Origin of the sequence: Leisingera sp. ANG-DT, from assembly GCF_000813785.1 — a bacterium.
In the GTDB taxonomy this organism is placed as follows: domain Bacteria; phylum Pseudomonadota; class Alphaproteobacteria; order Rhodobacterales; family Rhodobacteraceae; genus Leisingera.
On the sequence record NZ_JWLE01000023.1, the window covers coordinates 1 to 55,815 of the forward strand.

General features: G+C 63.8%; 57 protein-coding genes and 1 tRNA gene (1 of these 58 only partly in view). 39 read left to right on the forward strand and 19 right to left on the reverse strand.

Features of this window, described 5'->3' with window-relative positions; genetic code table 11:
* Positions 1-383: 383 nt before the first annotated feature.
* A complete protein-coding gene (locus RA21_RS22395) occupies positions 384-902 on the reverse strand; it encodes an SMI1/KNR4 family protein (protein ID WP_206540071.1) in 519 nt (172 codons plus the stop codon).
* A gap of 186 nt (positions 903-1,088) precedes the next feature.
* Between RA21_RS22395 and rplO the strand changes: the two genes are divergently transcribed.
* The 12 genes from rplO (at position 1,089) to RA21_RS16825 (ending at position 13,732) form a co-directional block, all read left to right on the forward strand.
* Entirely contained in the window at positions 1,089-1,559 is a 471-nt protein-coding gene (gene rplO / locus RA21_RS16770) for a 50S ribosomal protein L15 (RefSeq protein WP_019298008.1), read from the forward strand.
* A gap of 111 nt (positions 1,560-1,670) precedes the next feature.
* Positions 1,671-3,035, forward strand: a complete 1,365-nt coding sequence (gene secY, locus RA21_RS16775; RefSeq protein ID WP_019298009.1) for a preprotein translocase subunit SecY — start codon at positions 1,671-1,673, stop codon at positions 3,033-3,035.
* Entirely contained in the window at positions 3,032-3,679 is a 648-nt protein-coding gene (locus RA21_RS16780) for an adenylate kinase (protein WP_039151040.1), read from the forward strand. Before secY ends, RA21_RS16780 begins: the two co-directional genes overlap by 4 nt.
* A gap of 71 nt (positions 3,680-3,750) precedes the next feature.
* Complete coding sequence (locus RA21_RS16785; protein WP_039151043.1) at positions 3,751-4,146, forward strand: hypothetical protein; 396 nt, start codon at positions 3,751-3,753, stop codon at positions 4,144-4,146.
* 225 nt (positions 4,147-4,371) lie between these two features.
* Positions 4,372-4,740: a 30S ribosomal protein S13 gene (gene rpsM / locus RA21_RS16790; RefSeq protein ID WP_019298012.1), complete on the forward strand. Its 369-nt coding sequence runs from the start codon at positions 4,372-4,374 to the stop codon at positions 4,738-4,740.
* Positions 4,741-4,754: 14 nt separating this feature from the next.
* Entirely contained in the window at positions 4,755-5,144 is a 390-nt protein-coding gene (gene rpsK, locus RA21_RS16795) for a 30S ribosomal protein S11 (protein ID WP_019298013.1), read from the forward strand.
* 113 nt (positions 5,145-5,257) lie between these two features.
* A complete protein-coding gene (locus tag RA21_RS16800) occupies positions 5,258-6,274 on the forward strand; it encodes a DNA-directed RNA polymerase subunit alpha (RefSeq protein ID WP_019298014.1) in 1,017 nt (338 codons plus the stop codon).
* A 136-nt stretch (positions 6,275-6,410) separates the two neighbouring features.
* Positions 6,411-6,839 (forward strand): 50S ribosomal protein L17, encoded by a 429-nt coding sequence (gene rplQ, locus RA21_RS16805; RefSeq protein WP_019298015.1) that lies wholly within the window; start codon positions 6,411-6,413, stop codon positions 6,837-6,839.
* Between the two features lie 171 nt (positions 6,840-7,010).
* Entirely contained in the window at positions 7,011-9,431 is a 2,421-nt protein-coding gene (locus RA21_RS16810) for a CHASE3 domain-containing protein (RefSeq protein WP_039151045.1), read from the forward strand.
* Positions 9,432-9,728: 297 nt separating this feature from the next.
* Entirely contained in the window at positions 9,729-10,805 is a 1,077-nt protein-coding gene (locus RA21_RS16815; RefSeq protein ID WP_039151048.1) for a 3-deoxy-7-phosphoheptulonate synthase, read from the forward strand.
* Between the two features lie 198 nt (positions 10,806-11,003).
* Complete coding sequence (locus RA21_RS16820; protein ID WP_039151051.1) at positions 11,004-12,410, forward strand: trypsin-like peptidase domain-containing protein; 1,407 nt, start codon at positions 11,004-11,006, stop codon at positions 12,408-12,410.
* On the forward strand, positions 12,410-13,732 hold the full coding sequence (locus RA21_RS16825) for a replication-associated recombination protein A (RefSeq protein ID WP_039151054.1): 1,323 nt from the start codon (positions 12,410-12,412) through the stop codon (positions 13,730-13,732). The genes RA21_RS16820 and RA21_RS16825 overlap by 1 nt, the downstream gene beginning before the upstream one ends.
* Before the next feature lie 121 nt (positions 13,733-13,853).
* Here the strand turns inward: RA21_RS16825 and RA21_RS16830 are convergent, their stop codons facing one another.
* A complete protein-coding gene (locus RA21_RS16830) occupies positions 13,854-14,243 on the reverse strand; it encodes a hypothetical protein (protein ID WP_039151055.1) in 390 nt (129 codons plus the stop codon).
* A gap of 123 nt (positions 14,244-14,366) precedes the next feature.
* On the opposite strand from RA21_RS16830, the gene crcB reads away from it, so the two are divergent.
* The 8 genes from crcB (at position 14,367) to RA21_RS16870 (ending at position 21,876) form a co-directional block, all read left to right on the forward strand.
* Entirely contained in the window at positions 14,367-14,747 is a 381-nt protein-coding gene (crcB, locus tag RA21_RS16835; protein ID WP_019298020.1) for a fluoride efflux transporter CrcB, read from the forward strand.
* Positions 14,744-15,790: an RluA family pseudouridine synthase gene (locus tag RA21_RS16840; RefSeq protein WP_039151057.1), complete on the forward strand. Its 1,047-nt coding sequence runs from the start codon at positions 14,744-14,746 to the stop codon at positions 15,788-15,790. Before crcB ends, RA21_RS16840 begins: the two co-directional genes overlap by 4 nt.
* Complete coding sequence (locus RA21_RS16845; RefSeq protein WP_039151061.1) at positions 15,787-16,455, forward strand: HAD family hydrolase; 669 nt, start codon at positions 15,787-15,789, stop codon at positions 16,453-16,455. Before RA21_RS16840 ends, RA21_RS16845 begins: the two co-directional genes overlap by 4 nt.
* Before the next feature lie 3 nt (positions 16,456-16,458).
* Positions 16,459-17,163, forward strand: coding sequence for an ATP12 family chaperone protein (locus RA21_RS16850; protein WP_039151064.1), 705 nt, complete (start codon positions 16,459-16,461; stop codon positions 17,161-17,163).
* Between the two features lie 231 nt (positions 17,164-17,394).
* Complete coding sequence (locus RA21_RS16855) at positions 17,395-18,411, forward strand: amino acid ABC transporter substrate-binding protein (RefSeq protein ID WP_029205012.1); 1,017 nt, start codon at positions 17,395-17,397, stop codon at positions 18,409-18,411.
* Between the two features lie 126 nt (positions 18,412-18,537).
* Positions 18,538-19,770 (forward strand): amino acid ABC transporter permease, encoded by a 1,233-nt coding sequence (locus RA21_RS16860; RefSeq protein ID WP_019298025.1) that lies wholly within the window; start codon positions 18,538-18,540, stop codon positions 19,768-19,770.
* 3 nt (positions 19,771-19,773) lie between these two features.
* Positions 19,774-21,072, forward strand: a complete 1,299-nt coding sequence (locus tag RA21_RS16865; protein WP_039151067.1) for an amino acid ABC transporter permease — start codon at positions 19,774-19,776, stop codon at positions 21,070-21,072.
* A gap of 12 nt (positions 21,073-21,084) precedes the next feature.
* Positions 21,085-21,876, forward strand: a complete 792-nt coding sequence (locus RA21_RS16870) for an amino acid ABC transporter ATP-binding protein (protein WP_029205013.1) — start codon at positions 21,085-21,087, stop codon at positions 21,874-21,876.
* Positions 21,877-21,959: 83 nt separating this feature from the next.
* Here the strand turns inward: RA21_RS16870 and RA21_RS16875 are convergent, their stop codons facing one another.
* The 3 genes from RA21_RS16875 to RA21_RS16885 all read right to left on the reverse strand — a co-directional run bounded on the left by RA21_RS16875 (position 21,960) and on the right by RA21_RS16885 (position 23,709).
* Positions 21,960-22,412: a DUF411 domain-containing protein gene (locus tag RA21_RS16875; RefSeq protein ID WP_039151071.1), complete on the reverse strand. Its 453-nt coding sequence runs from the start codon at positions 22,410-22,412 to the stop codon at positions 21,960-21,962.
* Positions 22,413-22,513: 101 nt separating this feature from the next.
* Positions 22,514-23,011: a SixA phosphatase family protein gene (locus RA21_RS16880; protein ID WP_039151073.1), complete on the reverse strand. Its 498-nt coding sequence runs from the start codon at positions 23,009-23,011 to the stop codon at positions 22,514-22,516.
* On the reverse strand, positions 23,008-23,709 hold the full coding sequence (locus RA21_RS16885; protein WP_039151078.1) for a hypothetical protein: 702 nt from the start codon (positions 23,707-23,709) through the stop codon (positions 23,008-23,010). Before RA21_RS16885 ends, RA21_RS16880 begins: the two co-directional genes overlap by 4 nt.
* 238 nt (positions 23,710-23,947) lie before the next feature.
* Between RA21_RS16885 and RA21_RS16890 the strand changes: the two genes are divergently transcribed.
* Positions 23,948-24,280, forward strand: a complete 333-nt coding sequence (locus RA21_RS16890; protein ID WP_029205014.1) for a GYD domain-containing protein — start codon at positions 23,948-23,950, stop codon at positions 24,278-24,280.
* 101 nt (positions 24,281-24,381) lie between these two features.
* On the opposite strand, the gene argB is transcribed toward RA21_RS16890, so the two are convergent.
* The gene (argB, locus tag RA21_RS16895; protein WP_019298032.1) at positions 24,382-25,242 is read right to left on the reverse strand and encodes an acetylglutamate kinase; all 861 of its coding nucleotides are present in this window, start codon (positions 25,240-25,242) and stop codon (positions 24,382-24,384) included.
* 134 nt (positions 25,243-25,376) lie between these two features.
* Between argB and RA21_RS16900 the strand changes: the two genes are divergently transcribed.
* A complete protein-coding gene (locus tag RA21_RS16900; protein ID WP_019298033.1) occupies positions 25,377-26,105 on the forward strand; it encodes an SDR family NAD(P)-dependent oxidoreductase in 729 nt (242 codons plus the stop codon).
* A gap of 138 nt (positions 26,106-26,243) precedes the next feature.
* Here RA21_RS16900 and RA21_RS16905 read toward each other — a convergent pair whose 3' ends face one another.
* The 10 genes from RA21_RS16905 to rpmH form a co-directional block, all read right to left on the reverse strand.
* Positions 26,244-27,641 carry a PepSY-associated TM helix domain-containing protein gene (locus tag RA21_RS16905; protein ID WP_039151081.1) on the reverse strand — a complete coding sequence of 466 codons (1,398 nt, stop codon included), beginning with the start codon at positions 27,639-27,641 and terminating at the stop codon, positions 26,244-26,246.
* A 71-nt stretch (positions 27,642-27,712) separates the two neighbouring features.
* Positions 27,713-28,078: a DUF2946 family protein gene (locus RA21_RS16910; protein WP_193748086.1), complete on the reverse strand. Its 366-nt coding sequence runs from the start codon at positions 28,076-28,078 to the stop codon at positions 27,713-27,715.
* A gap of 5 nt (positions 28,079-28,083) precedes the next feature.
* Complete coding sequence (gene yihA / locus RA21_RS16915) at positions 28,084-28,731, reverse strand: ribosome biogenesis GTP-binding protein YihA/YsxC (protein WP_039151083.1); 648 nt, start codon at positions 28,729-28,731, stop codon at positions 28,084-28,086.
* Complete coding sequence (locus RA21_RS16920; protein ID WP_039151086.1) at positions 28,731-29,483, reverse strand: MOSC domain-containing protein; 753 nt, start codon at positions 29,481-29,483, stop codon at positions 28,731-28,733. Before RA21_RS16920 ends, yihA begins: the two co-directional genes overlap by 1 nt.
* Entirely contained in the window at positions 29,480-31,288 is a 1,809-nt protein-coding gene (gene yidC, locus RA21_RS16925) for a membrane protein insertase YidC (RefSeq protein WP_039151089.1), read from the reverse strand. The genes RA21_RS16920 and yidC overlap by 4 nt, the downstream gene beginning before the upstream one ends.
* A 145-nt stretch (positions 31,289-31,433) precedes the next feature.
* On the reverse strand, positions 31,434-32,975 hold the full coding sequence (locus RA21_RS16930; protein ID WP_039151092.1) for a putative bifunctional diguanylate cyclase/phosphodiesterase: 1,542 nt from the start codon (positions 32,973-32,975) through the stop codon (positions 31,434-31,436).
* A 66-nt stretch (positions 32,976-33,041) separates the two neighbouring features.
* Positions 33,042-33,929 carry a tRNA 2-thiocytidine(32) synthetase TtcA gene (ttcA, locus tag RA21_RS16935; RefSeq protein ID WP_039151095.1) on the reverse strand — a complete coding sequence of 296 codons (888 nt, stop codon included), beginning with the start codon at positions 33,927-33,929 and terminating at the stop codon, positions 33,042-33,044.
* Positions 33,930-33,985: 56 nt separating this feature from the next.
* Positions 33,986-34,216: a membrane protein insertion efficiency factor YidD gene (gene yidD, locus RA21_RS16940; RefSeq protein WP_039151097.1), complete on the reverse strand. Its 231-nt coding sequence runs from the start codon at positions 34,214-34,216 to the stop codon at positions 33,986-33,988.
* Positions 34,217-34,272: 56 nt separating this feature from the next.
* The gene (rnpA, locus tag RA21_RS16945; protein ID WP_039151100.1) at positions 34,273-34,698 is read right to left on the reverse strand and encodes a ribonuclease P protein component; all 426 of its coding nucleotides are present in this window, start codon (positions 34,696-34,698) and stop codon (positions 34,273-34,275) included.
* A gap of 23 nt (positions 34,699-34,721) precedes the next feature.
* Complete coding sequence (gene rpmH, locus RA21_RS16950; RefSeq protein WP_008554144.1) at positions 34,722-34,856, reverse strand: 50S ribosomal protein L34; 135 nt, start codon at positions 34,854-34,856, stop codon at positions 34,722-34,724.
* 318 nt (positions 34,857-35,174) lie between these two features.
* Here rpmH and RA21_RS16955 point away from each other — a divergent pair, with 318 nt between their 5' ends.
* From RA21_RS16955 to RA21_RS16970, 4 genes are all read left to right on the forward strand, one after another.
* Positions 35,175-35,960, forward strand: a complete 786-nt coding sequence (locus RA21_RS16955) for a TVP38/TMEM64 family protein (protein WP_039151103.1) — start codon at positions 35,175-35,177, stop codon at positions 35,958-35,960.
* Positions 35,961-35,962: 2 nt separating this feature from the next.
* Positions 35,963-37,381 carry a dihydrolipoyl dehydrogenase family protein gene (locus RA21_RS16960; RefSeq protein WP_039151106.1) on the forward strand — a complete coding sequence of 473 codons (1,419 nt, stop codon included), beginning with the start codon at positions 35,963-35,965 and terminating at the stop codon, positions 37,379-37,381.
* Between the two features lie 15 nt (positions 37,382-37,396).
* On the forward strand, positions 37,397-38,782 hold the full coding sequence (locus tag RA21_RS16965) for a sensor histidine kinase (RefSeq protein WP_039151109.1): 1,386 nt from the start codon (positions 37,397-37,399) through the stop codon (positions 38,780-38,782).
* Positions 38,783-38,873: 91 nt separating this feature from the next.
* Positions 38,874-38,950: transfer RNA gene (locus RA21_RS16970), tRNA-Arg, on the forward strand.
* A gap of 79 nt (positions 38,951-39,029) precedes the next feature.
* Here RA21_RS16970 and RA21_RS16975 read toward each other — a convergent pair.
* Complete coding sequence (locus tag RA21_RS16975; RefSeq protein WP_029205015.1) at positions 39,030-39,932, reverse strand: LysR substrate-binding domain-containing protein; 903 nt, start codon at positions 39,930-39,932, stop codon at positions 39,030-39,032.
* 116 nt (positions 39,933-40,048) lie between these two features.
* Between RA21_RS16975 and RA21_RS16980 the strand changes: the two genes are divergently transcribed.
* The 4 genes from RA21_RS16980 to pbfA all read left to right on the forward strand — a co-directional run bounded on the left by RA21_RS16980 (position 40,049) and on the right by pbfA (position 45,393).
* The gene (locus tag RA21_RS16980; protein WP_039151112.1) at positions 40,049-41,236 is read left to right on the forward strand and encodes a 2-aminoethylphosphonate--pyruvate transaminase; all 1,188 of its coding nucleotides are present in this window, start codon (positions 40,049-40,051) and stop codon (positions 41,234-41,236) included.
* A 20-nt stretch (positions 41,237-41,256) separates the two neighbouring features.
* Positions 41,257-42,501 carry a phosphonoacetate hydrolase gene (gene phnA, locus RA21_RS16985; protein WP_039151116.1) on the forward strand — a complete coding sequence of 415 codons (1,245 nt, stop codon included), beginning with the start codon at positions 41,257-41,259 and terminating at the stop codon, positions 42,499-42,501.
* Positions 42,502-42,518: 17 nt separating this feature from the next.
* A complete protein-coding gene (gene phnY / locus RA21_RS16990; protein ID WP_029205016.1) occupies positions 42,519-43,967 on the forward strand; it encodes a phosphonoacetaldehyde dehydrogenase in 1,449 nt (482 codons plus the stop codon).
* A gap of 79 nt (positions 43,968-44,046) precedes the next feature.
* Entirely contained in the window at positions 44,047-45,393 is a 1,347-nt protein-coding gene (gene pbfA, locus RA21_RS16995) for a (R)-1-hydroxy-2-aminoethylphosphonate ammonia-lyase (protein WP_039151117.1), read from the forward strand.
* 69 nt (positions 45,394-45,462) lie between these two features.
* On the opposite strand, the gene RA21_RS17000 is transcribed toward pbfA, so the two are convergent.
* Positions 45,463-46,830: an NCS1 family transporter gene (locus RA21_RS17000; protein ID WP_019298051.1), complete on the reverse strand. Its 1,368-nt coding sequence runs from the start codon at positions 46,828-46,830 to the stop codon at positions 45,463-45,465.
* 22 nt (positions 46,831-46,852) lie between these two features.
* Positions 46,853-47,551, reverse strand: a complete 699-nt coding sequence (locus RA21_RS17005; RefSeq protein WP_039151269.1) for an aspartate/glutamate racemase family protein — start codon at positions 47,549-47,551, stop codon at positions 46,853-46,855.
* 134 nt (positions 47,552-47,685) lie between these two features.
* Between RA21_RS17005 and RA21_RS17010 the strand changes: the two genes are divergently transcribed.
* The 9 genes from RA21_RS17010 to RA21_RS22080 form a co-directional block, all read left to right on the forward strand.
* Positions 47,686-48,381 (forward strand): GntR family transcriptional regulator, encoded by a 696-nt coding sequence (locus RA21_RS17010; protein ID WP_039151119.1) that lies wholly within the window; start codon positions 47,686-47,688, stop codon positions 48,379-48,381.
* A gap of 229 nt (positions 48,382-48,610) precedes the next feature.
* Entirely contained in the window at positions 48,611-48,808 is a 198-nt protein-coding gene (locus tag RA21_RS17015) for a Flp family type IVb pilin (RefSeq protein ID WP_019298054.1), read from the forward strand.
* Between the two features lie 181 nt (positions 48,809-48,989).
* Positions 48,990-49,802 carry a Flp pilus assembly protein CpaB gene (gene cpaB / locus RA21_RS17020; protein ID WP_039151272.1) on the forward strand — a complete coding sequence of 271 codons (813 nt, stop codon included), beginning with the start codon at positions 48,990-48,992 and terminating at the stop codon, positions 49,800-49,802.
* Between the two features lie 30 nt (positions 49,803-49,832).
* A complete protein-coding gene (locus tag RA21_RS17025) occupies positions 49,833-51,287 on the forward strand; it encodes a TadE/TadG family type IV pilus assembly protein (protein ID WP_039151122.1) in 1,455 nt (484 codons plus the stop codon).
* Positions 51,288-51,292: 5 nt separating this feature from the next.
* Positions 51,293-51,796, forward strand: coding sequence for a TadE/TadG family type IV pilus assembly protein (locus RA21_RS17030; RefSeq protein ID WP_039151125.1), 504 nt, complete (start codon positions 51,293-51,295; stop codon positions 51,794-51,796).
* Positions 51,793-52,437, forward strand: a complete 645-nt coding sequence (locus RA21_RS17035; RefSeq protein ID WP_019298058.1) for a TadE/TadG family type IV pilus assembly protein — start codon at positions 51,793-51,795, stop codon at positions 52,435-52,437. The genes RA21_RS17030 and RA21_RS17035 overlap by 4 nt, the downstream gene beginning before the upstream one ends.
* A 23-nt stretch (positions 52,438-52,460) precedes the next feature.
* Positions 52,461-53,690 (forward strand): AAA family ATPase, encoded by a 1,230-nt coding sequence (locus RA21_RS17040; protein WP_039151128.1) that lies wholly within the window; start codon positions 52,461-52,463, stop codon positions 53,688-53,690.
* A 1-nt stretch (position 53,691) separates the two neighbouring features.
* Positions 53,692-55,086, forward strand: coding sequence for a CpaF family protein (locus RA21_RS17045; RefSeq protein ID WP_241483518.1), 1,395 nt, complete (start codon positions 53,692-53,694; stop codon positions 55,084-55,086).
* Positions 55,086-55,815 carry the 5' portion of a type II secretion system F family protein gene (locus RA21_RS22080; RefSeq protein WP_052254259.1) on the forward strand. It continues 263 nt past the right edge of the window, so the window shows 730 of its 993 coding nt (coding positions 1-730); the start codon lies at positions 55,086-55,088; its stop codon lies beyond the right edge, outside the window. The genes RA21_RS17045 and RA21_RS22080 overlap by 1 nt, the downstream gene beginning before the upstream one ends.

Below are 55,815 nucleotides of genomic sequence, written 5' to 3' on the forward strand. Positions count from 1 at the left end.
GCGGGCGCTTCGCTTCCCACCCCGCCGGGCCGGGCGCTGCCCTCAGGGTTCCCGCAACTGAAGCCGAGTAGTAAAAGGCCAAAGCACCCGTTGCGCACCCACCGTACGCACCGCCTACGGGGTTTTAACCCGGCAGTGGCAATATCATCCCCGGTCATGATCACCCGCCGGGCCTGACACCCCCGGCACCTGGAACTGGGCTCCGGTCTGGCACCCGGAGCGCGCAGACGCGTTTTCGCATGGGGGCAACCCCATCCCAACTCCACCCCGGCGGCGCCGCCACCCTTTAACGGACGGCCCTAAGCGGAACGGAAACAGAGACAGACGGCAGGACACGCAACCGGCAGGGCAGGGGCCTTGGCGGGCGGCAAGTGCTTTCGGGTTCAGGGCAAGTACAGCTTGAGGAACGCGTCGAAGCTCTTTGCGAGCTTTGTTGTGGTCAAGAAGTCATGATCCCAAAAGATAACCGGAGCCTCCGAAGGGGATCCGCCGCGCAAAGCCTCCATGTCAAAGCAGATTTGGTTTCCGGAGCTGTCATATGCAAAAGGAAGAAGGCGTTTCGGCATGCCAGCTTCACGCCACGCCAGTGCTTCCTGCGCGTCCGTTGGATAGTGGAAGTCAGCCAAGTGAGGTGCGCGCTCTGGAAGGATCATCGCTAAAGGCGGAAACCGATTGAGCCATTTGAAATGCCGGTTATCCTTTTCGCTAAGCCAGTCCCAAAGTTTAGCAGTCGGTGAAGGCAACCCTACTTCCAGCAATTGGGAGAGATAACTTGTAGGCAGTGTAATGCCCAAATTTTCTTCAAGAGCCCTTAGGTCGCCCTCATTAACGGTCATTGGGCGATAGTCAGGGTGGCTCCAAGATTCGTGAAATTTCTTTAAGTTGCTCATTGCCGGTTTCAATCTAAATAGCGGACATCCTTTCGCTGTGTCTGCAAAAGGTCAACAGCTTTCGGCTCCACCCTTGATCCCCCGCCCCAACCCGTCTATAGGCACCCGGTGGCGTTCTGCGCCACGGAATCACCAATCAAGAAACGCCGTGTTCGGGCCATCACGCTTCGGGGCCCGCATCCGGCAAGGAGAAGCGACATGAAACTTCACGAACTGCGCGACAATGCAGGCGCCGCCAAGAAACGCACCCGTGTGGCCCGTGGCCCGGGTTCCGGCAAAGGCAAAATGGGCGGCCGCGGCATCAAAGGCCAGAAATCCCGTTCGGGTGTCTCGATCAACGGCTACGAAGGCGGCCAGATGCCCTTGTACCAGCGTCTGCCCAAGCGCGGCTTCAACAAGCCGAACCGCAAGGCATACGCCGTTGTGAACCTGGGCCTGATCCAGAAGTTCATCGACGCCGGCAAGCTGGACGCAGCCTCCATCACCGAGGATTCGCTGGTTGCCTCCGGCCTGGTCCGCCGCAAACTGGACGGCGTCCGCATCCTGGCCAAAGGCGAAATCACTGCCAAAGCAACCATCGCAGTCACCGGCGCATCCGCTGCTGCGGTTGATGCTGTTGCAAAAGCTGGCGGCACTCTGACTGTGGCAGCCCCCGCCGCCGCAGAGTAACGGCTTGTGAGCGGCGCCAATGCCGCTTACATAGTCTCCGAGTTTTCCTAGAACGCCGCCCGAGCCGGAAAACGGTTCCGGGCGGCGTTTCGCTAAAGAAGAGACCTTTTCATGGTATCAGCAGCAGAACAAATGGCGGCAAACACCAGCTGGGCTGCCCTTGGCAAAGCTACGGATCTGCGCAACCGCATCCTGTTTACTATCGGCCTTTTGATCGTCTACCGCTTGGGCACCTTCATTCCGGTTCCCGGCATCGACGCAGCCGCCCTGCGCCAGTTCATGGAGCAGGCAGGCCAGGGCATCGGCGGCATGGTGTCGATGTTCACCGGCGGCGCGCTTGGCCGCATGGGGATCTTTGCCCTCGGCATTATGCCTTATATCTCCGCCTCCATTATCGTTCAGCTTCTGACTTCGATGGTGCCTTCGCTTGAGCAGCTCAAGAAAGAGGGCGAGCAGGGCCGCAAGAAGATCAACCAGTACACCCGCTACGGCACCGTGGCGCTGGCGACCGCACAGGCTTACGGCCTCGCCGTGTCGCTGGAGCAGGGCGACCTGGCGACCGATCCCGGCATGTATTTCCGCATGGCCTGCATGATCACTCTGGTTGGCGGCACCATGTTCCTGATGTGGCTGGGCGAGCAGATCACCCAGCGCGGCATCGGCAACGGCATCTCGCTGATCATCTTCGTCGGCATTATCGCCGAGGTTCCGGCAGCAATTGCCCAGTTCTTTGCCTCCGGCCGCTCCGGCGCGATCAGCCCCGCCGTGATCATCGGCGTGATCCTGATGGTGATCGCGGTGATCATGTTCGTGGTGTTCATGGAGCGCGCGCTGCGCAAGATCCACATCCAGTACCCGCGCCGCCAGGTCGGCATGAAGGTCTATGACGGCGGCTCCTCGCATCTGCCGGTCAAGGTGAACCCGGCGGGCGTGATCCCGGCGATCTTCGCCTCCTCGCTGCTGCTGCTGCCGACCACCATCTCGGCGTTCTCCTCGGGTGCAGCCACCGGCCCGGTGATGTCCTGGCTGCTCGCGAACTTCGGTCCCGGCCAGCCGCTGTATCTGCTGTTCTTCGTCGCGATGATCGTGTTCTTTGCCTATTTCTACACCTTCAACGTCTCCTTCAAACCGGAAGACGTGGCGAACAACCTGAAGAACCAGAACGGCTTTGTCCCCGGCGTCCGCCCCGGCAAGAAGACCGCTGAATACATCGAATACGTGGTCAACCGCATCCTGGTTCTGGGCTCCGGCTACCTGGCCCTGGTCTGCCTCCTGCCGGAGGTCCTCCGCGGCCAATTCGCCATCCCTGTATATTTTGGCGGCACGTCCGTTCTGATTGTGGTATCCGTCACCATGGACACCATTCAGCAGGTGCAAAGCCACCTCCTCGCGCATCAGTATGAGGGCCTTATCGAGAAGAGCCAGCTGCGCGGGCGCAACAAGAAACGGACAAAACGGGGACCCTCTCGCCGATGACCAATATTATTCTCCTTGGCCCGCCTGGTGCGGGCAAAGGTACGCAAGCGCGTTACCTGGTTGAATCCCGCGGCATGGTGCAGCTCAGCACCGGCGACATGCTGCGGGAGGCCCAGACCTCCGGCACCGAAATGGGCAAGAAAGTTGCCGCCATCATGGCCGAGGGCAAGCTGGTCACCGACCAGATCGTGATCGGCCTGATCCGTGAGAAGCTGCAGGGCGGCGCCGAGGGCGGCTTCATCTTCGACGGCTTCCCGCGCACCCTGGCCCAGGCCGATGCGCTGGCCAAGCTGCTGGATGAGATGGATCTCAAGCTCGACGCCGTGATCGAGATGCAGGTCGACGACGACGCGCTGGTCGCCCGCATCACCGGCCGCTCCACCTGCGGCGGCTGCGGCGAGGTCTACCACGACCAGACCAAACCCTGGCCGGCAGACGGCAAATGCGCCAACTGTGGCAGCGACAACGTGCAGCGCCGGGCGGACGACAATGAGGACAGCCTCAAGACCCGCCTGATGGAATACTACAAGAAGACCTCGCCGCTGATTGGCTACTATTACGCCAAGGGCAACCTCCAGCGCCTGGACGGCCTCGCCTCGATTGAGGACGTCCGCAAGAGCATGGCCTGGATCATGGGCGAATAAGCCGCCCGTTTACCGGATCGAAGTGCCCCGTGCTGCAAAGCTGCGGGGCATTTTCATTTCCGGAGGCCCCGATGCCCGCACCCCGCCTGCTACTGCCCGCAACACTTGCCGCGATTATTGCCCTGTCCGGCCCGCTTCAGGCCGATCAGCTTTACCTGGATGACGCGGCTGCCTGCGACCGGGTGCTGATCAGCGAGAACGGCATTTCGGATTATGCCAATGAGGGCGGGCTGATCCTGCATCAGAGCGGCTTCAGCTCGATGGAGTATTTCTGCAACTTCCAGCCTGCGCTCAGCCTGGGATGGGGCAGCTACCGGGTCAGCGACCACACCGGCCGCTGCGAGCTGCCTGGCCCGCAGTATTTCCCGCAGCTGTTCACGATAGTTCTGGACCCGGAGGAGCCCGGCACAGTATCCATCTGGATGGGTGAGGCGGAACCCTTGCGCTTCTTCGCCTGCAGCAGCTGACAGGGCAGGGGAACAGCCCGCGGCGTTTTCGCAGATCACGGGTTGACCCCCGCGGCAATTCCACATAGGCAACCCCATCCCTTCTGGGAATGATTCCCGGCGGATGGATTCGTCTGTCTGCCTTACCACCTCGAAATGCTGGACCCTCTGGCCACACTGCCACGGTCAAGTGTTGTGAAAAAAGGTTCCGGCGTTACGGAACCGCAACGAAAAGGAAAGTGACACGTGGCACGTATTGCCGGCGTTAACATCCCGACTGCAAAGCGGGTTCCCATCGCCCTCACCTACATCACCGGTATCGGCAACACCTCGGCGAAAGCCATCTGTGAGGCTGTTGGCATCGACGCAACCCGTCGTGTGAACGAACTGTCCGACGCTGAAGTTCTGGCTGTGCGCGAGCACATCGACGCCAACTACACCGTCGAAGGCGACCTGCGCCGTGAAGTGACCATGAACATCAAACGCCTGATGGACCTGGGCTGCTACCGTGGCCTGCGCCACCGCCGCAACCTGCCGGTCCGCGGTCAGCGTACCCACACCAACGCCCGTACCCGCAAGGGCCCGGCCAAGCCGATCGCCGGCAAGAAGAAGTAAGGGGGGCTTGATCAATGGCACGCGATAAAACCCGCATTAAGCGTAAAGAGCGCAAGAACATCGCCTCCGGCGTTGCTCACGTGAACTCCTCGTTCAACAACACCAAGATCCTGATCTCCGATGTGCAGGGCAACGCGATCTCCTGGTCGTCCGCCGGCACCATGGGCTTCAAAGGCTCCCGGAAATCCACTCCTTACGCGGCTCAGATGGCTGCTGAGGACGCGGGCAAGAAAGCCCAGGAACACGGTGTGAAGACCCTGGAAGTCGAAGTTCAGGGCCCCGGCTCTGGCCGTGAATCGGCTCTGCGCGCACTGGCCGCTGTCGGTTTCAACATCACCTCGATCCGTGATGTGACCCCGATCGCGCACAACGGCTGCCGCCCGCCGAAGCGCCGCCGCGTCTAATTCGAATTTTTTGCTGGGGCCCCGCTTGATTCGCAGGGCCCCAGTGCGTCATTTAAACCTCGGGCGTCCTTGGCCTTCCGGACATGGGGCAGGGACAGGAATGGAGGGAACGCATGATCCATAAGAACTGGGCAGAGCTGATCAAGCCGGCACAGCTGGAAGTGAAGCCGGGCAACGATCCTGCACGCCAGGCAACTGTCGTCGCAGAGCCGCTGGAACGCGGTTTCGGCCTGACCCTGGGCAACGCGCTGCGCCGCGTCCTGATGAGCTCGCTGCAAGGCGCGGCCATCACCAGCGTGCAGATCGACAACGTCCTGCACGAGTTTTCGTCCGTGGCCGGTGTCCGTGAAGACGTCACCGACATCATCCTGAACCTCAAGGGCGTGTCCCTGCGCATGGAAGTCGAAGGCCCCAAGCGCCTGTCGATCAATGCCAAGGGTCCGGCAGTTGTCACCGCAGGCGACATTGCTGAAACCGCAGGCATCGAGGTTCTGAACCGCGACCACGTGATCTGCCACCTGGACGACGGCGCCGACCTGTTCATGGAACTGACCGTGAACACCGGCAAAGGCTATGTCTCGGCAGACAAGAACAAGCCGGAAGACGCTCCGATCGGCCTGATCCCGATCGACGCGATCTACTCGCCGGTCAAGAAGGTCTCCTATGACGTTCAGCCGACCCGTGAGGGCCAGGTGCTGGACTATGACAAGCTGACCATGAAGGTGGAAACCGACGGCTCCATCTCCCCTGACGATGCCGTGGCTTATGCCGCCCGCATCCTGCAGGACCAGCTGTCGATCTTCGTCAACTTCGACGAGCCGGAATCGGCTGGCCGCCAGGACGAGGACGATGGTCTGGAGTTCAACCCGCTTCTCTTGAAGAAAGTGGACGAGCTGGAACTGTCTGTCCGTTCGGCAAACTGCCTGAAGAACGACAACATCGTCTACATCGGCGACCTGATCCAGAAAACCGAAGCCGAGATGCTGCGCACCCCGAACTTCGGCCGCAAGTCGCTGAACGAGATCAAAGAAGTGCTGTCGGGCATGGGCCTGCACCTTGGCATGGACGTCGAGGATTGGCCGCCGGACAACATCGAAGATCTGGCCAAGAAGTTCGAAGACAGCTTCTAAAGGTTTCGAGGAGGGCTCCGGCCCTCCTCTTCAATGCCCGGGTTTGCCGGGGACGACATGGGCACCCGCCCCAAGGTGAGCAGCAGACACGCATCCGCTGCCTGACAAAGCAAAACGCAAGATAAGGAATTGAAAAATGCGTCACGCACGTGGTTACCGCCGCCTGAACCGTACTCATGAGCACCGCAAGGCCCTGTTCTCCAACATGGCCGGCTCGCTGATCGAGCACGAGCAGATCAAGACCACCCTGCCCAAAGCAAAAGAACTGCGCCCGATCATTGAAAAACTGATCACTCTGGCGAAACGCGGCGACCTGCACGCCCGCCGTCAGGCAGCTTCCAAGCTGAAAGAGGACAAGGACGTCGCGAAACTGTTCGAGGTTCTGGGCCCGCGCTACAAGGACCGTCAGGGCGGCTATGTCCGTGTTCTGAAGGCCGGCTTCCGTTACGGCGACATGGCTCCGATGGCCATCATCGAGTTCGTCGACCGGGACGTTTCCGCCAAAGGTGCTGCCGACAAGGCCCGCCTGGAAGCAGAAGAAGCAGCTGCTGAAGCAGACGAATAAGACGCGCTGAACCTTCCGGGTTCACTGTCTGGCCCCCGCTCCATCCGGAGCGGGGGTTTTTCTTTACGCCACGGCACTTCCCGGGCGTTTAAGATTCACTTTTCAGGTGAAAGGGAATCGTAATTTTCTTCTGGCTTAACTCTGCCATCCGAAATTTCCGGGACAGATGTGATGGCAAAGAAGAAGACATCCGCGGCCAGGCGGTTTTCACTGGCAAATCTCAGTACCAAGGTGAAAATCGTATCCGTTGCGCTGCTGCCGCTTCTTTTGGTGCTTGGGGTGGGGGTGCTTGCCGTCTTCAACCTGGGCCGGATGGATCAATCGGCCAAGGCCGTGGATCACACCCAGGAAATCCTGACCGGCTCGCAGACCCTGGCTGAGGCTGCCTCGCAGATGGAGGCAGGCCTGCGCGGCTACCTGCTGGCGGGCCGGGAGGAATATCTGGTCCCCTTTGAGGACGGTAAGGCGCAGGTCGCTGAAACCCTCGCCAGCCTGCGCACTCTGGCAGCAGGCGACGCAGAGATTCTTGCCACTCTGGACGAGGCGGAGCAGACACTGGCGGGCTGGCAGGAAAACGTGGCCGCCGGCGCCATCGCGCTGCGCCAGGAAATCGGCGACGCCATGACCATGAACGACATGGCCGCCGAGGTGAAGAAATCCAAGGGCCGGGTCTATTTCGAGCAGTTCCGCACCGAGATGACCAATGTCATCGAGGAGGAGGAAGTTGAGCTCAACAACCGCCGCAACACCTTCATGTCGCTAGTGAACGCGGGCATTGCCGATCCGGATTACCTGAACACCTCGCTTGAGGCGGTGGAGCAGACTCACAAGATCATCAGCCGGGCCAAGGACCTTCTGGCCGCCGCTGTAGACATGGAAACCGGTATGCGCGGCTTTCTTCTAGCGGGCGACCGGGAGTTTCTGGAACCCTATATGGAAGGAAACGGCCGCTTCAACGAGGTTCTGGCCGATCTCCGGCTGGCGCTGGCAGACAACCTGATGCAGGCAAACCGCCTGAACAAGGTGGCGGGGATCATTGACGAATGGCGCAATGAAGTTGTCGTGCCGATGCTGCAGCTGCGCCGGGTGATCGGCAGCGCCGCCACCATGGACGACATGGCCGACATGGTGGCCGAGGGCCGCGGCAAGGAGTATTTTGACAGCTTCCGCGCGACTATGGAGACGCTGCAGGCCGCTGGCACCGCGGCCATGGCGGAACGCCGTGCCGCCAATGAGGAACTGGGCGCCCAGACCCGCACCATGATCCCCGCAGCCATCGGCGGCGCCATCCTGATCGGCGGCATCCTGGCACTTGTGATCGCCTCAGGCATCGCGTCGGGCATCCGCCGCATCGTCGTGTCGATGCGCGGCCTGGCAGAGGGCAACAACGCGGTTGAGATCCAGGGCCAGACCCGCGGCGATGAGGTCGGCGACATGGCCCGCGCGCTGGAGAAATTCCGCGACGAGCTGGTGCGGATGCAAGAGGCGGAAGCGCAAAAGGCTGAGAGCAAGGACGCCGAACTGGCGGGTGTTGTGCGCGAGCTGAGCGAACGTCTGTCGCGACTGGCGCATGGCGATCTCACCATCCGCATTGCCGAGGAATTCCCCGAGGAATACGAACAGCTGCGCGCCGATTTCAATGGTTCGGTCGACAATCTGAATGCCACCGTCCAGCAGGTGATCGAGGCCTCCACAAGCATCCGCAGCGGTGCCGCCGAAATCAGCCAGGCCTCTGACGACCTGTCGCACCGGACCGAAAGCCAGGCGGCAACGCTGGAGGAAACCGCCGCGGCAATTGATGAGCTGACAGCATCGGTGAAATCGGCAGCCGAGGGCGCCCGCAACGTGGAAAACACCGTGCGCGAAGCCCGCCAGGAAGCCGAAACCAGCGGCGAGGTGGTGCAGGAGGCGGTTGCTGCCATGGGCGGGATCGAGGACAGCTCCAAGAAGATCAGTCAGATCATCGGCGTAATCGACGACATTTCCTTCCAGACCAACCTGCTGGCGCTGAACGCCGGGGTGGAGGCCGCCCGCGCAGGCGAAGCAGGCCGCGGCTTTGCGGTGGTTGCGTCCGAGGTGCGGGCGCTGGCGCAGCGATCCTCTGACGCGGCGATGGAAATCAAAACGCTGATCTCCGACAGCTCCCGCCAGGTGGATCAGGGCGTCGATCTGGTTGGCCGTGCCGGTCAGGCGCTGCAGTCCATCGTCGGCCGCGTCAGCCATATCTCGCAGCTGGTCTCCGAAATCGCCGAAGGCGCCGAGGAACAGTCGACCGGCTTGCATGAGATCAACACCGGCGTCACCCAGCTGGATCAGGTGACCCAGCAGAACGCCGCCATGGTGGAGGAGGCCACTGCGGCCGGCCACATGCTGAACAGCGACGCAATGAAGCTCGCCGATCTGGTGACGCGCTTCCAGGTGGACGGCAGCAGCGCTGCGCTTGCGGCGCCGGAAGCGCCCGCGGCGCAGCCCTCCGCCCATGGCGATGATGATTGGGGCGATGAGGATTGGTCGGCCGAGCCCAGCCCGGCGCCGGTTGCCGCCGCCGCCAGCGATGGCAATGCCGCCCGCGATCTGTGGCAGGACTTCTGATCCCTGCCGCCAGGAAAATGCCAAGGGCCCTCCCGCGCAGGGAGGGCCTTTTGCTGTGCTGCGGGCGCATTTCCGGGGTGACAGCCCCGCGAATCTCCGCTAGCGTCCGGCCCATGACCCGTAGCTATGCCGCATTCTGGTATTTCTTTTATCCGCGCCACATGGCGGACGGAGGGGTCAGCGCGTTCTGAAGACAGACAGGAAACGCACCAGGATACCACCAACCGCCCGCAGCCCGCAGGCGGTTTTTTTATATCCGCCGCAGCGCCAAGGGCCTCCCGCCAAGGAAGCTGAAACATGACACCCCAGACCGAAAACCTCCGCATCACCGGCATGCAGGAACTGATCTCTCCCGAAGACCTCGCCGCACAGCTGCCCACGACGGCTGAGGCCACCGATACCGTGCTGGCCAGCCGCACCGCCATTCAGGACGTGCTGCACGGCCGCGACGGCCGCGTCGTCGCCGTGGTCGGCCCCTGTTCCATCCACGACCCCAAGGCGGCAATGGAATACGCCGAACGTCTGGCCCCGCTGCGCACGCGGCTGGCGGGTGAGCTGGAAATCGTGATGCGGGTCTACTTCGAGAAACCCCGCACCATCAGCGGCTGGAAGGGGCTGATCAACGATCCCGGTCTCGACAATTCCTTCCGCATCAACGAGGGGCTGGGGCTGGCGCGCCGCCTGTGCCTGGACATCAATGCCCTGGGCCTGCCGGTCGGGACAGAGTTCCTCGATACCGCGGTGCCGCAGTACATCTCCGACCTGGTGGCCTGGGCCGCCATTGGCGCCCGCACCACCGAAAGCCAGATCCACCGCGAGATGGCCTCCGGCCTCAGCTGCCCGGTGGGCTTCAAGAACGGCACCCGCGGCAATGTGCAGATCGCGGTGGATGCGGTGCGCTCGGCCGCCCATCCGCATCATTTCATGGCGCTGGCCAAATCGGGCCGGGCGGCGATTGCGGCCACCAGCGGCAACCCGGACTGCCACCTGATCCTGCGCGGCGGCGGCGGCACCAACTATGACGCGGCCTCGGTCGATGCGGCCTGCAAGCTGGCGGAAAAGGACGGCATCCGCGGCCATGTGATGATCGACGCCAGCCACGCCAACAGCGGCAAGGATCCCATGAAACAGCCCGCGGTGCTGCGCGATGTGGCGGCGCAGATCGCCGGCGGCGACAGCCGCATCACCGGCGTGATGGTGGAAAGCCATCTGGTGGCGGGCCGCCAGGACCTGGGCAAGGGGGCGCTGACCTACGGCCAGTCGATCACCGACGGCTGCCTCGGCTGGGAAGACACCGTGGCAGAGCTGGAGCATCTTGCCGAGGCGGTTGCCAAGCGCCGCGCAGCCGCGCAGGCGGATCTGGCGGAGGCCTGAGGCCTGCCTAAGGGACAGGCCGCTGAATGTAGCGGTCTGATCCTTTTTTCATCTGGCTGAAAATTTCCCGGGATGAATTGGCCGCAAGGCCAAGAGGGGCAGCGCCCCTCCGCCCCGCAGGGATGAGGCTTGCCTCCAGCCTTGCAATCCGGGCGCGCGCTCCGCATATCCTTCACGCAGCAACAAACGGGAGCCCCCATGATCCGCCCAGCCCTGACCGCCCTTGCCCTGTGCCTGTCCCTGCCCGCCCTTGCCCTGACTGCCGCCGCGGAAACCAAGGTGCCGCAGAGCCGGGCGGAGATCGCATTGGGGTTTGCGCCGCTGGTTCAGGAAGCCTCGCCTGCGGTGGTCAACATCTATGCCAAGGTGGTGCGCCAGGTGCAGCAGCGCCGCCGCTCGCCGTTCATGAATGATCCGTTCTTCGATGATTTCTTCCGCGGCTTTGCCGAACCGCAGCCGCGGGTGGAGAACTCGCTGGGCTCCGGCGTGATCCTGTCGGCAGACGGTATCGTGGTATCCAACTATCACGTCGTCGGCAGTGCCACCGAAATCCGGGTGGTGACCAACGACCGGCGCGAATACAATGCGCGGGTGATCCTGGGCGACAAGGCCAGCGACCTGGCGATCCTGCAGCTGGAAGAGGCCGCGGACCTGCCGCATCTGAACCTGCGCGACAGCGACGGGGTGCAGGTGGGCGAGCTGGCGCTGGCGATCGGCAACCCGTTCGGGGTGGGGCAGACCGTCAGCAGCGGCATTATCTCAGGGCTCGCGCGCACCGGCATGGGGGCGGGCGACGGCTTTGGCTACTACATCCAGACCGACGCGCCGATCAACCCGGGCAACTCTGGCGGGGCGCTGATCGACGTCAACGGCGACCTCATTGGCATCAACACCCGCATCCTGTCCCGCTCCGGCGGCTCCAACGGCATTGGCTTTGCCATTCCTGCCAACCTGGTCAAACAGTTTGTGGAGCAGGCGAAAACCGGCGCCGAGGAGTTCCAGCGCCCCTGGGCCGGCATGGCCGGGCAGCCGGTGGATGCGGACCTCGCCGCCTCGCTGGGCATGGAGGTGCCGGAGGGCATGGTGGTCTCCGACCTGCACCGCGAAAGCCCGTTTGCCAAGGCGGGTTTCAAGGTGGGAGATGTGATCACCCATGTGGATGGCGAGGTGGTGAATTCACCGTCCGAGATGGTGTTCCGCATGTCGGTCTCCGGCCTGGGCGGCACCGCGGAGATCACCCGCCTGCGCGGGGCGGAGCGCGAAGTGGTGGCAGTACCGATGATCACCGCGCCGGATCAGCCGCCCGCCAACCCGGTGCAGCTGGATGAAAAGACCGCGCTGCCCGGCCTGACCGTGGCGCAGATCAATCCGCAGGTGATTGCCCGCCTCGGCCTGCCGCTGTCGGCGGAGGGCGTGGTGGTCACCGATCCCGGCCCCTATGCGGGCCGCGGCGGGGTGCAGCCGGGCGATGCGCTCTTGGCGGTGAACGGCCAGGCGGTCACCGGCACCGAGGACGTCTATGCCATCCTCGCCAACAGCGGCCGCTGGATTCAGCTGGACCTGAACCGCCGCGGCCAGCGCGTCACCCTGCGGTTCCGTACCTGATGGCGGACCTGTTCGGCACCCCGGCGCCATCGGACGGCGAGGCACAGCAGGCCAGCAAGAACCGGCCGCTGGCAGACCGGCTGCGGCCGCAGTCGCTGGCGGATGTGATCGGCCAGGAACAGGTGCTGGGGCCGGAGGCGCCCTTGGGCGTGATGCTGGCCTCGGGCTCGCTCTCTTCGCTGATCTTTTGGGGGCCGCCGGGGGTGGGCAAGACCACCATCGCGCGGCTGCTGGCGCAGGAGACCGACCTGCATTTCGTGCAGATCTCGGCGATCTTCACCGGCGTGCCGGAGCTGCGCAAGGTTTTCGAAGCCGCCAAGATCCGCCGCCAGAACGGGCAGGGGACGCTGCTGTTCGTGGATGAGATCCACCGCTTCAACAAGGCCCAGCAGGACGGCTTCCTGCCGCATATGGAGGATGGAACCATCCTCCTGGTGGGGGCGACCACGGAAAACCCCTCGTTCGAGCTGAACGCCGCTGTGCTGAGCCGTTCGCAGGTGCTGGTGCTGGAACGGCTGTCGCTTGCCGATCTCGAACGCCTGACCCAGCGCGCCGAGAAGGAGCTGGGCCGCGCCCTGCCGCTGAGCGGGGATGCCCGCGACGCGCTGCATGAGATGGCGGATGGCGACGGGCGGGCGCTTTTGAACCTCATTGAACAGGTTGCCGCCTGGAAGGTGGAGGCACCGCTGGGGCGGGAGGCGCTGTCGGCGCGGCTGATGCGCCGGGCGGCCAAGTTCGACAAGTCCGGTGACGAGCATTACAACCTCATTTCCGCCCTGCACAAGTCGATCCGCGGCTCCGACCCGGATGCGGCGCTTTACTGGCTGGCGCGGATGCTGGAGGGCGGCGAGGATCCGCGGTTCCTGGCCCGGCGCCTGACAATGATGTCCACCGAGGACATCGGCATGGCCGACCCGCAGGCCAATACCGTCTGCCTCAATGCCTGGCAGACCTATGAGCGCCTTGGCAGCCCGGAGGGCGAACTGGCGCTGGCCAATGCCGCGGTCTACCTGGCGCTGGCGCCGAAATCCAACGCGGTCTACGTCGGCATCAAGGCCGCCCGCCGGCTGGCCAAGCAGACCGGCAGCGCGCCGCCGCCCAAGCACATCCTGAACGCGCCGACCAAGCTGATGTCGGAGCAGGGCTATGGCGACGGCTATGCCTATGACCACGATGCGGAGGACGGGTTTTCCGGCCAGAATTACTTCCCCGACGGGGTGAAGCGGCCGGTGCTTTATCAGCCGGTGGAGCGCGGGTTTGAGCGCGAGCTGAAGCGGCGCACGGATTATTTCGCCAACCTCAGGCTGAAGCGAAACAAGTAAAGCGGCTTTGCCGGCAAAGCCGCGGCCTCCGGCGGGGGGTGAGTGATGTCCCGGAAACCGTCTGGGGGACGGTTTCGATCACGAACGGGCTGAGCCCTGGGGAAGATGAAAAGGCGGGCAGCTAGCCTTCTTTTGGAACACAATCCCAACCCAGCTCTGAAGCTAAATAAGTCTTAAGCAGTTTCGAAGCGCTTTGGTCTCCAATGAAGGCCGATGCAGTAAGTAATTGCAGGAATTTGAGCTCGTCCTGTTCAACGCCATCATCACCGTGGCGATAAAGCCATGCCAAGTCAAAGACAGCGTGTTTGTGTTTCCGTTGGGCGAGTGCCTTGAGGCCCTCAACCCGGCGCTTGTCAAAATCCGCTCCGCTCTCGTCGAGGGAAAACATTAGGCTTAGGTAGAAGGCGTCCTGGTCTCCGGTTTGTACGAGTGGCTGAAGGATTTCGGAAAGTTCTTCCAATTCGCCTTTTCTCAGCAGGGCGCTGCAATGATTGTAAACTTTGGCATCCATGTTGTGCGCTCCTAAACCTTCGTTTGCACTCTGTGCAGCTGTAGGGACTTAAATCAGCGCCATGATAAGAACGCATAGCGGCGAAAACTTGACAATACACCCTGCCCGCGCGACAGGACGGGGATGATTTCTTCGGTTTCCATGGTGGCCCTTGGCGGCGCAATCGGGGCGGTGTGCCGCTATCTGGCCGGGCTGGGCATCATCCGGCTGCTGGGGCATCACGATTTCCCGGTGGCGATCCTGACGGTGAATATCCTCGGATCCTTCCTGATGGGGATGTTCGTGGTGGCGGCGGCGCTGCGGGACCTGACCTGGCTGAGCCCGCTGGTGATGACCGGGCTGCTGGGCGGGTTCACCACCTTCTCGGCGTTCTCGCTGGAGACCGCCAACCTGATCGAGCGTGGCGCCTTCGGGCAGGCGGCGCTGTATGTAGCTTTGTCCGTGGGCCTGTCGGTCGGCGGATTGTTTCTCGGCCTGGTGGCCGCAAGAGGAGTGTTCGCATGAGCGGCGTTCAGATGATTACCGTCAGCGAAGACGACAGCGGCCAGCGCATCGACCGCTGGCTGCGGCGGCTGTTTCCGCATGTGAACCAAGGCCGCATCGAGAAGATGTGCCGCAAGGGCGAGCTGCGGCTGGACGGCGCCCGGGTGAAGGCCAATACCCGCGTCGAGGCGGGGCAGGTGGTGCGGGTGCCGCCGCTGGCGGACAGCGACCTGAAACCTGCTGCGCCGCGCGAGATGAAGGTCTCGGATGCGGATGCCAAGATGATCCAGTCCTGCGTGATCTACCGCGACGACGATGTGATCGTGCTGAACAAGCCCGCAGGCCTTGCGGTGCAGGGCGGCTCCGGCACCACCAAACATGTGGACGGGCTGGCCGAGGCGCTGAAGTTCGGGCTGGAGGACAAGCCCAAGCTGGTGCACCGGATCGACAAGGACACCTCCGGCGTTCTGGTGCTGGCGCGCAACCGCAAGGCGGCGCAGGGGCTGACGGCCGCGTTCCGCCACAAGAACACCCGCAAGATTTACTGGGCCCTCGTGGCCGGCGTGCCAACGCCGTACCTGGGCGAGATCAAGAATGGCTTGGTCAAGGCGCCGGGGCATGGCAAATCCGGCGAGGGCGAGAAGATGATCAACGTGCATCCGCACGACATCGACGACACGCCCGGCGCCAAGCGGGCGCATACGCTTTATGCCACGCTCTACCGCGTTGCCAGCCGCGCCGCCTGGGTGGCGATGGAGCCAATCACCGGCCGTACCCACCAGCTGCGGGCGCATATGTCCGGCATGGGCCATCCCATCGCAGGCGACGGCAAATACGGCGGTTCGGGGCAGGAGAACCTGGGCGACGGCTGGGGCGCCTCGATCGGCGGGGTGATCTCCAAGAAGCTGCACCTGCACGCGCGCCGGATGGTGTTTGAGCACCCGGTCACGCACAAGCAGGTCTCGGTGGTAGCACCGCTGCCGGATCACATGAAGGAAAGCTGGGACACCTTCGGCTGGAGTGAAGACCTGGCGGCGGACGACCCGTTTGAGGATCTGAAGTGAGCGCGGACCTGCGGCTGATCCTGTTTGACGTTGACGGCACTCTGGTGGACAGCCAGGGCGCGATCACAGGCGCAATGGCAGAGGCGTTTCAAGGGGTTGGCCTGAACGTTCCGCCGCGCGAGAGGATCCTGTCCATCGTCGGCCTGTCGCTGCCCCTGGCCATGGCGGAGCTGGCGCCGGAGCAGGACGCGGCAACGCTGGAGGCGCTGGTGGAGGGCTACAAATCCTCCTACATGCTGGCACGCGAGGCGGCGGGGGCCGCGCATTCGCCGCTTTACCCCGGCACGCGGGAGATGCTGGCACAGCTCAATGAGGTGCCGGAATACCTGCTGGGGGTCGCCACCGGAAAATCCCAGCGCGGCGTGGATGCGCTGATTGCGGCGCATGGGCTGAATTGCTTTGTGACCCGGCAAGTGGCCGACCATCACCCGTCGAAACCGCATCCGTCGATGGTGCTGACCGCGATGGCGGAGACCGGGGTGGAGCAGGCAAGCACCGTGATGATCGGCGACACGCGGTTTGACATCGAAATGGGGCGCGCAGCGGGGGTCACCACCATCGCCGTGCCCTGGGGTTATCACCCGGCAGAAACCTTGGGCGCCGATTACCTGATCCGCGATTTCGCGGAGCTGCGCCCGCTGCTGGCAGAAATCTGGAAGGGCTAGGATATGAGCGGCTGGGCACAGAAACGGTTCTGGAAAGCGGTCACCGTGGCGGAAGCTGCGGAGGGTTTCGAGGTGGAGCTGGACGGGCGCCGGGTCAAGACCCCGGCCAAGGCACCGCTGATGGTGCCGACGCGGGAAATGGCCGAGGCGATTGCCGCGGAATGGGACGCCCAAACCGAATCAGTTAACCCCAATTCCATGCCTTGCACCCGGTCGGCCAACGCTGCAATTGACAAGGTGACACATCAGCACAGCGAAGTTGCGGCGATGCTGGCCGAATACGGCGACAGTGATCTCTTGTGCTACCGGGCGGACTCTCCGGTTGAACTGGCGGCCCGTCAGGCCGCGGAATGGGACCCGGTGCTGGACTGGGCCGAGGCGGAACTGGGGGTGCGTCTGCTGCCCCGGACCGGGGTTCTGCACCAGCCGCAGGAACCCGCAGCCCTGGCGGTTCTGGCGGAGAAAACCCGCGCCATGACTCCCTTCCAGCTGGCTGCATTTCACGATCTTGTAGGCATTTCAGGCTCTTTGATCCTTGGCTTTGCAGCCGCTTCGGGCTGGCGCAGCGCCGAGGAGATCTGGCTGCTGTCGCGCCTGGACGAGCGCTGGCAGGAAGAGCAGTGGGGTGAGGACGAGGAAGCCCAGGCTGCAGCCGAAGTGAAACGGCAGGAATTCCTGCACGCCAAGCGATTCTTCGATTTTTCCTGACCGGATAAGAAATTACTTATCCACAGCCGAACCGGAAACAAAATTCCGCGCGGACGCCGTTCGTGCGGAATTCGTACATCGAAATTCCTGATACCGCCCTTGACGTTTGCTGATGAATGCGCCCAAACTCAGCCACGAATTAGGGGCAAACCCTTCTTCAGTCTCATATCCGGCGGGGGATCGCCGGAAAATAAGAACCGCCGAATGGCGGGCTATCAGGAAGAGGTAAATATGAAAAAATCCGTTATTTTGGGCGCAATGACCTTTGCCGGTCTTGCGGCTGGCGCAGCATCTGCCGGCACGCTGGACGACGTGAAGGCCCGCGGCAAGCTGAACTGCGGCGTCACCACCGGCCTGGTCGGCTTTGCGGCCCCGAATGCAAACGGTGAATGGGAAGGCTTTGACGTTGCCGTGTGCCGTGCTGTGGCTGCAGCCGTGCTGGGCGACTCGAGCGCTGTCGAATTCGTGCCGACCACCGGCAAGACCCGCTTTACCGCGCTGGCGTCTGGCGAAATCGACATGCTGGCCCGCAACACCACCTGGACCTTCAGCCGCGACGTTGACCTGAAGTTCGAATTCGTGGGCGTCAACTACTATGACGGCCAGGGCTTCATGGTCCCGAAAGAGCTGGGCGTGTCCTCCGCCAAGGAACTGGACGGCGCCACCGTGTGTATCCAGACCGGCACCACCACCGAGCTGAACCTGGCGGACTTCTTCCGCTCCAACAACATCAGCTACGAGCCGGTTCCGATCGAAACCAACGCCGAAGCGCAGCAGCAGTACCTGGCAGGCGCCTGTGACGTCTACACCACCGACGCCTCCGGCCTGGCCGCAACCCGCGCCACCTTCGACGATCCGGCCGGCCACGTGATCCTGCCGGAAATCATCTCCAAGGAGCCGCTGGGCCCGCTGGTCCGCCATGGCGACCATGAGTGGGGCGATGTGGTCCGCTGGAGCCTGATGGCGCTGATCGCGGCAGAAGAGCTGGGCGTGACCTCGGCCAACCTGAGCGAAATGGCAGCTGGCACCGAGAACCCGGAAATCAACCGCCTGCTGGGCACCGAAGGCACCCTGGGCGAGATGCTCGGCCTGTCGGCTGACTGGGGCAAGAACGCGATTGCCGCTCAGGGCAACTACGGCGAGATCTTTGCCAAGAACATCGGCGAAGACACTCCGGTTGGCCTGGCCCGCGGCCTGAACGCACAGTGGACCGAAGGCGGCCTGCTGTACGCTCCGCCGTTCCGCTAAACACACCACCGGGAAGGGCGCAGGATTTTCCTGCGCCCTTTTCCTATCATGAAAATGCTCTGGCCAGCTGCGGAGCGGGGACAACCCCGCCAGGATCACGACGCCGGAGTCAGGGGATCACAATATATGTCAACGTTGACTGACCCGCCGAACGAAGGCTTTCGGCTGTCTATGCTCATCAACGATACCCGCTACCGGTCACTGACCTTTCAGGTGATCGCGGCTATCGTCCTTGCCCTGTGCATCTGGTATCTTGGAAACAACCTGATCCAGAACCTCCGCGCTGCCGGGCTTAACATTTCCTATACCTTCCTTGGCGATCCGGCCGGTTACGACATCAACCAGCGCCTGGTTGAATACGACAGCCAGTCGAGCCACGCCAAGGCCGCCCTGGTCGGCCTCTTGAACACGCTGCTGGTGGCCTTCCTGGCCTGTATCACAGCGACCGTGTTCGGGGTGGTCGCCGGGGTTCTGCGGCTGTCCAACAACTGGCTCGTCTCCAAGCTGATGGCGGTCTACGTTGAGATCTTCCGCAACATTCCGGTGCTGATCTGGATCATCATCATCTTCACCATCATGACGGCGGTGCTGCCTGGCCCGCGGGCGTTCCGCGGCGACAATGCCACAGCCAGCATGGTGCTTGACGCTTTTGCCTTCACCAACCGCGGTATCTACGTGCCGATGCCCTGGTTCGAGAACGGCCTGTTTGCCAGCACAGCGATGAACTGGCTGCTGGTGCTGGGTGGCTTTGCAGGCTCCTGGATTGCGGCCCATCAGATCAATGTCTGGGCCAACGCCAAGCAGGAAGCCACCGGTGTGCGGCCCAAGACCACGGCAATGATCCTCGCCGCGTGGCTGGTGCCGTTCCTGGCGCTGATGCTGATCATGGGTCTGACCTGGGAATATCCTGAGCTGAAGGGCTTCAACTTCAGCGGCGGCATCAAGGTCGGCGGCCCGCTGATCGCGCTGTGGTTCGCACTGTCGATCTACACCGGTGCCTTCATCGCGGAAAACGTCCGGGCGGGCATCCAGGCGGTGTCCAAGGGCCAGACCGAGGCCGCATCCGCGCTGGGCCTGCGTCCGCGCCGGGTGATGAACCTGGTGGTTCTGCCGCAGGCGCTGCGGGTGATCATCCCGCCGCTGATCTCCAACTTCCTCAACATTACCAAGAACTCCTCGCTGGCGATTGCCGTGGGCTATGCGGATATCACCGCAACTCTGGGCGGGATCACCCTGAACCAGACCGGCCGCGCCATTGAATGCGTTCTCCTCTTGATGCTGTTCTACCTGACCGCTTCGCTGACCATCTCGATGGTGATGAACGTCTACAACGCATCTGTTAAGTTGAAGGAGCGCTGAGACATGAGCGATACACACGCACACTCCATCGCCTTTGTCCGCGAAACCGAAATCCCGCCGGCCCCGCCGCCGGCAGGGGAAACCGGCCCGGTTAAATGGCTGCGCGAAAACCTGTTCTCCAACGCGGTGAACTCCGCCCTGACCATTGCGGCGCTGCTGGTCATCTATCTGCTGCTCAGCAAGACCCTGCCGTGGCTGCTGAACGGGGTCTGGACCACCAGCTCGCTGGCGGAATGCCGCGAGGTTCTGCAGGGCAAGACAGGCGCCTGTTTCTCGGTCCTGACCGAGCGCTGGAACCAGCTTCTGTATGGTTTCAAATACCCCTCCGATCAGTACTGGCGCCCGAACCTGGCCCTTGTGCTGCTGTTGTTTGCCATTGCGCCGGTGCTGTTCTTTGACCTGCCGCGCAAGCTGCTGGCTTTCACCGCCGTCTACCCCTTCCTGGCCTTCTGGCTGATCTGGGGCGGCACTATCCTGGCGCCGATTGTTGCGCTGGTGGGCTTTGTAGCAGGCGCCTTTGTATTCCAGACCTACGGTAAGAGCAGCTTTGCGGTCGGCTTCTTCGGAGCGATTGCCGCAGCCTTTGCTGTCTGGATCATCGGCGGAATGCTGATCCCGGAAGGGGCATCCGATAACGCCATGCTGCAGGCCGTGCCCTCGCGCGATCTGGGCGGCTTCATGCTGAACCTGATGCTGGGCGTAACCTGTGTGTCGCTGTCGCTGCCGCTGGGCATCGCGCTGGCGCTGGGCCGCCAGTCGGACATGCCGCTGATCAAGTGGATCTGCGTCGTCTTCATTGAGTTCGTGCGCGGCGTGCCGCTGATCACCCTGCTGTTCGTGGCATCGGTGATGCTGGCCTACTTCTTCCCGCCGGAAAGCACCGTCGACCTGTTCCTGCGTGTGGTGATCATGATCACCATGTTCTCGGCAGCCTATATCGCCGAGGTGATCCGCGGCGGTCTGGCGGCCCTGCCGAAGGGACAGTACGAAGCGGCTGACAGCCTTGGCCTGGATTACCCCCAGGCGATGCGGCTGATCATCCTGCCGCAGGCGCTGAAGATCTCCATCCCGGGCATCGTGAACGTGGCCGTCGGCCTGTTCAAGGACACCACCCTGGTCTCGGTCATTTCGATGTTCGACCTGGTTGGCATGATCCGCGGCCCGATCCTCGCCTCCACCGAGTGGAACGGGGTCTATTGGGAGCTTCTGGGCTTTGCTGCGCTTCTGTTCTTCGTCGTCTGCTACGGCATTTCTCAATACTCACAGTGGCTCGAGCGCCGTCTCGCCACCGACCACCGTTAAGGAGTTCAACACATGTCTGAACTTATGTCCGACCGCGCAATCGACCGCTCCAAAATGCAGGTGAGCGACGAGGTTGCTATTGAAATCAATGGGATGAACAAGTGGTACGGGTCCTTCCACGTGCTGCGCGACATCAATCTGACCGTCAATCAGGGCGAGCGGATCGTGATCGCGGGGCCGTCGGGTTCCGGCAAATCCACCCTGATCCGCTGCCTGAACGCGCTGGAAGAGCACCAGCAGGGCAAGATCGTGGTGGATGGCACCGAGCTGTCCAACGACCTCAAGAACATCGACAAGATCCGGTCCGAGGTCGGGATGGTGTTCCAGCACTTCAACCTGTTCCCGCATCTGACCATCCTGGAGAACTGCACCCTGGCGCCGATCTGGGTCCGCAAGACCCCCAAGAAGGAAGCCGAAGAGCGGGCGATGCACTTCCTGGAGAAGGTGAAGATCCCGGAGCAGGCCCATAAGTACCCGGGCATGCTGTCGGGCGGCCAGCAGCAGCGTGTGGCCATCGCGCGCAGCTTGTGCATGATGCCGCGCATCATGCTGTTCGATGAACCGACATCGGCGCTCGACCCGGAGATGATCAAAGAGGTGCTCGACACCATGATCGAACTGGCCGAGGAAGGCATGACCATGCTGTGCGTGACCCACGAGATGGGCTTTGCCCGTCAGGTGGCGAACCGGGTGATCTTCATGGATGCGGGCCAGATCGTCGAACAGAACGAGCCGGAAGAGTTTTTCAACAACCCGAAGAGCGACCGCACCAAGCTGTTCCTCAGCCAGATCCTGGGTCACTGAGGCAACCGCTTCACCAAACAGAAAGGCCGGGCAATGCGCCCGGCCTTTTTTGTTTCGGAACCTGCGTTCAGGAATGGGTGAGATCAGGAATGGCTGGCAAACACTTCGGTGGTGCCGTCCGCCAGGATCAGCAGGGTGTCAAACGCCTCGCGCTCATCGCCCATTTCCATCCCCGGCGAGCCGATCGGCATCCCCGGCACGGAGAGCCCCAGCGCAGCCGGCTGTTCCGCCAGCAGCCGCTGGATGTCTTCGGCAGGCACATGGCCCTCGATCACATAAGGCCCGGCCATCGCGGTGTGGCAGGAGGCGAGATCGCCGCTGACACCCAGCCGCTCCTTCATTGCCCACAGCTCCTCATCCGCGACATTGCGCACCTCGGTCTGAAAACCGGCGGCGGCCAGATGGTCAGCCCAGGCGGTGCAGCAGCCGCAGCTGGGCGACTTCATGATGCGAATGGTCTCTGCCGCCGCGGCAAAACCGGGCAGGGATGCGAGGGGGAGGGCGGCTGCGGCCAGCAGCAGGGAACGGCGGTGCATGACGGTCTCCAGTCCGGGAAAGGTCTGTCAGGCAACCTAGGCACGCAGCCGCACCTGTGCCAGAGCCCTCCCGCGCGGGATGCGCCAGCTTGCCGCAGGTCTCACTCGCCCAAAAGCTCCCGCGGCACCGCAAAGTCGATCACCTTGCCGCTGCTCCAGGATAGATCCCGCCAGTTCTCAATGTCGAACTCCGCCACCAGCGTCGCACCCGTCGGGTAGTCGTCGAACCGCGCATGGTCCGGCGGGCTGGACACGATGGTATGGGCAAAGGCGGCAATGCCGGGATTGTGGCCGACCAGCATGACCCGCGGTTTCTCCGCCTGGCTCAGCACCTTGAACAGGATGTCCGAATTGGCGTGATACAGCCGCTCGGTGAAAGTTGCAGGCACCCCCAGTTCCATCAGCTCGCAGGTCTCGCGGGTGCGCTGGGCAGAGGAGGAGATGATCTGATCCGGCAGGTAGCCGCATTCCCGCATCCAGGCGGCAATGGCCGGGGCTGAGCGGCGCCCGCGCTTGTTCAGCGGGCGGGCGTGGTCGCTGGGCACATTGGTGTCCCAGGCGGATTTGGCGTGGCGGGTCAGGATCAGGGTGCAGGTCATTGCGGGTGAAAATGCCTCATGTGATGTGCGGTTTGTTCTGGGTCGCGGCCGGCGGTGCGGCTCAGCGGGCAGGCCCGCCGGGCAAGGCAGCCACCGGACATGCAGCCGGCGCCTGCGCTGGTGTCGAGATACGCGTGGCAGGCCGCCAGATCGTAGGGGCCTCCGTCGGCCAGGGCGCTGACGGGGCAGGCGGCAAGGCAGGGACGCGAGGGGCAGCTGTCGCAGGGAGACTGTGCCAAAGGTGCAGGGGGGATGTCAAATTCCTGTTCAAAATGAATGGCCCCCCGCAAGGAAATCATCATGCCGGCGCTATCATGCACCAGCATCTGTGACGGTGATGTGAAGAACCGCCCCGACGCCAGCGCCCAGTTGATGAAGGGCGAGTAGGGCGGGCCGCCAAAAGGGAAATAGGCGGTGCCGCCCAAATCCCTTGCCAGCGCGCCAACCACCCGCCCGGACCAGCTGTCGACTGGATCGGGCACGCTGTCCTGGTATTCGGGGCTGGTCTTGAACAGCGGCCAGAAGGCGGTGCCGGTGCCCAGCAGGATCAGGGTGCCTCCTGCCAGCGCCTGAACCGGCTGGCGCGCCGGATGCAGGGCCGCGCAGACCTCCAGCCCGGCCGCAGCGGCGGCCGTTTCGATGCTGTTCCAGGTCGGCAGGCTGCGGGGGGCGGGGGCAGGCTGGTCTGTCAGGGTCATTGGCGGTGTCCTTCCGGCGGGCTTGGGATGAGCCTAGCAGCGCCCGGAGCCTGGCCGGAGGGCAAAAAACGTCCCGCAATCGCCTGCCGGCGTCTTCCCGCCGTCCGCTGCCGCCGCGGCCGGGCACATATGCTGAAAAGCGGATTTGTGGTATCCTCCGCCCCGGGGGCATGCAGGCCGCAAAGTTCGGCATCCTGCCCAGCAGCGGCGTGCATTTTCCACCCCAGGGAGTGACCAAATGCCGAGATTTATCGTGACCGGGAACTACACGTCTTCCGCAATGAAGGCGATGATCGAGAACCCTAGCGACCGCGAGGCCGCGGCGCGGGCCCTTGTCGAGGCAGCGGGCGGCAAGCTGGAGACCTTCTATCTGACCACGGGGGACCGCGATTTTGCGATCAAGGTCACGATTGACGACATCAGCGGTCTGCTGGCGGGCCTGTTGGCAACCGGCGCCAGCGGCGCGGTCAGCAACCTCAGGACCGTGCGTGCCTTCACCTCGGATGAATTTACGGAAATTCAGAAGAAGGCGGGATCGATTGCAGGTGCCTACAAGGCGCCGGGGAGCTGAGGCCCAGCCCTCCGTTCATCTGACTGAAAATATCCCGGGGCGGATTGGCCCGGGAGAGCCAAGAGGGGCAGCGCCCCTCTTGACCTGATTTCCTGACGCCATCAGGCGCGGATCATCGAGCCTGCGCCGTGGTCGGTGTAAAGCTCCAGCAGCACCGCGTTCTGCACCCGTCCGTCGACGATAATGCAGGCGCGCACGCCGCCGCGGACCGCGTCCAGCGCGGTTTCGGTCTTGGGGATCATGCCGCCGGCGATGACGCCGCTGGCGGTCATCTCCTCGACGTCCGCGGCCTTCAGCTCGGTCACCACTTCACCCTCGGCGTTTTTGACGCCGGCCACATCCGTCAGCAGCAGCAGGCGGTCGGCCTGCAGCGCCTTGGCGATGGCGCCGGCAGCCGTGTCGCCGTTGATGTTGTAGGTCTCGCCATTCCGGCCTGCGCCGATAGGGGCAATGACCGGGATCATGTTCTTCTCAAACAGCCCGTGCAGCACCTTGGGGTCCATTTCCGCCGGCGCGCCGACAAAGCCCAGATCCGGGTCGGCCTGATCGCAGGTGATCAGGTTCGCGTCCTTGCCCGACAGGCCGACGGCGCGGCCGCCCTGGCTGTTGATCGCCTGCACGATACGCTTGTTGACGACGCCGGACAGCACCATCTCCACCACTTCCATGGTGGCGGCATCAGTGACCCGCTTGCCGTTCACGAACTCCGACTTGATCTGCAGCTTTTCCAGCATCGCGTTGATCATCGGCCCGCCGCCATGCACGATCACCGGGTTTACCCCCACTTGGCGCATCAGCACGATGTCACGGGCAAAGGTCTCCATCGCCTCGTCGCTGCCCATGGCGTGGCCGCCCAGCTTGATGACGACAATCGCCCCGGCAAAGCGCTGGAAATACGGCAGCGCGCTGGAGAGGGTTTCGGCGGTGGCAATCCAATCGCGGTTCATGTCTTGTTTCTTCATTGCTGCATCATCCCTTGGTCAGGATGTGTTACGGGGTTCCGGCGCTGCTGCCAAGGGGAGGGTTTGGCGCAGCCCGTTGCAGATGGCGGCGCGGATGCTAGGCTCGGCGCAGATTCTCTCATCAGGAGGGCGCCATGCGCCAGAAGACACTACTGCTGACAGGCGCCAGCCGCGGCATCGGCCATGCCACCGTGCGCCGGTTTAACGCCGAGGGCTGGCGGGTCATCACCTGCTCGCGCCAGCCGTTCCCGCAGGAATGCCCCTGGGGCGGCGGTCAGGAAAACCATGTGCAGCTGGACCTGTCGGACCCATCGGACACCATCAACGCGGTGGGCCGGATCCAGGAGATGCTGGACGGGCAGCTGGATGCCCTGGTCAACAACGCGGGCATCTCGCCCAAGGGGCCGGAGGGGGAGCGGCTCAGCACGCTCAACACCGACCTGATGGATTGGGGCAAGGTGTTTCACGTGAATTTCTTTGCCTCAGTGGTTCTGGCGCGCGGCCTGAAGGACGAACTGGCGGCGGCCAAGGGATCGGTGGTCAACGTGACCTCGATCGCGGGCAGCCGGGTGCATCCCTTTGCCGGGGCTGCCTATGCCACCTCCAAGGCGGCGCTGGCGGCGCTGACGCGGGAGATGGCGCATGATTTCGGGCCGATGGGGGTGCGGGTCAACGCGATTGCGCCGGGGGAGGTGGAAACTTCGATCCTGTCGCCCGGCACCGAGAAGATCGTCGAGAAGCTGCCGATGCAGCGGCTGGGCCAGCCGGAGGAGGTCGCCTCAGCGATCTATTTCCTGTGCTCGGAGGGCAGTTCCTACATCTCCGGTGCCGAGATCGAGGTGAACGGCGCGCAGCATGTGTAGTTGCAGATCTACCGCCTGGCCGTGAGGCCGGGCAGCGCCCGCCCCGCCCTCCGTCATGCCGGAGGCGTGCTTCCAGCACGACGGGGCGGGCGCTTCGCTTCCCACCCCGCCGGGACGGGCGCTGCCCTCCGTTTTTCTTCAACTCACCGCGCGTTTCAGCACCGGCAGGTTGCCGAGCAGCAGCACGTCGAACGCCAGCGCGGCCAGCAGCGCCAGGCCGGTCAGCGGGAAGGCCAGCGAGACCAGCACCGCGATCAGCGCGGCACCTTTCCAGAACGGCATCTCTGCCGGTTCCGGCGGGGCGGCGAGGCGGGCGGCACCGGCGGGGCGGCGCTTGACCCACATCACCAGACCGGAGACGCAGACAAAGATCACCGCGAGGCAGAACACCACGTTCAGCACGAAGCTCCAGGTGCCCATCAGACCCATGTGGAAGGGGATGCTGACCGCCATCGCCTTACCCGCGAGCGAGTAGTCGTCGTATTTCACATCCGCCAGGATCTTGCCGCTGTACTGGTCCACATGCACGGTGCGGTCGATGAAGGGGCTGTCGCCGTCGCCGCTCATGCTGTCGCGGTTGAGGGTCCAGACGCCTGTTTCGCCGCCGGGGTAGGCGAGGCGGAAGCGGCCCTCCATGCCCAAGGCACGGCCCAGGGCGATCAGGCTGGCGGCATCCACAGGCGCGCCATCGGTGACGCCGGTGATCCCGGCGACAGAGCCGGAAGCGGGCATCGGGGTCTGCTCCAGCGCCCAGGGGACATCGTTGGTATGCCCATGGTTCATGCTGGCGTGGATGTCGTCCGACAGGGGGACGTTGTCCCACTTGGCTGCCGGGAAGGTGCTCCAGGCCTGCATCATCTGGCCGCCCCAAATGCCGGTCCACGACAGGCCCGAGATCAGGAAGATGACCAGCAGGGCTGACATCCAGAAGCCGGTCACCGCGTGCAGGTTCTTCCACAAAGCGCGGCCGCGGGCGCGGAGGTTGGGGACAAAGGCGCTGATGGCATTGCCGCGCGGCCACCACAGGTACAGCCCGGTCAGCACCAGTACGATGCCGAGGCCCGCGGCGATCTCAATCAGCCGGTCGCCGGTGTCGCCGATCAGCAGGGTGGAGTGGATGTTGTCGGCCAGATCGTACCAGCCTGCACGGCGGTCCCAGACCTCGATCACCTCGCCGGTGTACTGATCCAGTGCGACGAGGCGCTGGCCGTCATCTGTTTTCACCCGGAACACCGCGGCCAGATCGGGGGCCTTGGGGCCGATCCACTCGGCGATGGTGCCGGGCTGGGCGGCCAGAACGGCGGCCTCCTGCTCAGGCAGGCTCAGCTCGGCGGCGCCGTGGGTGACGGTGATCTTCTCGCCGTCGCGGCCGTCGAATTGGGTGATGAACATCATCATCAGGCCGGTGACGGCCAGCATGATCAGGAAGGGGATCACAAACAGGCCGGCATAGAAATGCCAGCGCCAGACGGCGGCGTAGAATTTTTGGGAAAGCGGGCGCGTTTGGCCCGCGGATTGCGGTTGGCTGGTCGCCATTGGGTCTCTCCATATCGGAACAGGGCCGGGCGCGCGGGGCGCCGGCGAAAATGTCAGGTTTGTTCAGAAAGTCAGGAGAGCGCGGGCGGACCGCGGGCGTCGTAGCGCCAGTGGAAGCCGGCAGTGTGATGGGTGAAAGCCTCGCGCGACCAGCGGCCGCTGAGAGGTGTGTCCAGGTTCAGATCAATCAGGCTGTCCGGCAGCAGCGCCACCGCGCCAAGCGCGGCGAAGGGACAGCTGCGGTCTTCCATCTGCTCGGCGGGCGCATGGGGTTCGCCGCTGTCCAGGTCAACCCAGGTTTCCACCGGCCCGTGGCCGGTACAGATCACCAGCAGCACCTTGCCGTCCTGCGCCGAGGCCGGCATCCAGCCGGAGGGGATCAGCCCGGCCACGGCCAGGGCGATCACAACCAGCAGGGAGGGCAGGCGGCTGAGCACGGGTGTTACAGCCCCGCGATGATGGAGCGCAGGGTGGCGATGCCGTCGCCCTTCTCGGAGGAGGTCAGCACGATCTCGGGGTAGGCGGCGGGGTGTTTCGCCAGCGCGCCCTTGACCTGCTCCAGCACCTTGGCGCGGTCCTTTTCCTTGACCTTGTCGGCCTTGGTCATCACGCATTGGAAGGTGACGGCGGAGCTGTCCAAGAGCTTCATGATCTCGTCATCCACCGCCTTCACGCCATGGCGGCTGTCGATCAGCACAAAGGCGCGGCGCAGGTTCTGGCGGCCCGACAGATAGCGTTTCAAGAGTTTCTGCCATTGCTCCACCACCTTGAGCGGCGCATTGGCATAACCATAGCCGGGCAGGTCGACCAGATAGAGGTCGGGGCCTTGGGTGAAGAAGTTGATCTCCTGGGTGCGGCCCGGTGTGTTGGAGGCGCGCGCAATGCCCTTGGTGCCGGTCAGTGCGTTGATCAGGCTCGACTTGCCGACGTTGGAGCGTCCGGCAAAGCAGACCTCCACCCGGTCGGCATCCGGCAGGCCGTTCATCGCGACCACGCCTTTCAGGAACTCGGTCTCGCCCGCAAACAGCTTGCGGCCCTTTTCAGCGGAAATGTCGTCCGGCGCTTCGGCCAGGGAAAATTGCATCTGCATCACAGCACCTTTACCGCGTCGCCCAGGCGGATTTCGCCGCCGCGCACCACCTCGGCGTAGACCGAGAAATCCTGGTGGCCCCAATTCTCTTTCAGGGTCTTGAGCGTATCGGCGTCGCGTTCGCCGGTTTCGGGGTTGGCGGTGGTCGCCAGGCAGCGCACCACCCGCTCGCGCACCGCAAAGACGGCCGCGCCGATCTGCACCTCGCGGCCCAGCCATTCGTTTTCGGCCCAAGGATCATCCAGGTCGAACCAGATGTTGCCGCGCCAGCGCAGGGGAGAGAGTTCGTGCCCAATGGCCTGCTCTACCGCGCGGTGGGAAGCCCAATTGCACAGGGAGACCGAGGGGAAGTCAGTGTCAGTCATGCCGCGGCCCGGCACCCGGATGATGCGGGCTGAGGCGCGGGCGGTAGCGGGCAGCAGCGGCTTTTCCCAATCAAGAAAGCGCTGCAGGTCCGCCGGATTTTCGGGATCAAAGGTAAAGTCGGGCCGCTGCGGGTGGGTCAGCGTGAGAAGCCCGGTAGCGTCCTCCAGCCGCGCGTTGATGGCCATCAGGGCAGGGGACTGCGACCCGCGGGAGAAGTTGCCGCAGACCACCCATTTGCTGCCGTCGGCCTTGGACTGTTCGTTTGCAACCGCCCAAACACGGTCGCCGGGCATGGTCTGCCCGGCGATCATGGTGACGCTTTCCAGTGCCTCCCGCCCATGGGATTTGAGCGGGTGGCGCCAGATGTCTGTGACCTTTGCGGTCATTCCTTCTCAGCCTTCGGCTTCTTTTTGAAGCTCGACTTGATGTTGCCGAACACGTCCGGTTTGTAGCCGTGGCTGCGCATGATCAGGTACTGCTGGCTGAAGGTGATCGTGTTGTTGGCGATCCAGTAGACCACCAGGCCGGAGGCGAAGCCGCCGAGCATGAACATGAACACCCAAGGCATCCAGGCAAAGATCATCTGCTGGGTCGGGTCGGTGGGCGCCGGGTTCAGCTTTTGCTGCAGCCACATCGAGATGCCGAGCAGGATCGGCAGGATGCCGATGAAGACCAGGGCCAGGATGCTTTCCGGTGCCGGGGAGGCGAAGGGCAGCAGACCGAACAGGTTCATGATCGAGGTCGGGTCCGGCGCGCTGAGATCCTGGAAGGGGCCGAAGAAGGGTGCGTGGCGCAGTTCCAGGGTGACGAAGATCACCTTGTAGAGCGAGAAGAAGATCGGGATCTGGATCAGGATCGGCAGACAGCCCGCGGCGGGGTTCACCTTCTCCTTCTTGTAGAGCTCCATCATCTCCTTTTGCATCTTCTGGCGGTCGTCGCCGGCGCGCTCCTTGAGCTTTTCCATCTCCGGCTGAAGCTCTTTCATCTTCGCCATGGAGGCATAGGATTTATAGGCCAGCGGGAACACCAGGATCTTGATCACCACCGTGAGGCCGATGATCGCCCAGCCCATGTTGCCGATCAGGACGTTCAGGTTGTGCAGCAGCCAGAACATCGGCTTGGTCAGGAAGAAGAACCAGCCCCAGTCGATCACGTCCAGGAAGCCCTCGATGCCTCCCTTTTCATAGCCGCGGATGGCGTCCCATTCCTTGGCGCCGGCAAACAGCTGGGTGGTCACTTCGGAGGACTGGCCCTCGGCCACGGTGACGGTCGGCAGCACGATGTCGGTCTGGTAGATCTCGCGGCGCTCGTCGAACTTGGCGATGGAGCGGAAACCCTGGCCCGGTGCGGGCACCAGGGTGGACATCCAGTAGTGATCGGTGAAGCCGATCCAGCCGTTGGCTTCGACCTGCTTGACGCTGGACTTGGAACCGTCGCGTGGATCGGGCTCGAAATCGGCCATGTCGTCATAATCGGTCTCGGCCAGCTCGCCATCGGTCATGCCGACCAGGCCCTCGTGCAGGATGAAGAAGTTCTTCAGCCCCTCGGGCTGGCCGTGGCGGGCCAGGGTGCCGTAGGGCGCCAGCGACACGGTGCCGCCGGAGGCGTTGGCAACCGACTGGGTGACCGAGAACATGTAGTCCTCATCCACCGCGATGGTGCGGGAGAAGGTCAGGCCCTTGCCGTTGTCCCAGGTGAGCGTCACCGGGCTGTCCGCGGACAGGGTGGCGCCGTCCGGGGCAGACCAGATGGTGTTGGCGCCCGGCACGTCGTTCAGGGTCAGGCCCGCACCCGGGGCCCAGCCGTAGAGCGCGTAATAGGCGCCGGCCTCGCCCACCGGTTTCAGCAGCTTGACGATCGGGGAGCCTTCATCCAGCGTCTCGCGGTAGTCCTTCAGCGACAGGTCGTCGATCCGGCCGCCCTGCAGCGAGATGCTGCCGGTGACGCGGGGCGTGTCGATGGCGACGCGCGGCGCATCCGGGGCGGCGGCGTCTTCCGGGGCAGCCTCGGCCACGGCATCGGCACCAGCGGCGCTGGGCGCTGCGGCGGTGTCGCCCGCCGGGGCGGTTTCAGTGACCGCGGTTTCCGGCGCTTGTTCCGGTTCCGGCGGCGGGAAGAAAGTATACCACCCGAGGATCACCAGAAAGCTGAGTACGGTTGCGAGAATAAGATTTTTGTTCTGATCGTCCATTGGGGACTGCCACCTCGTGTAGGGAAGGACACGTGGGGTTCAACAGAGGTGGGCCGCAAAGGTCAAGCAGAATCGCGGTGCAGCGGCGCGTCAAAGGGCACCGCTGCGGCAGAAAATCAAAGGAATTGAGCGTTCAGGGGGGCTGTCAGGGCGTTTGGCGGCCAATCGCGGGCGCATCCTGCAGCTTGGCCTCATGCGCGGCGATCCAATCAAGCGTCTGGTCGAACGGCATCGGGCGGCCGATGCCAAAGCCCTGCACATGGCCGCAGCCCAGCTGTGCCAGCAGCGCGTGCTCGCCTGCGGTTTCCACCCCTTCGGCCAGGGTCTCCAGCTCTAGCCGCTCGGCCATGGTCAGAATGGCAGAGATCAGTTTCTGCTGCTCCGGGTCCTGATCGGCCTTCATCACAAAGGACCGGTCGATCTTGATGCGGGAGATATTGAAGCGGCGCACCGCGGAGATCGAGGCATGGCCGGTGCCGAAATCGTCGAGGTCGATCGGGCAGCCCATCTCGCTGAGGGAGAGGATATTGCGGGTGACCACATCGTCGGGCTGATCGGTCATCACGGTTTCCAGGATTTCCACGCAGAGCCGGTCCGCGGGCAGGCCGAAACGCTCCAGCTCCCATTTGACGCGGCCTGCAAGGCCCGGGTTGCGCAGCTCCTGGGTGGCGAAGTTGACGCCGACGCAAGGCACTTTCACCCCGGCCTCGTCCCAGGCCCTGATGGCGACCAGCGCGTTATAGAGCATCACCTGGCTCAGCCGGTCCATCAGCCCGGCCTCCTCCAGCGCGGGCAGGAAGGTGGAAGGCGGGATCAGCCCCTGCACCGGGTGCAGCCAGCGGGCCAGCGCCTCAAACCCCGAAACCCGGCCGGTGTCGGTGCAGATCTGCGGCTGGAACCAGGCCTGGATCTGGCCGGTTTCCAGTGCCGCTGCGGCTTCGTCGCGCAGGCTGGAGCGGCTGCTGGCGTGGCCGGGCATATCGGCGGAATAGGCGCGGATGCCGCCGGGGCCGTTGCTTTGCGCCTCCGACAGGGCGGCGATGGCGGCGTTGTTCCATTCGGCGCTGGTGCTGCCGGGCGCCCGGTTGTGCTGGCAGAAGCCAAGCGAGGAGGTCATGTAGAGAGTGGTGCCGTCCAGCGCCACCGGCTCCTCCGTCGCGGATTGCATCCGCCCGGCCAGCTGAATGCACAGCTCCAGATCCAGTTGCAGGGTCGGTGCCAGGCAGACCGCAAAGCGGCTGTCGCCGATCCGGGCGATGATGTCGTTCTGGCGCAGCGCCGACACGATTTGCGCGCCGCAATGCTGCATGATCCGGTCGCCGGCCTCCTGCCCGTGGCGGTCGGTCAGCTCCTTGTAGTCGTCAAGCTCCAGCACGAAGATGGCAGAGCGCAGGCCGCCCTCGCTGCATTCCGTGTGGATCCGGGCGGCCTCCTGCTCAAACCCGTCGCGCAGGATCATGCCAGTGACAGCGTCGCGCGGCACAGTGTTGCCGCGCTTGCTGAAGCCGCCGGCAGCGGCAATCAGCACGGGCAGGCCCAGGGCAACTGCCAGCAGCGCGGTTTCGCCGCCAAGCCAGAAAGTGGCAAGTGTCAGGGCAGGCAGAAAGGCCAGCATCGCAGGTCCCGCAAGAGCGGGGGCAAGGGTCTGCCTGAGGCGTGCCAAAATGCCTGAACCCGTATTTGTCATTCCCAGACCTTTCGTCTGCAGCCGTTCGTTCGGCCCTGAGACTAAGGTGCTGATATAACCCGGGAGTTAACGCAGCTGGGGAATTTCCGGATTTTCGTCCGCGGAATCGGCAATCTTCAGCTCAAGCCCCGCGAAATCGAACAGTTTCGGGTCCAGAAGATGCGAGGGCCGTGCATTCATCAGTGCCCGGAACATCACCTGGCGGCGGCCCGGCGAGTTTGATTCCCACTGGTCCAGGATCTGTTTCACCTGCTGGCGCTGCAGCCCGTCCTGGCTGCCGCAGAGGTCGCAGGGGATGATCGGATAGTTCATGGAACGCGCAAATTTCTCGCAGTCAGCCTCTGCCACATGGGCCAGGGGGCGGAACACGAACAGGTCGCCTTCCTCATTGACCAGTTTGGGCGGCATGGTCGCCAGGCGGCCGCCGTGAAACAGGTTCATGAAGAAGGTTTCCAGGATGTCGTCGCGGTGATGGCCCAGCACCACGGCGGAGCAGCCTTCCTCCCGCGCAATGCGGTAGAGGTTGCCGCGGCGCAGACGCGAGCAGAGCGCGCAGTAGGTGCGCCCTTGCGGCACCTTGTCGACGACGATGGAATAGGTGTCCTGATATTCGATCCGGTGCGGCACGCCCATCTTTTCCAGGAACTCCGGCAGCACCGTCGCCGGGAAGCCGGGCTGGCCCTGATCGAGGTTGCAGGCCAAGAGGTCCACCGGCAGCAGTCCGCGCCATTTCAGCTCATAAAGAACGGCCAGCAGGGTATAGCTGTCTTTGCCGCCCGACAGGCAGACCAGCCACTTGGGCGTGCTGCCGTCCTCGCGGCGCTCCACCATGCCGTATTGCTCAATCGCCTCGCGCGCGTAGCGCACGATGCGCTTCCTGAGTTTCTTGAACTCAGTGGTCGAGGGGGCGCCGGCAAACAGCGGGTGGATTTCGTCCAGATCATCATCAAGCATGCGCGCGCCCTAGCCGAGGACGGGCGTTTTGCCAAGGAAAAAAGGCGTGCGAGGGATCAGTCCCTTTTCTCCGGCACCGGGTCATAGCCGTCGCCGCCGAACGGGTGGCAGCGGCCAATCCGCCGCGCGGTCAGCCAGGCGCCTTTGATGGCGCCGTGTTTCTCCAGCGCTTCCAAAGCATAAGCCGAGCAGGTGGGCTGGTAGCGGCAGTTGAAGCCGACCCAAGGCGAGAACAGCAGCCGGTAGGCGCGCACAGGCAGGGCTAGGATATGGGCCAGCGGGGTCATGGCGGATAGATAGGGGCAGAGCGGCCTAGTGGCAATGCGGTCAAAGGCCGGGGCGGTTACTGGCCGTGGATCTTTTTTAATGCATAGATCAGGTCGCGCTTCAGCTCCTCGAACGGGCGCTGGGCGGTCTCAATCGCGCGGCCGATCAGCACGTAATCCCAGCCGGGGCGGCCATGGGTGGGCAGAATCATCCGCGCGGCCTCGCGCAGGCGGCGCTTGGCACGGTTGCGGGCGACCGCATTGCCGACTTTCTTGGAACAGGTGAAGCCCATGCGGATGCCACCGTCATCGTGGCGGTTCCGGCCCTGCACCATCATCGCCTTGGTGCCCTGCTTGCGGGCAGGGGGGCGGGCGCAGGCGAGGAAATCACGGCGCTTGGCCATGACCTCGATCTTTTGGGTGTCAGGCGGACAAACGGACACCGCCGGAGGCGTGTCCCCGCGGGCAGCGTTGCCGTCCTTGGGGGCCTCCGGCGGTGTCATGTCCGTCAGAACAGGAACTGAGCTTATGCGCTCAGTTCTTTACGGCCGCGGGCGCGGCGTGCGTTCAGGATCTTGCGGCCTGCCTTGGTGGCCATGCGCGCACGGAAGCCGTGGCGGCGTTTGCGAACCAGGTTCGAAGGCTGATAGGTGCGTTTCATCGCTCCGGTCTCCACATTTTTTCTTCGGGTGCGCGGAATCGCCCGCCCGGGGTCTATCTCGAAGCCCGGTCTTTAGGAGGGAATGGCGGGTAAGTCAAACCCTGCGGGGCGGGTTTTCGGGGAGATATGCAACATTTCTGCCAAAAACCGCGCCGGAGCGGCCTCCGGGCAGGGGGGATGTAACATCGGGGCAGTGATTCTGCCACAAAGCTCACGAATCCGGGGCAGGCGATCAAGCGCCTGTGATCCGGGGCTGCCGGACCTCGCGCAGGGGCCATTTTATGCGTAGCAACAAAGAGCTTCATTTGAGACGGACCGATGAGTGACATGACAGAGACACCGGAAACAGGCCCCCAGCCCAAGGAACAGGACGGCGCCAAGCCGGGCCTGGCGCGGCATCTGCCGCTGATTGCGGTGGTGGCGGTGGCGCTGATCGGCGCGGTGGTGCTGAAGGATTACCTGACCTTCGACACGCTGCGCGACAACAGGGAGGCGCTGATGGCGTTCCGGGATCAGAACTACCTGGGGCTGGTTGCGCTGTTCATGGGGATCTACATCGTGATCGTGGTGTTCTCGCTGCCCGGTGCGGCCGTGGCTTCGGTGACGGGCGGCTTTCTGTTCGGGCTGGTTTCGGGGACGGCATTCAATGTGGTCTCTGCCACCATAGGCGCTGCGGGCATCTTCCTGGCGGCGCGCATGGGGCTGGGGGCCTGGCTCACTGCCAAGATCGAAGCGGCAGAGGGCCGGGTGCAGATGCTGAAACAGGCGCTGCGCGAAAATGAGGTCGAGGTTCTGCTGCTGCTGCGGCTGGTGCCGGCGGTGCCGTTTTTTGTCGCCAATCTGCTGCCCGCACTGGTGGGGGTGAAATTCCGCAACTTCCTGTGGACCACCGCGGCGGGCATCATTCCCGGTGCCATCGTGTTTACCTGGATCGGTGTCGGCGTCGGCTCTGTCTTTGACCGCGGCGGCGATCCGGACCTGAGCCTGCTGTGGGAGCCGCATGTGATCGGGCCTATCCTGGGACTGTGCGTGCTGGCGGCGATGCCGATCATCGTGAAAGCGGTGCGCGGGAACCTGCGCGGCCAAGCGAAGAAGGACAGCTGAACATGCAAAGCATCACATGCGATCTTCTGGTGATCGGGGCCGGCTCCGGCGGGCTGTCGGTGGCAGCCGGGGCCAGCCAGATGGGGGCGGATGTGGTGCTGCTGGAAGGCCACAAGATGGGCGGCGACTGCCTGAACTACGGCTGTGTGCCCTCCAAGGCGCTGCTGGCCAGTGCCAAGGCGGCCCATGGCCAGGCGCATACGGCGGCGTTCGGCGTGGCGGATCAGGTGCCGCAGGCAGATTATGCAGCGGCCAAGGATCATGTGCGCGACGTCATCGAAACCATCGCCCCGGTGGACAGCCAGGAGCGGTTTGAGGGCTTCGGCGTGCGGGTGATCCGCGAATTCGGGCATTTCGTCTCGGAAACCGAGGTGGCCGCCGGAGACTACCGCATCACAGCGCGGCGGATGGTGATTGCCACCGGTTCGGCGCCGCTGGTGCCGCCTATTCCGGGACTGGACAAGGTTCCCTATGAAACCAACGAGACACTGTTCGACCTGCGCGAGAAGCCAGAGCATCTGCTGATCATCGGCGGCGGTCCAATTGGCATGGAAATGGCGCAGGCGCATATCCGTCTGGGCTGCAAGGTCACGGTGATCGAAGGCTTCAAGGCGCTGGGCAAGGATGATCCGGAAGCGGCGGCGCTGGTGCTGGATGCGCTGCGGGAGGAAGGCGTCGAGATTGTCGAGGGCGCCATGGTCTCCCGCATTGGCGGCCAGGCCGGGGCGATTGAGGTTGAGACCAAGGACGGCAGCACCTTCAAGGGCAGCCACCTGCTGATGGCGGTGGGGCGCAAGGCCAATACGGAGCGGCTGAACCTTGCTGCGGCAGGGATCGAAACGCAGGGCAACGGCATCAAGGTCGATGAAAGCCTGCTGACCACCAACAAGCGTGTCTATGCCATCGGCGATGTGGCGGGGGGGATGCAGTTCACCCATGTGGCGGGCTATCACGCCAGCGTCATTATCCGCTCCGCCCTGTTCGGCCTGCCGTCGAAGGCGAAGACCAGCCATATCCCCTGGGCCACCTATACCGATCCCGAACTGGCACAGGTGGGACTGACCGAAATGCAGGCGCGTGATCGTTACGGGGTGAAGCTTGAGGTGGCACGGTTCGACTACCATCACAACGACCGCGCCATTGCGGAGCGCAAGACCAAAGGATTTATCAAGGTGATGGTGGTCAAGGGCCGTCCCGTGGGCGTGACCATCGCGGGCCATCAGGCGGGGGAGCACATCGCCTTGTGGTCGATGGCCATCGCCAACAACTTGAAAATGAGCCAAGTGGCTGCAATGGTTGCGCCTTATCCCAGTATGAGCGAGATTAACAAACGGGTGGCGGGGGCCTATTTCTCCCCGCGGCTGTTTGAGAGTAGCCTTGTTAAACGCGCCGTGCGCTTTGTTCAGCGCTGGATTTCATGAACTGAAGGCCGCTTCATGCTCAACACGCTCTCGGGCCGATTCCTGATCCTGACCACGGTCTTTGTGATGCTGGCCGAGGTGCTGATCTTTGTGCCGTCGATTGCGCGGTTCCGCGAAGATTACCTGGCCGACCGGCTGGAGCGGGCGCAGATCGCCTCGCTGGCGCTTTTGGCCGATGACATGCTGGAGACAGAGCTGGAAGCGGAACTGCTGGAGAACGCGGGCGTCTACAACGTGGTGCTGCGCCGCGATGAGATTCGCCAGCTGATGCTGGCCTCGCCGATCCCGCGGGAGATCACCGGCACCTTTGATCTGCGCATGGCCGGTGCCATGACCCTGATCCGCGATGCGATGATGCGGCTGGCCCGCCCGGAGAATGAGATCATCCGGGTGATCGGCGCGCCAGTGCGCGAGGCGGGGCTGCTGATCGAGGTCACGATGGAGACCGCGCCGCTGCGCACTGCAATGATCGACTACGGGGTGCGGATCCTGATCCTGTCCGCCGTGATCTCTGTCTTTACCGCGGTGCTGCTGTTCATCGCGGTGCGGATCGTGCTGGTGAAGCCGATCAAGGGCGTGGTCGGCTACATGCAGCGCTATGCGGCGGCGCCGGAGGATGCGCGCGGCATCATCCACCCGAGCTCCAGCGTGGTGGAGCTGCGCGAGGCCGAGGAGGCGCTGATGCAGCTGCAGACCGAGCTGACCCAGGCGCTGAAGCAGCGCGAGCGGCTGGCGCAGCTGGGCGGCGCGGTCGCCAAAGTCAGCCATGATTTGCGCAACATCCTGACCTCGGCGCAGCTGTTCACCGACCGCATCGAGATGAGCGAAGACCCGCTGGTGCGCCGCCTGGCGCCGAAGCTGGTGAACTCGATCACCCGGGCGGTGTCGCTGTGCGAAGGCACATTGGCCTTTGGCAAGGCAGAGGAACCGTCGCCCACATTCGGCGTGGTCTGCCTGCATGAGATCACCGCCGACATCGCCGAAAGCGAACTGCTGGCAGCGGACAGCGGCAATGTGGAGATCATCAATGCGGTGGCCAAGCCGATGATGCTGCGCGCCGACCCGGAGCAGTTGTTCCGCATCGTGCTGAACCTGGTGCGTAATGCCCGCCAGGCGATTGCAGCCAGCGGCAAGCCGGGCCGTATCACGGTGGACGCGCGCGAAGAGGACGAGGCCTGGTACATCACGGTTGCCGACACCGGGCCGGGTCTGCCGAAGAAGGCGCAGGACAATCTGTTCACGCCGTTTCAGGGCGGCATCCGCAAGGGCGGCACCGGCCTGGGGCTGGCGATTGCCGGCGAGCTGGCCCGCGGCCATGGCGGCAGCGTGAAGCTGACGCAAACCGGCCCTGAAGGCACCGTTTTCGAAATCTGCCTGCCCAAGGGTGACGGCACCCTCTGACCTCTGCGGCCGCGGTGTGCGGCAGGGCAGCAGAAAATTTTTCTTTTTGGGGTTGCGACTCCCTGATGCTAAGATTAAACCCCGCCGCAGTGGACCGATAGCTCAGCTGGATAGAGTACTTGACTACGAATCAAGGGGTCGGGGGTTCGAATCCTCCTCGGTCCGCCACTTCCTAAAATTTCAGGCGATGCCTCATAAACCCTTGTGCTGACGTGCTGCCCGGGGTGAACGGCCGATGTCCTTGCGATCAGCCTGGGTGCACAGTGTTTTGCAGGGTATCCCTATCGGCCTGAACACTTTTGGCAAACTCCATAAAGGCGCGGATCACCCGGACGTCGCGGCGCTGGGTCAGGTAGATGATGCTTTCGCTCATCTCCAGATCCGCATCGCGCAGGCCGTATTTGACCAGGCGGTTGTCATGGCCGAACTCGGCCTCGGAGACAAACCCGATGCCAGCACCGGAGGCCACAAGCTCACGCACGGCCTCGCGGCCTTCGGCGACGATCGCGGGCTTCAGGCGGATGCCGTGTTCGCGGGCGGCCATCTCCACTTTCTCACGGGTCTTGGAGCCTTCCTCGCGGAAGACCAGCGGAAGCTGCGCCAGTTCCTGGAACGAGAGAGCCGTTTGCGAAGCCATCAGCAGTCCGCGGGCGGCAAAGGCGACGATGCCGGTGGCACCGAGGTTCAGCACGCTCATGTCCTTGCCCGGAGACAGGCTGCCGGCCACGCCGATTTCGGCATTATAGGCGCGCAGCTCGTCAATGATTTCACCAGTGTTTCCGGCCCGCAGAGAGATCACGACATTCGGATAGCGTTTCTGGAACGGGCCCAGAAAACCGGTCATGTGCTGGGCGGAGTCCGCGATGATGCGCAGTTCCCCTTCCACCGCGGCGCGGGTGGCTGACAGATAGTCCCCGATCTGGGTTTCGACCTCGAAATACTGCTTGGTCAGATGCAGCAGCTCCTCGCCCGCTTCTGTCAGGAACACTCGCTTCTTCTCGCGCCGGAACAGCAGCAGATCGTGGTCCTGCTCCAGCTTGCGCACCTGTTCGGAGACCGCGGGCTGGGTCAGGCGCAGCGCCTCTGCAGCGCGGGAAAAGCCGCCCAGGAGGGCCACGTGGTGAAAGGCCTTGAGCTGTGAATGGCGCATGATCCGTTCCTGTGAGTTTGTATAGGCCTGACCTATCATTGAATTGTTTTTTGCAATTTTACATATGATTGAGGCTGGCGCAATCATGCTCTCGAACCATGCATTGGAGACAGGCAATGACCGCTTCCGCACCGCAGATTGACCCGCCTTTTCTAGGCGAACCTTACCTCCTGACCCCTGGGCCGCTGACCACATCCTATGAGGTGAAACAAGCCATGCTGCGGGACTGGGGCAGCTGGGACGACGACTTCCGCGCCATGACCCGCGACATGCGCAGCCGCCTGCTGGCGCTGTTGGGGGAGGGGGCTGGCGAATATGACTGCGTGCCGATGCAGGGCTCCGGCAGCTTTGCGGTGGAGGCGATGCTGGCGTCCTTTGTGCCGCGGGACGGTAAGGCGCTGGTGCTGGCCAATGGCGCCTACGGGCTGCGCTCGGCGCAGACGCTGCAATACCTGGGCCGCGCCTATCAGCTGCTGGACAAGGGCGATTACCTGCCGCCGCGCGGCGATGAAGTGGCGCAGATCCTGGCAAATGATCCGTCGATTACCCATGTGGTGGCGATCCACTGCGAAACCTCCTCGGGCATCCTGAACCCGGTGGAGGAGATTTCCGAGGCCGTCTATGCCGCGGGCCGCAAGCTCCTGATCGATTCGATGTCAGCGTTTGGCGCGATTGAACTGCAGCCGTCGCAGATCCGCTATGAAGCGATGGTGTCCTCGGCCAACAAATGCATTGAGGGCGTGCCGGGCTTCGGCTTTGTCATTGCCCGCAAGGCGGAGCTGGAAGCCGCCAAGGGCAACAGCCATTCGCTGTCCCTGGATGTGCATGCGCAATGGGCGCATATGGAAAAGACCGGCCAATGGCGGTTCACCCCGCCGACCCATGTGGTTGCGGCTTTCCTTGAGGCGCTCAAGGCGCATGAGGCTGAAGGCGGCGTCGCGGGGCGCGGCGGCCGCTACACCCGCAACCGTGATGTGATGGTTGCTGGCATGCGCGATCTGGGGTTCGAGACGCTGCTGCAGAACCGCTGGCTGTCGCCCATCATCGTCACATTCTTTTGCCCTGCGGATGCGAATTTCGTCTTCGACCGCTTCTACGATCTGATGAAGGAAAAGGGCTTTATCATCTATCCGGGCAAACTGACAGTTGTGGACAGTTTCCGCGTCGGCTGCATTGGGCAGATGGATGAACACGTGATGCGGCAGGTCGTGTCTGCCGCCAAGGAAACACTTGCCGAAATGGGCGTCGCCAGCGCGGCCCCGCCCGCCGCGGCGCTGGAAGAACGCGCCAAACTGGCTGCCTGAGACACAAAGGACTTCGACATATGACCATTCAATCCCCCGTCGTGGCAAACGGCCGCGCCTATGATGTGCCCAAGACCTGCGCGATTGCCATCTGTCTGGACGGCTGCGAGCCGGAGTATCTGGACAAGGCAATTGCTGACGGTCTGATGCCCACGCTCAAGCGGATGCGCGCGGAAGGCACCGACCGGCTGGCGCATTCGGTGGTGCCCTCGTTCACCAACCCCAACAACCTGTCGATTGCGACAGGCCGTCCGCCGGTGGTGCACGGGATCTGCGGCAACTACCTGATCGACCCGGACACCGGCGAAGAGGTGATGATGAACGACGTGCGCTTTTTGCGGGCGCCGACGGTGTTCAAGGCGTTCTATGACGCTGGCGCGCGGGTGGCCGTGGTCACTGCCAAGGACAAGCTGCGGGCGCTTCTGGGTGCAGGTCTGGCGTTTGGTGAGGACCGCGCCAAATGCTTCTCGGCCGAGAAATCCGACAGCTCCACCGCGGCTGAGCATGGTCAGGAGAAGGCTTCTGAGTGGCTGGGCATGGCGCAGCCGGAGGTCTATTCGGCAGAGCTGAGCGAGTTTGTCTTTGCCGCCGGTGTGAAGCTGCTGAAGGAATGGGCGCCGGATGTGATGTATTTGACCACCACCGATTATGTGCAGCACAAGTACAGCCCCGATCAGGCAGAGGCCAAGGCCTTCTATGAGATGTTCGACAAGTACCTGACGGAGCTTGACGCGCTGGGCGCTGCCATCGTGGTGACCGCCGACCACGGCATGAAGCCCAAGCACCACGCCGACGGCTCCCCCAGCGTGATCTATGTGCAGGACCTGATGGATGACTGGCTGGGCGAGGGCCAGGCCCGGGTGATCCTGCCGATCACCGACCCTTATGTGGTGCATCACGGCGCGCTCGGCTCCTTTGCCACCTGCTACTTGCCAGAGGGCGCGGACCGGGCGGAGATCATGGAGCGGCTCGCGGGTTATGACGCGATAACCGATGTGCTGACCCGCGAGGAGGCGGTGGCCCGGTTCGAGCTGCCCGCCGACCGGATCGGCGACATCATTCTGGTGTCCGGCGAGAACATCTGCATCGGCACGTCTGAGCACCGCCACGATCTGGCCGCGCTCAATGAACCGCTGCGCAGCCATGGCGGGCTGACCGAACAGGAGGTACCCTTCATCTGCAACCGCGTCCTGCCGCTGCCGGAGCGCCCGGTGCTGCGCAACTTTGATGCGTTTTTCTATGCCGCGCAGGCGGCGGCGCTGTAACCATGAAGGATCAGGCGATGAGCGATACCGAAATCCGCAACGAGGGCATGCGCATCGGCGGCGAGGTGGTCTTTACCGAGGAAACCGTGCCGGTTCTCTACCCCTATACCAACGAGGTGGTTGGCCATGTGCCGGCCGGCCAGGCCGAGCACGCCCGCAAGGCGTTTGAGATTGCCGCGAACTATACGCCCAAGCTGACCCGCTATGAGCGCAGTCAGATCCTGCAGCGGGCAGGGGAGCTGATCGGCGAGAAGCGAGAGTGGCTGGCCAAATGGCTGACGCTGGAGCTGGGCATCTGCCACCAGCACGCGATCTATGAGACCAAGCGTGCGCAGGACGTCTATCAGTTTGCCGCTGCCGAGGCGCTGAAGGACGATGGCGAGATCTTTTCCTGCGATCTGACGCACAACGGCAAGGCGCGCAAGATCTTCACCAAGCGCGAACCGGTCAAGGCGATCTCGGCGATCACCCCGTTCAACCACCCCCTGAACATGGTCAGCCACAAGATCGCGCCTGCCATTGCCACCAACAACTGCATGGTCTGTAAGCCGACCGAACTGACGCCGCTGACCTGCATTGCGCTGGCCGATATCCTGTACGAAGCGGGGCTGCCGCCGGAGATGTTCCAGGTGGTCACGGGCTGGCCCAAGGACATTGGCGACGAGATGATCACCAATGAAAACATCGACATCATCACCTTCACCGGCGGCGTGCCGGTGGGCAAGATGATTGCCGAAAAGGGCGTCTACAAGCGCCAGGCGCTGGAACTGGGCGGCAACGATCCGTTGATCGTGCTGAATGATCTGTCCGATGCCGATCTGGAAAAGGCGGCCACCATTGCCGTGGCGGGCGCCACCGGCAACTCCGGCCAGCGCTGCACCGCGATCAAGCGCATCCTGGTGCAGGAAAGTGTCGCGGAGCGCTTCGTGCCGCTGGTTCTGGAAAAAGCCAAGAAGATCAAGTTCGGCGATCCGCAGGATCCCGAGACGGAACTCGGCTGCGTCATCCACGACAAGGCGGCGGAGCTGTTCGAGAAACGTGTCTACATGGCCGAGGCCGAGGGGGCCGAGATCCTCTACCACCCTGGCCGCCAGGGCGCGCTGCTGCCGCCGATCGTGGTCGACAAGGTGCCGCACAACAGCGAGTTGGTGATGGAGGAGACCTTTGGCCCCATCGTGCCCATCGTCCGGGTGCCGGATGACGACGCTGAGGTGATGCGGATCTCCAACTCCACCGAGTTCGGGCTGTCGTCGGGTGTCTGCACCAATGATCTGAACCGGGCGATTGCCTATATCAACGGTCTGGACGTGGGCACCTGCAACATCTGGGAGCAGCCCGGCTACCGGATCGAGATGTCCCCTTTCGGCGGCATCAAGGATTCCGGCAACGGGGTCAAGGAAGGCGTTATAGAGGCGATGAAATTCTTCACCAACGTGAAGACCTACTCACTCCCCTGGCCGGAATAACACCGGCCCGCCGGGGCTGGCTCCACCTGGCCCCGGCCTTTTTAGCTTTCTCTTTTGACCCCCTGCACGGAGGCGGCACATGCTCGTCCATACGGAAGGTGAATCCAATACGTCCGAGGCCCGCAAGGCCTGGCTGAAAACATCCATCGGCCCCAATTCCGCGCCGCTGCTGGAGCGGGATGCGGATGCCTTCCTGCACCAGAGCCTATCCAGCCCCTGCGTCAGCACCATCGCCAAGGCCGAGGGTATCTGGATCGAGGATATGGACGGCCGCCGCTACATGGATTTCCACGGCAACTCTGTGCACCATCTAGGCTATGGCCACCCCAAGCTGGTCGCCGCGATCAAGCAGCAGCTGGACGACCTGCCCTTTGCACCGCGCCGCTTCACCAATGAACCCGCAGTGGAATTGGCAGAGAAACTGGCGGCAATCACCCCCGGCGATCTGGGCAAGACCCTGTTCACCACCGGCGGATCCGACGCCAACGAGGTGGCGCTGAAAATCGCCCGCGCCGCCACCGGTCGGTTCAAGACGCTCAGCTTCTGGGATGCGTTCCATGGCGCGGGGTTTGGCGCCGCCTCGGTCGGGGGGGAGGCCACCTTCCGCAGCCATATCGCAGGGCCCTTGCTGCCGGGAACGGAGCATGTGGCGCCGTTCAGCCCGTCGAACTGCGCCTATGGCCACAAGTCGCTGGAGGCCAGCGCCGAGGCCTGCGCGCGGATGATCGACTATGTGCTGGGCCGCGACGGCGACTATTGCGCCTTCATCGCCGAGGCGATGCGTGCGGTCCCGAATGTGCCGCCGCCGGGGTTCTGGAAATCGGTGCGCGAGATTTGCGACAAGCATGGCGTGCTGCTGATCCTGGATGAAATCCCCACCGGGCTGGGCAAGACCGGGCAGATGTTCTCCTTCCAGCATGACGGGATCGTGCCGGACATCCTGACGCTGGGCAAATCGCTGGGTGGCGGCATTCTGCCCATCGCTGCCTGCGTGGCGCGGCGCGATCTGGATGTCTGCGGAGATTTTGCCATCGGCCATTACACGCATGAGAAAAACCCGGTGACTGCCCGCGCCGCCCTGACCACGCTGCAGATCATTGAAGAGGAAGGGCTGGTGGAGCGTTCTGCCGATTTGGGACGCCACGCGCTGGAGCGGCTGCGCGATGCGCTGGGCCAGGTGGCCATCGTCGGCGACATCCGCGGCCGCGGGCTGATGTTCGGGGTGGAGATCGTCGAGGACCGCCAGACCATGACGCCCGGCATCACCAAGGCAGAGCAGATCTATTACGCCTGCCTTGAGGCTGGCCTCAGCTACAAGATCAGCCAGGGCAGCGTGCTGACCCTGTCGCCGCCGCTGACCATTTCCCGCGAAGATCTGGACCGGGCGCTCGATATCGTGATTGCCGCGGTGAAGGCGGCTGTCTGATCCGGCATTTCGGCGCACAGGAAAAGCCCCGCCATCGGCGGGGCTTTCCATTTGCCTGGTGCCTTGCGGTCAGTCCAGGAACCGCTTGGCGGCCGGCAGGTGCTGCATCAGCAGGTAGTAGGAGACACCGGCGGGCAGCAGGCTGGCGTACCAGGAGATGCCGGAGAAGATCAGCGCTGCTGCAACCCCGATGCCCATGGCGATGACCGCGGCCCAGTTCACGCCCTGGTAGGGGCCGGTTTCATCGTAAAGCTTGTCCAGATCCAGCTTCTGCTTGCGCAGGATAAAGTAGTCCACCACCAGGATCGCAAAGATCGGGCCCAGGAAGGCGGAATAGGTCTGGATGAACAGGCTGAGGCCAGCGGCGGATTCATCCTTGACCAGCTCCCAGGGGAAGGTGGCGAAGGCCAAGAGGCCGACGATAACGGCGGAGGTCTTGAACTTGATCTTGAAGATATCCATCAGTGCGTAGGCCGGCGGCACCACGTTGTTCAGGATGTTGGTGGTGACCTGCGCGAAGGCGATGAACAGCAGGGTGATGACCAGCAGCGGCTTGTTGTCGACAGCGCTGGAGAACACCTTGATCGGGTCGACCTCGCCGGTGGCGCCGGAGACCATCAGGCCGATCAGCCCCATAAACAGTGTCGCGGGCAGGATCGAGTTGGCATAAATTGCGACCTGGCGGAACGGGCCGACGTTGCGGCGCAGCTCGCGCGAGTAGTCGGAGACGTTCAGCATCATGGTGCTGTAGATGCCCAGGAACAGCATGGTGGCTCCCCAGAAGGGCGCGCCCCAGGTGCCTTCGACATTGACCAGATTGGCGGAGATTTCCTCGCCGTATTTGCTGATCACGCTGAAGAACATGTAGACCAGCGAGCCGATGATGAAGACGGAGCCGATGTTCTCCAGCCACTTGATGCCGTGGAAGCCCAGCACCGACAGGCCGATCTGCAGCAGCTGGAAGCCGATGAAGAACACCACGATGTTGTCGTAGCCGAACAGCGTGTCGGAGACGAGGTTCAGGGCGCCTGCGCCGATCCAGCTCTGGAAACCGAACCAGACGATGGCGGGAACGGAACGCACCAGCGCGGGGAGGCGGGTGCCGGCAAAGCCGAAGGCAGAGCGTGCCTGCACCATGAAGGGGATGCCGTATTTGTGCCCGGCCTGGCCGTTGATCATCAGCGCGAGGCCGATCACGGTGCAGCCGATAGCGATGGCGACAAAGGTTTGCAGCAGGTTCAGTGTGCCCACCAGGCCGGAGCCGATGGTGAAGGTGCCGATCGACACGCAGCCGCCCAGCCAGGCAAAGAGGTAGGACCACGGATCCATGATCCGTGTTTCCTGCGGTGCAAGGCTCTCCTCCCCGATGCCCTTGCTGCTGTGGTCCTCTGTTACACCGCCGGGGCTGGCGGCTTCCAGTTCTGCGTTCATGGTCATGTTGTCCTCCCTGACGATACCATTATTTCCGGTTGGGGCGCGCATAGGCGTTGATCTTGCTGGTCTTCAGGCCGCAGCCCGCCAGCGCCTCGATCATCCGCGTTGCCGCGCTGACCCCGTCGATGACGGGAATGCCTGTCTCCTGGCTGAGCCATTGGGTGAGGTCGGCCATGCCGGCACAGCCCAGCACCACCGCTTCGCAATGGTCCTCCTCGATGGCGCGCAGGATCTCGGCGCGGATTTTCTGGCGCGCGTCTGATCCTTCCTCCTCCAGCGCCAGCACCGGGATCGCGGCAGAGCGCACCCGGCGGCACTGGTGGCTGAGGCCGTAGCCGTGGACCAAATGTTCGATCACCGGCACTGCGCGAGGCAGAGTGGTGACCACGGTGAAAGAGGTGGCCAGCATGCTGGCCGCCTTTACCGCCGCTTCGCAAATGCCCAGCACCGGCCCGGACGCCAGCTCACGGCAGGCGCCGATGCCGGGATCGTCGAAACAGGCGACAACGATGCCGTCCACGCCCTGCTCCTCGCCCGCCGCCACCTGCGCCAGCAGGCCGGGCAGCGACATCGCCTCGTCGAAATGGCCTTCGATGCTGGCGGGCGCACCTGCTGCGGTGGCACCCATGATGGTGACACCGGGGCTGGCAGCGGCCTCCGCGGCCGCGACGATCTTCCGCGTCATCGACTCGGTCGAGTTGGGATTGACGACCAGGATTTTCATGCGCTCCTCCTTTGTTGTCATTTATTGTTAACAATATTTGATAACACGTCAAGCCGGCCACGCCGCGGCGCCATTGCCAAGCGCTCTGACGGCCCTTAAGTTGCGGCGGCGCAGGAAAACTTTTTTGAGGCTCCATGAAGGATTCTCCCGAAGATCTGATCGTGAATGCGATTCTCGACGCGATTGCCGAACAGCGGCTGCCGGCGGGCACCAAGCTGGGCGAGCAGGCGCTGAGCGATCTGTTTTCCTGCAACCGCGCCAATGTGCGCCGGGCGCTGGCCTCCTTGGCGGCGCAGCAAGTGGTGGAGCTGCGCCCGAACCGCGGCGCCTTTGTGATGACGCCTTCGCCCAAGGAGGCGCGCGACATCTTCCAGGCCCGCCGCGCCATCGAACGAACCATTGCGCGCCACGCTTCCGGGCAGGCCTCGCCAGACGACATTGCCTTTCTGCGGGGCAATATCCTGGAGGAAGCCGCGGCGCGCAGAGCGGGCGACAAGCCGACGGAGCTGCGCGCCTCGCGCCAGTTTCACATGCGGATTGCGCAGATTGCCGGCAATCTGGTGCTGGAGCGGTTCCTGTCGGAGCTGACCATGCGCAGCACGCTGATCCTGGGGCTTTACTCCCCCACCGGCAGTTCCTCCTGTGCCGAGGATGAGCACGACCGGATTGTCGATGCGCTGGAGGCCGGCAGTACCGATGAGCTGGTCCGTCTGGCCGACGAGCACCTGCGCCATCTGGAGGCAGGGCTGAACTTCGACGAGCCGCCTGCCGCACCGATGAGCCTGCAGGAGCAGCTGATGGTGCCGCGCAGCACACCGTCGGCCAAGTAAGGCAGCGCGCAGAGCGCATCTGCTGCGGTCAAACTCCCTGTCCTGACGATTCCCCTTCCAAGCCCGTGAGGTCCGCGGGGATAAATACATCCATGACGTGTGTTTCTGGTCTTTCCGGCTGATGCGCTGCGCGTTTCGCGCCCGCTAGAGTCAATGCAGGCCGGTGCCGGATGGTGCTGCAGCCATATGAACCGCCGGCGTGCCGGTGTTTATCTGATGGGAGACTGACATGACTGGATATGTGAAAAAGATGCTGTCCAAGCTGCGCCGTGATGAGCGCGGTGTGACGCTGGTGGAATACGGCATTGCCATTGCTCTGGCAGTGGCGCTGGGCGTGACCGCCCTGAGCAACCTGGCGCTGGATGTCGAAGGCGGCATGATCGCCGCGGGCAACGAAATGCCCGGCGAACGCCCTGCAACTCAGTAGGGTTTCGCCAGCAAGGCAGCACAGGCTCTGCAAGGGGGAGCAGAGCCTGTGCGCCTGAAGGCCGCCCGGCAGAAGGGCGGCGGCAAGCATGGCAGGAAGCAGAAGCCTGCGGACTCAGTCGTCAACCACATGCCGGGACCGTCCTTCTGCTGCGTCAGCCAGCGACGAAAGGATGTTTGGCATGAATATTTCATCACTTCTCAGCATGATTTCCGGGCTGGCCCTGGCGGGCGGTTCCGCCTATGTCGCCAAGGATTACATCGACGGCCAGGCCGTGACGGGCGGTTCAGAAGGCCCGGCGCTGGTCGAGGTCGTCGTTGCGTCGCAGGATATTGCTTTCGGCACAGCGCTGACGGCGCAGTCCCTGACTACCATCGCCTGGCCGGCCGAAGCGCGGCCCGCAGGCACATTCACCAGCTATGACGTGCTGCTGCCGGATCCCGGCCAGCCGCCGCGCCGCGCCCGCCGCGCGATTGCGCAGGGGGAGCTGATCCGGGCTGCGAAGATTTCCAAGTTCGGCGAAAAGGTGACCATCGTGCAGACGCTCAGCCCGGACCACCGGGCGATGGCCATCAAGGTCAGCGCGGAAACCGCGGTGGGCGGCTTTGTGACGCCGGGTGACAGCGTTGATGTCCTGCTGACCCAGGGCCGCGGTGCCGGCCTGAAGACCGTGACAATTCTGCAGAACGCCCGGGTGATCGGGGTGGACCAGGATGCCAACGAAGAGTCCGAAACGCCCGGCGTGGCCCGCACCGTCACGGTTGAGGTGACCCCGGACGAAGGCCAGCGCCTGGCGCTGGCGCAGCGGGCCGGCACGCTGAGCCTGACCCTGCGCAATCTGGATGCACCGGCAGAGGAAGTGCCGCTGGACTCGATCAGCCTGAACGACGTGCTGCGCAACCTGCGGCCGCAGCAGGAGGAGGTCGAACAGCCTGTTCGGAAGACCGTTTTGATCCGCCGCGGCACCGAAGTGTCCGAAACCGAAATCCGCTGAGGGCCGCGGCCCCGGGAGCCTTGCCAGACCATGATCCTGAATATCCGCATAAGACAGTTTGCTCGGGAAGACAGCGGCACCATGCTGGTCACCTGGGGGCTGACTTTCGTGGTGCTTCTGGGCATTGCCGCGATGTCCTTTGACTTGGGGCGCACCGGTATCACCCGCAGCGAGCTGCAATCGTTTACGGACAATGTGGCGCTGGCGGCTGCGGGGGAACTGGACGGCAAGGACGATGCCATCACCCGCGCCCGCGCCGCAGCAGCCAATCTGATCAGCGACCGCAAGACCTTTGGCAGCGGTGGCAGCGTGCTGAGCGGCGATACCGATTACACGCTGACGTTTTTTTCCGAGCTGCCCGCAGACGATACTGCTGCCCTGACATCTGTGACCACCGATCCGGCAGAGGCGGCCTTTGTCCGTGCCGTGGCAACGCCCAGCACGGTTGGCGCCTATTACGGCGCGGCTTTTGCTGCGCTGACCGGAACAAACCGCCCGAACGAACAGGCGCGGGCATCGTCAGTGGCGGGCTTCACCCAGTATGCCTGTGATATCACCCCGCTGATGTTCTGCGTGCCGCCGGGGTTTTCCGCGGATGCCAGCATCGGCGAAATGATCCTGCTGCGCTCCGGCGGCAATGGGGCCGCCTGGGGGCCGGGGGATTTCGGTTTTCTTGATCCGGGCAAGGTGCTGGTCGATGAGGATGGCCCCTGTGCGGGTCTCAACGGCGCGCAGCTGGATGCCTGCCTGCTGGGCGCCGAGGGCAGCATTACCCAGTGTTTCAGCCAGCGCGGCGTCGATATCGAGCCGGGCCAGAAGGTCGGCATCCGCGATGCGGTCTTCAACGTGCGCTTCGACATGTATCACGCGATCATGAACGGCAAGCGCAATGACCCCGACTACCCGCCCGCACCCAATGTCATCAAGGGGCGCAAGCCAAAGGGAGGTGGCAGCTGCATCGGCAACAATGAGGAAGCCGCCGATTCAGTGGCGCTGCCCAGGGACAACTGTTTCGAGAGCGGCGGATGCGCCCGCTTTGGAGATGGGAACTGGGCGGCGGGCCGGACCAAATATGTGGACGCAAACTATGGTGGTGTGGATCCGCACCCCGCCGCCGCCACGCGGTTTGAATACTATGTGGCAGAGATAAACGCAGCAGGCGGACCAGGGTCCGGCAATCCTATTCTCTCGGGTCTGGATGAAACCGGCCGCCCTATGTGCTCACCCAATCAAAGCGCTGACATTAACCGCCGCGTTGTCATTGCAGCCGGGATCGACTGCACGGCAAATCCGGTCAGCGGGTCCGTCACCGGTGTTCCGGTTGAGGAATTCGTGAAGATCTTCCTGACTGAGCCGGTTGGCACCCACACAACCTCTCCTCCGACGCTCAATATCTGGGGCGAGGTTGTCGGCAGCGCTGGCGGCGGGGCAGGGGGCACCGGCGATGCGGGCATTTTCCGCGACGTCGTGCAGCTCTACAGGTGAGCGGGATGGGGGAGGCAAAACATACCGCCGCCCGCTGGGCCGCCTTTCGCAAAGGAGAAGAGGGGGCGGTGCTGGTGGAGTTTGCCCTGATGCTGCCGCTGATGCTGCTGGTCTTCGCTGTGATCATCGAAGGCGGGCGGATGATGTGGTCTTACCAGGCCGCGATCTCCGGCGTGCGCGACGCCGCGCGCTACCTGGCGCGGGTGGCGCCGCAGGACATCTGCTCCACCGGCGGCTCCGTCGCCGCGCACCAGCCGCAGTTGCTGGACATCGTGCGTGAGAGCATTGATGGCGATGCGCTGTTCCCACCCAGCCTGAACGTGACCGCGGTCACCCCCAGCCTGACCTGCCAAACCGGAAGCTACCGGATTTCACCGGCTCCGGTGGTGGAGGTGCAGGCCAATCTGACCATGACCTTTCCGTTTGTCGGCATCTTTGCGCTGAACGGCGGCAGCCTGAACACCATCAACACGGTTATCACCGATCAAAGCCGGGTGTTCGGGACATGAGCGGGCCAGGCCGGGCATATGCCGCATTGCGCCGGTTCCGCCGGGACCAGAACGGCGCCGCGCTGGTGGAGCTGGGGGTTGCGATCCCGCTGTTCCTGCTCTTGTTCATGGGCATCATCGATTACGGCCGCATGGCGTTTCACTATGTGGTGGCGGAGCGGGCGATGAATGTGGCCGCGCGGGTGGCGGCGGTGCGCCCGCCTGCCTGTGCCGGGGTGCCGGAGATCCACCGGCGCGATCCGTCTGCCAATGCCCCGCTGCCCATTTACGGCACCTCCTGCCGGGCAGGGCCGGACATCTGCCTGAATGCGGGCACGGTGACCTGCTCAGGTTCCGCGGCCAACGCCACAGCGAATGAAATCTGGGCACTGGTAGGCGGTGCGATGCCGCCCGACGCCACCATTGCCGCGCTGTCGTTCAGCTACAGCTACGACGGCAGCCTCGGCTTCCTGGGCGGGCCCTATGTTCCCGTGGTCACGGTGGAGCTGCAAAACCAGACGTTTGAATTCGTGTCGCCGCTTGGGCGGCTGGCAGCGCTGGCGGGGTCCGCCGGGGGAGGCGCGCTGGGCGCCTCGGTGCCGTTTCCGTCGATGAGTGTGTCATTGCCGGGCGAGGACCTGGCACTGGGCCAGAGCGGCTGAAGCGATAGAGGAAGGAGAGGCCGATGCAGGCTGAGACACAATCCATCGTGGTCATCTCAGAAGACCCGGCTGTCTGTGCGCTGGTTGCCAGCGTGGCGCAGTTCCAGCCGGGCACCGGGGTGCGGAAATGCGCCTCGGCGCTCAGCGAAATTAACGGCACCGCGCTGCAGCTGGCCAAGGAAAACGACCTGATCATCTTCCGTGCCGGGGCAGATGCGGCTCGCGATGCCGCTGCGGTGCAAGAGATGATGCGCCACACTGGCGGTGCGGCGCGGATCCTGGCTCTGGCGAGTTCCAGTATGCCGTTTGCCGATTTGCGGCAATTGACAGAGGCCGGGGTGCAGGACGTGCTGCCTGATACGGCCTCTGCCGATGAGATGTCGGCGGCGATCCGCAAATGCCTGCGGGCAGATGAGCCGCAGCCCGTCCCCGGCGGTGCCCGGGGCAACCGTGAGGGGATGGTGATTGCGGTCAGCCAGTCCTGCGGGGGTGCCGGGGCGACGACGCTGGCGGTGAACCTGGCTGATTGCATGACCTGCCGGCGCGGGCTGCGGCGGCAGGAGGCGGAATTTAAGGTCGCTCTCCTTGACTTCGACCTGCAGTTCGGTGCCATCGGCAGCTTTCTAGATCTGCCGCCGAACCGCTGCCTTTATGAACTGGCTAGCGAAGGTTTCGTGCCTGACCAGGTTTTTGCCGAACAGTCGCTGACCGAGGCGGCGCCGGGCCTGTGGGTCATGGCCGCACCGGCCGAGATCGCGCCGCTGCATGCGCTGAGGCCGGAACAGGTGCAGACGCTGATTGCGCATCTGCGCCTGCAGTTCGATTTCGTGGTGATCGGCCTGCCGCGCGCCTTGGCAGACTGGCTGACACCGGTTCTGGAGGCCAGCGAGCGGCTGCTGATGGTGACCGGCAGCTCAGTGCCGGCAATCAGTCAGGCGCGGCGGCTGCTGGATTTCTATGCCGAGGCCAGCATGAGCCTGCAGACCGACATCGTGATCAGCCGCGAGCGCAAGCCGCTGATCGCTGCCAGCCACCACAAGGAAGCGGCCAAGCTTTTGCAGAAGCCGTTCAAGTACTGGCTGCCCAATGATCCGTCGGCGGCCTCTGCTGCGGCTGACAGGGGCGTGCCGTTGTCGGCAGCCGCTGGGCGTTCCAGCCTGGCCAAGGCGATCCGGCGGCTGTCCCGCGAGCTGATTGAAACTAAGAATGCCCGCGCCGGTGCGGCGCAGCCCCAGCACGGAAAGGCGGTTTGAGATGTTCAGGAATTTTGGCAAGCGAACAGAAAGCGTCTCTCCTGCGGATACTGTGGTGCCGCTGTGGCCGGAGGCAGGCGCGCAGCCGCCTGGGGGCGAGCCGGAAATCAGTGAGGAAACCCGCAAGCTGACAGCCTTTCTGGAGCTGAAAAGCCGGATGCACGAAGCGGTTATCGACCGGCTGAATCTGGCGGTGATCGACAAGGTTGAGCCGGAAGAGCTGCGCCGCGAGGTGGCGGCGCTGGTCGGCGATGTTCTGGCAGAGGAGAACAACCCGTTGCGCGCGGATGAATTCCGCCGCCTGGTGGATGAGCTGATCGACGAGGTTCTGGGGCTGGGCCCGCTGGAGCCATTATTGGCGGACCCCGGCATCAACGACATTCTGGTCAATGGCCACAAGACGGTTTTTGTCGAACGCAGCGGCGTGCTGGAGCAGACTGGTGTGCGGTTCCGGGACGAAAAGCATCTGCTGCGGATTATCGACAAGGTGGTTTCGCGCGTCGGGCGCCGGGTGGATGAGAGCAATCCTTGGGTGGATGCCCGGCTGGAGGATGGCAGCCGGGTCAACGCAATCATCCGGCCCTGTGCCATCGACGGCCCGTCGCTGTCGATACGCAAGTTTGCCCGCGACCCGCTGACGCTGGAGAAGCTTGTGGCGGGCAACGCGCTGAACGGGCGTGCGGCGGCCTTTCTGCAGGCGCTGGTGGAGGCGCGGATGAATATCCTGATCTCCGGCGGCACCGGCTCTGGAAAAACCACCATGCTGAACGCGATTTCAGCGGGCATTGACCCGCGTGCGCGGATTGTCACCATCGAGGATGCGGCGGAGCTGCAGCTTCAGCAGGCCCATGTGGTGCGGCTTGAAACCCGTCCTCCCAACCCTTCCGGCGGCGGTGCCGTCAGCCAGCGCGACCTGGTGCGCAACGCGCTGCGGATGCGCCCGGACCGGATCATCGTCGGCGAGGTGCGCGGCGCGGAGACCTTTGACATGCTGCAGGCGATGAACACCGGCCATGACGGTTCGATGACCACGGTGCATGCCAATTCCGCCCGCGACGCGCTGGGCCGGATCGAGCAGATGGTTTCGATGATGGGGATGGAGCTGCCGCTGCCGGCAATCCGGGCGCAGATCGCCTCCGGCTTGCAGATCATCGTGCAGCTGGCGCGGCTGTCGGACGGCCAGCGGCGGGTGATGAGCATTTCCGAACTCACCGGCCTTGAGGGGGAGGTGATCACCATGCAGGACATCTTTGTGTTCCGGCGGATGGGTAAGACCGCGGAGGGCGGCATCGCGGGCGAGTTCATTCCAACTGGCATCCGGCCGCAATGCGCTGCGCTGCTGGAAGCTGCGGGCGTTGGCTTTGACCAGACTCTGTTCCAGCCGGAGGGCGCCTGATGCTGAATGATCTGTTGAAAGAACTGCATGAATGGAACGGCCATCTGGGCGGATATGCGGTGTACTGCGGCGTGGCGGTGGGCGTTCTGCTGCTGCTGTCCGGCCTGCGGCAGCTGACCAGCCGCAAGAGCCGTTCAGTGGTCTTCCGCAGCCGCCGGATGCGGCTGATCAATCAGGGGCGCAGCGGCAGCGAGCGCCTTGCCATCCTGAAGCCGCCGCCGCGCCGCACCGGCTGGCAGCGCATTCCCGTGGCGGGCGCGCTGCCGAAGATCCTGCGCCAGGCGGATGTGCCGCTAAGCACAGGCGTGTTCTGGACCGCATGCGGCGCATTGGGGGTGCTGATCTTTCTTGCCGCGGCGGGATTTGCGGGGCTGTTGCAGGCCGCTGCGATTGCGGTCCTGGGCGGCTTTGGACTGCCATTTGCCCTGCTGATCGGGCGTCAGCGCAAGCAGATGGACAAGCTGGTTCACCAGCTGCCGGATGCGCTGGAAATGCTCGCGCGCGGGCTGAAGGTAGGCCATCCGCTGAACAACTCCATCGGCATCGCAGCGCGGGAGATGCCGGACCCGGCGGGCACTGAACTGGGCATTATCTATGATCAGGTGACCTATGGCGATGACCTGCCGGATGCGGTGCAGGAATTCGCGGACAGGACTGGCCTGGAGGATGCGCAATACCTGGCCGCCAGCATCAGCATCCAGCATGGCACCGGCAGCGACCTGTCGGTGA

Excerpts from the sequence above, each read along its gene's own strand:
- argB (WP_019298032.1), bottom strand. The coding sequence starts at position 25,242 with ATGAAGAAACAAGACATGAACCGCGATTGGATTGCCACCGCCGAAACC.
- yidD (WP_039151097.1), bottom strand. The coding sequence starts at position 34,216 with ATGACCCCGCTGGCCCATATCCTAGCCCTGCCTGTGCGCGCCTACCGG.
- RA21_RS17005 (WP_039151269.1), bottom strand. The coding sequence starts at position 47,551 with ATGAAAATCCTGGTCGTCAATCCCAACTCGACCGAGTCGATGACGCGG.
- cpaB (WP_039151272.1), top strand. The coding sequence starts at position 48,990 with ATGAATATTTCATCACTTCTCAGCATGATTTCCGGGCTGGCCCTGGCG.
- ttcA (WP_039151095.1), bottom strand. The coding sequence starts at position 33,929 with ATGCTTGATGATGATCTGGACGAAATCCACCCGCTGTTTGCCGGCGCC.
- RA21_RS16830 (WP_039151055.1), bottom strand. The coding sequence starts at position 14,243 with ATGGATGCCAAAGTTTACAATCATTGCAGCGCCCTGCTGAGAAAAGGC.
- phnY (WP_029205016.1), top strand. The coding sequence starts at position 42,519 with ATGAGCGATACCGAAATCCGCAACGAGGGCATGCGCATCGGCGGCGAG.
- RA21_RS16825 (WP_039151054.1), top strand. The coding sequence starts at position 12,410 with ATGGCGGACCTGTTCGGCACCCCGGCGCCATCGGACGGCGAGGCACAG.
- RA21_RS16855 (WP_029205012.1), top strand. The coding sequence starts at position 17,395 with ATGAAAAAATCCGTTATTTTGGGCGCAATGACCTTTGCCGGTCTTGCG.
- RA21_RS16905 (WP_039151081.1), bottom strand. The coding sequence starts at position 27,641 with ATGGCGACCAGCCAACCGCAATCCGCGGGCCAAACGCGCCCGCTTTCC.
- RA21_RS17010 (WP_039151119.1), top strand. The coding sequence starts at position 47,686 with ATGAAGGATTCTCCCGAAGATCTGATCGTGAATGCGATTCTCGACGCG.
- RA21_RS16875 (WP_039151071.1), bottom strand. The coding sequence starts at position 22,412 with ATGCACCGCCGTTCCCTGCTGCTGGCCGCAGCCGCCCTCCCCCTCGCA.
- RA21_RS16920 (WP_039151086.1), bottom strand. The coding sequence starts at position 29,483 with ATGACCGCAAAGGTCACAGACATCTGGCGCCACCCGCTCAAATCCCAT.
- RA21_RS17030 (WP_039151125.1), top strand. The coding sequence starts at position 51,293 with ATGGGGGAGGCAAAACATACCGCCGCCCGCTGGGCCGCCTTTCGCAAA.
- RA21_RS16890 (WP_029205014.1), top strand. The coding sequence starts at position 23,948 with ATGCCGAGATTTATCGTGACCGGGAACTACACGTCTTCCGCAATGAAG.
- RA21_RS16930 (WP_039151092.1), bottom strand. The coding sequence starts at position 32,975 with ATGACAAATACGGGTTCAGGCATTTTGGCACGCCTCAGGCAGACCCTT.
- RA21_RS16960 (WP_039151106.1), top strand. The coding sequence starts at position 35,963 with ATGCAAAGCATCACATGCGATCTTCTGGTGATCGGGGCCGGCTCCGGC.
- RA21_RS17045 (WP_241483518.1), top strand. The coding sequence starts at position 53,692 with ATGTTCAGGAATTTTGGCAAGCGAACAGAAAGCGTCTCTCCTGCGGAT.
- RA21_RS16860 (WP_019298025.1), top strand. The coding sequence starts at position 18,538 with ATGTCAACGTTGACTGACCCGCCGAACGAAGGCTTTCGGCTGTCTATG.
- RA21_RS16975 (WP_029205015.1), bottom strand. The coding sequence starts at position 39,932 with ATGCGCCATTCACAGCTCAAGGCCTTTCACCACGTGGCCCTCCTGGGC.
- RA21_RS17025 (WP_039151122.1), top strand. The coding sequence starts at position 49,833 with ATGATCCTGAATATCCGCATAAGACAGTTTGCTCGGGAAGACAGCGGC.
- RA21_RS16840 (WP_039151057.1), top strand. The coding sequence starts at position 14,744 with ATGAGCGGCGTTCAGATGATTACCGTCAGCGAAGACGACAGCGGCCAG.
- RA21_RS17000 (WP_019298051.1), bottom strand. The coding sequence starts at position 46,830 with ATGACCATGAACGCAGAACTGGAAGCCGCCAGCCCCGGCGGTGTAACA.
- rplQ (WP_019298015.1), top strand. The coding sequence starts at position 6,411 with ATGCGTCACGCACGTGGTTACCGCCGCCTGAACCGTACTCATGAGCAC.
- RA21_RS16850 (WP_039151064.1), top strand. The coding sequence starts at position 16,459 with ATGAGCGGCTGGGCACAGAAACGGTTCTGGAAAGCGGTCACCGTGGCG.
- RA21_RS16785 (WP_039151043.1), top strand. The coding sequence starts at position 3,751 with ATGCCCGCACCCCGCCTGCTACTGCCCGCAACACTTGCCGCGATTATT.
- rnpA (WP_039151100.1), bottom strand. The coding sequence starts at position 34,698 with ATGACACCGCCGGAGGCCCCCAAGGACGGCAACGCTGCCCGCGGGGAC.
- RA21_RS16900 (WP_019298033.1), top strand. The coding sequence starts at position 25,377 with ATGCGCCAGAAGACACTACTGCTGACAGGCGCCAGCCGCGGCATCGGC.
- yihA (WP_039151083.1), bottom strand. The coding sequence starts at position 28,731 with ATGCAGATGCAATTTTCCCTGGCCGAAGCGCCGGACGACATTTCCGCT.
- RA21_RS16955 (WP_039151103.1), top strand. The coding sequence starts at position 35,175 with ATGAGTGACATGACAGAGACACCGGAAACAGGCCCCCAGCCCAAGGAA.
- RA21_RS16965 (WP_039151109.1), top strand. The coding sequence starts at position 37,397 with ATGCTCAACACGCTCTCGGGCCGATTCCTGATCCTGACCACGGTCTTT.
- RA21_RS17035 (WP_019298058.1), top strand. The coding sequence starts at position 51,793 with ATGAGCGGGCCAGGCCGGGCATATGCCGCATTGCGCCGGTTCCGCCGG.
- rplO (WP_019298008.1), top strand. The coding sequence starts at position 1,089 with ATGAAACTTCACGAACTGCGCGACAATGCAGGCGCCGCCAAGAAACGC.
- RA21_RS17040 (WP_039151128.1), top strand. The coding sequence starts at position 52,461 with ATGCAGGCTGAGACACAATCCATCGTGGTCATCTCAGAAGACCCGGCT.
- rpsK (WP_019298013.1), top strand. The coding sequence starts at position 4,755 with ATGGCACGCGATAAAACCCGCATTAAGCGTAAAGAGCGCAAGAACATC.
- RA21_RS16980 (WP_039151112.1), top strand. The coding sequence starts at position 40,049 with ATGACCGCTTCCGCACCGCAGATTGACCCGCCTTTTCTAGGCGAACCT.
- rpmH (WP_008554144.1), bottom strand. The coding sequence starts at position 34,856 with ATGAAACGCACCTATCAGCCTTCGAACCTGGTTCGCAAACGCCGCCAC.
- RA21_RS16870 (WP_029205013.1), top strand. The coding sequence starts at position 21,085 with ATGTCTGAACTTATGTCCGACCGCGCAATCGACCGCTCCAAAATGCAG.
- RA21_RS16780 (WP_039151040.1), top strand. The coding sequence starts at position 3,032 with ATGACCAATATTATTCTCCTTGGCCCGCCTGGTGCGGGCAAAGGTACG.
- crcB (WP_019298020.1), top strand. The coding sequence starts at position 14,367 with ATGATTTCTTCGGTTTCCATGGTGGCCCTTGGCGGCGCAATCGGGGCG.
- RA21_RS16885 (WP_039151078.1), bottom strand. The coding sequence starts at position 23,709 with ATGACCCTGACAGACCAGCCTGCCCCCGCCCCCCGCAGCCTGCCGACC.
- pbfA (WP_039151117.1), top strand. The coding sequence starts at position 44,047 with ATGCTCGTCCATACGGAAGGTGAATCCAATACGTCCGAGGCCCGCAAG.
- RA21_RS16820 (WP_039151051.1), top strand. The coding sequence starts at position 11,004 with ATGATCCGCCCAGCCCTGACCGCCCTTGCCCTGTGCCTGTCCCTGCCC.
- RA21_RS16800 (WP_019298014.1), top strand. The coding sequence starts at position 5,258 with ATGATCCATAAGAACTGGGCAGAGCTGATCAAGCCGGCACAGCTGGAA.
- yidC (WP_039151089.1), bottom strand. The coding sequence starts at position 31,288 with ATGGACGATCAGAACAAAAATCTTATTCTCGCAACCGTACTCAGCTTT.
- RA21_RS16865 (WP_039151067.1), top strand. The coding sequence starts at position 19,774 with ATGAGCGATACACACGCACACTCCATCGCCTTTGTCCGCGAAACCGAA.
- RA21_RS16880 (WP_039151073.1), bottom strand. The coding sequence starts at position 23,011 with ATGACCTGCACCCTGATCCTGACCCGCCACGCCAAATCCGCCTGGGAC.
- phnA (WP_039151116.1), top strand. The coding sequence starts at position 41,257 with ATGACCATTCAATCCCCCGTCGTGGCAAACGGCCGCGCCTATGATGTG.
- RA21_RS17015 (WP_019298054.1), top strand. The coding sequence starts at position 48,611 with ATGACTGGATATGTGAAAAAGATGCTGTCCAAGCTGCGCCGTGATGAG.
- RA21_RS16815 (WP_039151048.1), top strand. The coding sequence starts at position 9,729 with ATGACACCCCAGACCGAAAACCTCCGCATCACCGGCATGCAGGAACTG.
- RA21_RS16810 (WP_039151045.1), top strand. The coding sequence starts at position 7,011 with ATGGCAAAGAAGAAGACATCCGCGGCCAGGCGGTTTTCACTGGCAAAT.
- secY (WP_019298009.1), top strand. The coding sequence starts at position 1,671 with ATGGTATCAGCAGCAGAACAAATGGCGGCAAACACCAGCTGGGCTGCC.